General features: G+C 49.0%; 43 protein-coding genes (2 of these 43 only partly in view). 6 read left to right on the forward strand and 37 right to left on the reverse strand.

Translation table 11 applies throughout. The features are described 5' to 3' along the window. A protein-coding gene (locus ACAN54_RS03615) for a DUF6803 family protein (protein WP_379152653.1) crosses the window boundary here: on the forward strand, window positions 1-216 show its 3' portion. It extends 270 nt beyond the left edge of the window; the window shows 216 of its 486 coding nt (coding positions 271-486); its start codon lies beyond the left edge, outside the window; the stop codon is at window positions 214-216. Between the two features lie 135 nt (window positions 217-351). Here ACAN54_RS03615 and ACAN54_RS03620 read toward each other — a convergent pair whose 3' ends face one another. The 9 genes from ACAN54_RS03620 to ACAN54_RS03660 form a co-directional block, all read right to left on the reverse strand. Continuing rightward, window positions 352-1,740: a sensor histidine kinase gene (locus ACAN54_RS03620; protein ID WP_379152655.1), complete on the reverse strand. Its 1,389-nt coding sequence runs from the start codon at window positions 1,738-1,740 to the stop codon at window positions 352-354. Further along, window positions 1,737-2,441 (reverse strand): response regulator transcription factor, encoded by a 705-nt coding sequence (locus tag ACAN54_RS03625; protein ID WP_379152657.1) that lies wholly within the window; start codon window positions 2,439-2,441, stop codon window positions 1,737-1,739. Before ACAN54_RS03625 ends, ACAN54_RS03620 begins: the two co-directional genes overlap by 4 nt. Window positions 2,442-2,444: 3 nt before the next feature. Further along, window positions 2,445-5,375, reverse strand: coding sequence for an insulinase family protein (locus ACAN54_RS03630; protein WP_379152659.1), 2,931 nt, complete (start codon window positions 5,373-5,375; stop codon window positions 2,445-2,447). Between the two features lie 326 nt (window positions 5,376-5,701). Continuing rightward, on the reverse strand, window positions 5,702-7,060 hold the full coding sequence (locus ACAN54_RS03635; protein WP_379152661.1) for a glycoside hydrolase family 64 protein: 1,359 nt from the start codon (window positions 7,058-7,060) through the stop codon (window positions 5,702-5,704). A gap of 242 nt (window positions 7,061-7,302) precedes the next feature. Next, complete coding sequence (msrA, locus tag ACAN54_RS03640) at window positions 7,303-7,815, reverse strand: peptide-methionine (S)-S-oxide reductase MsrA (RefSeq protein WP_379152663.1); 513 nt, start codon at window positions 7,813-7,815, stop codon at window positions 7,303-7,305. Window positions 7,816-7,894: 79 nt separating this feature from the next. Beyond that, a complete protein-coding gene (locus tag ACAN54_RS03645; RefSeq protein ID WP_379152665.1) occupies window positions 7,895-8,917 on the reverse strand; it encodes a Gfo/Idh/MocA family protein in 1,023 nt (340 codons plus the stop codon). A gap of 51 nt (window positions 8,918-8,968) precedes the next feature. After that, window positions 8,969-10,057 (reverse strand): Gfo/Idh/MocA family protein, encoded by a 1,089-nt coding sequence (locus ACAN54_RS03650; RefSeq protein WP_379152667.1) that lies wholly within the window; start codon window positions 10,055-10,057, stop codon window positions 8,969-8,971. A gap of 21 nt (window positions 10,058-10,078) precedes the next feature. Then, window positions 10,079-10,843 (reverse strand): sugar phosphate isomerase/epimerase family protein, encoded by a 765-nt coding sequence (locus tag ACAN54_RS03655; RefSeq protein ID WP_379152669.1) that lies wholly within the window; start codon window positions 10,841-10,843, stop codon window positions 10,079-10,081. A 62-nt stretch (window positions 10,844-10,905) separates the two neighbouring features. Then, complete coding sequence (locus ACAN54_RS03660) at window positions 10,906-12,069, reverse strand: Gfo/Idh/MocA family protein (RefSeq protein WP_379152671.1); 1,164 nt, start codon at window positions 12,067-12,069, stop codon at window positions 10,906-10,908. Window positions 12,070-12,228: 159 nt separating this feature from the next. Between ACAN54_RS03660 and ACAN54_RS03665 the strand changes: the two genes are divergently transcribed. The 3 genes from ACAN54_RS03665 to ACAN54_RS03675 all read left to right on the forward strand — a co-directional run bounded on the left by ACAN54_RS03665 (window position 12,229) and on the right by ACAN54_RS03675 (window position 14,596). After that, window positions 12,229-13,056: a helix-turn-helix domain-containing protein gene (locus ACAN54_RS03665; protein WP_379152673.1), complete on the forward strand. Its 828-nt coding sequence runs from the start codon at window positions 12,229-12,231 to the stop codon at window positions 13,054-13,056. Window positions 13,057-13,215: 159 nt separating this feature from the next. Then, window positions 13,216-14,070, forward strand: a complete 855-nt coding sequence (locus ACAN54_RS03670) for an SDR family oxidoreductase (protein ID WP_379152675.1) — start codon at window positions 13,216-13,218, stop codon at window positions 14,068-14,070. Between the two features lie 115 nt (window positions 14,071-14,185). Beyond that, on the forward strand, window positions 14,186-14,596 hold the full coding sequence (locus ACAN54_RS03675; protein WP_379152677.1) for a VOC family protein: 411 nt from the start codon (window positions 14,186-14,188) through the stop codon (window positions 14,594-14,596). A 549-nt stretch (window positions 14,597-15,145) separates the two neighbouring features. Here ACAN54_RS03675 and ACAN54_RS03680 read toward each other — a convergent pair. From ACAN54_RS03680 to ACAN54_RS03790, 23 genes are all read right to left on the reverse strand, one after another. Continuing rightward, entirely contained in the window at window positions 15,146-16,933 is a 1,788-nt protein-coding gene (locus ACAN54_RS03680; RefSeq protein ID WP_379152679.1) for a glycoside hydrolase family 36 protein, read from the reverse strand. Between the two features lie 51 nt (window positions 16,934-16,984). After that, a complete protein-coding gene (locus tag ACAN54_RS03685) occupies window positions 16,985-18,703 on the reverse strand; it encodes a cache domain-containing sensor histidine kinase (RefSeq protein WP_379152681.1) in 1,719 nt (572 codons plus the stop codon). 1 nt (window position 18,704) lies between these two features. Continuing rightward, entirely contained in the window at window positions 18,705-20,270 is a 1,566-nt protein-coding gene (locus ACAN54_RS03690; protein WP_379152684.1) for a response regulator transcription factor, read from the reverse strand. A gap of 130 nt (window positions 20,271-20,400) precedes the next feature. Beyond that, window positions 20,401-22,005, reverse strand: coding sequence for an extracellular solute-binding protein (locus tag ACAN54_RS03695; protein WP_379154149.1), 1,605 nt, complete (start codon window positions 22,003-22,005; stop codon window positions 20,401-20,403). Between the two features lie 83 nt (window positions 22,006-22,088). Then, complete coding sequence (locus tag ACAN54_RS03700; protein WP_379152687.1) at window positions 22,089-22,994, reverse strand: carbohydrate ABC transporter permease; 906 nt, start codon at window positions 22,992-22,994, stop codon at window positions 22,089-22,091. 49 nt (window positions 22,995-23,043) lie between these two features. Further along, entirely contained in the window at window positions 23,044-23,907 is an 864-nt protein-coding gene (locus tag ACAN54_RS03705; protein WP_379154151.1) for an ABC transporter permease, read from the reverse strand. 199 nt (window positions 23,908-24,106) lie between these two features. Further along, entirely contained in the window at window positions 24,107-27,082 is a 2,976-nt protein-coding gene (locus tag ACAN54_RS03710; RefSeq protein WP_379152689.1) for a glycosyl hydrolase, read from the reverse strand. A gap of 163 nt (window positions 27,083-27,245) precedes the next feature. Further along, window positions 27,246-29,516, reverse strand: coding sequence for a hypothetical protein (locus ACAN54_RS03715; RefSeq protein WP_379152691.1), 2,271 nt, complete (start codon window positions 29,514-29,516; stop codon window positions 27,246-27,248). 204 nt (window positions 29,517-29,720) lie between these two features. Beyond that, window positions 29,721-35,429, reverse strand: coding sequence for a HAMP domain-containing protein (locus tag ACAN54_RS03720; RefSeq protein ID WP_379152693.1), 5,709 nt, complete (start codon window positions 35,427-35,429; stop codon window positions 29,721-29,723). Between the two features lie 4 nt (window positions 35,430-35,433). Further along, window positions 35,434-37,086, reverse strand: a complete 1,653-nt coding sequence (locus ACAN54_RS03725) for a response regulator (RefSeq protein WP_379152695.1) — start codon at window positions 37,084-37,086, stop codon at window positions 35,434-35,436. Between the two features lie 265 nt (window positions 37,087-37,351). Continuing rightward, entirely contained in the window at window positions 37,352-37,693 is a 342-nt protein-coding gene (locus tag ACAN54_RS03730; RefSeq protein ID WP_379152697.1) for a DUF1801 domain-containing protein, read from the reverse strand. A gap of 415 nt (window positions 37,694-38,108) precedes the next feature. Further along, window positions 38,109-38,789, reverse strand: a complete 681-nt coding sequence (locus ACAN54_RS03735; RefSeq protein ID WP_379152699.1) for an ABC transporter ATP-binding protein — start codon at window positions 38,787-38,789, stop codon at window positions 38,109-38,111. After that, on the reverse strand, window positions 38,786-39,904 hold the full coding sequence (locus ACAN54_RS03740) for an ABC transporter permease (RefSeq protein WP_379152702.1): 1,119 nt from the start codon (window positions 39,902-39,904) through the stop codon (window positions 38,786-38,788). Before ACAN54_RS03740 ends, ACAN54_RS03735 begins: the two co-directional genes overlap by 4 nt. A 69-nt stretch (window positions 39,905-39,973) precedes the next feature. Beyond that, entirely contained in the window at window positions 39,974-41,350 is a 1,377-nt protein-coding gene (locus tag ACAN54_RS03745) for a sensor histidine kinase (protein ID WP_489685738.1), read from the reverse strand. Continuing rightward, window positions 41,347-42,024: a response regulator transcription factor gene (locus ACAN54_RS03750; RefSeq protein WP_379152706.1), complete on the reverse strand. Its 678-nt coding sequence runs from the start codon at window positions 42,022-42,024 to the stop codon at window positions 41,347-41,349. Before ACAN54_RS03750 ends, ACAN54_RS03745 begins: the two co-directional genes overlap by 4 nt. Before the next feature lie 89 nt (window positions 42,025-42,113). Then, window positions 42,114-42,935 carry an SDR family oxidoreductase gene (locus ACAN54_RS03755; RefSeq protein ID WP_379152708.1) on the reverse strand — a complete coding sequence of 274 codons (822 nt, stop codon included), beginning with the start codon at window positions 42,933-42,935 and terminating at the stop codon, window positions 42,114-42,116. Window positions 42,936-43,104: 169 nt separating this feature from the next. After that, a complete protein-coding gene (locus ACAN54_RS03760) occupies window positions 43,105-43,596 on the reverse strand; it encodes a MarR family winged helix-turn-helix transcriptional regulator (RefSeq protein WP_379152710.1) in 492 nt (163 codons plus the stop codon). Window positions 43,597-43,726: 130 nt separating this feature from the next. Continuing rightward, entirely contained in the window at window positions 43,727-44,920 is a 1,194-nt protein-coding gene (locus tag ACAN54_RS03765) for a metallophosphoesterase (RefSeq protein WP_379152712.1), read from the reverse strand. Between the two features lie 380 nt (window positions 44,921-45,300). Next, on the reverse strand, window positions 45,301-46,164 hold the full coding sequence (locus tag ACAN54_RS03770) for a TIGR02452 family protein (RefSeq protein WP_379152714.1): 864 nt from the start codon (window positions 46,162-46,164) through the stop codon (window positions 45,301-45,303). 40 nt (window positions 46,165-46,204) lie between these two features. Continuing rightward, window positions 46,205-46,681 (reverse strand): riboflavin biosynthesis intermediates N-glycosidase, encoded by a 477-nt coding sequence (ybiA, locus tag ACAN54_RS03775; RefSeq protein WP_379152716.1) that lies wholly within the window; start codon window positions 46,679-46,681, stop codon window positions 46,205-46,207. Window positions 46,682-46,718: 37 nt separating this feature from the next. After that, window positions 46,719-47,621: an NUDIX hydrolase gene (locus ACAN54_RS03780; protein WP_379152718.1), complete on the reverse strand. Its 903-nt coding sequence runs from the start codon at window positions 47,619-47,621 to the stop codon at window positions 46,719-46,721. Window positions 47,622-47,832: 211 nt separating this feature from the next. Then, window positions 47,833-48,234, reverse strand: coding sequence for a VOC family protein (locus ACAN54_RS03785; RefSeq protein WP_379152720.1), 402 nt, complete (start codon window positions 48,232-48,234; stop codon window positions 47,833-47,835). Window positions 48,235-48,344: 110 nt separating this feature from the next. After that, window positions 48,345-49,208, reverse strand: coding sequence for a cation diffusion facilitator family transporter (locus tag ACAN54_RS03790; protein WP_379152722.1), 864 nt, complete (start codon window positions 49,206-49,208; stop codon window positions 48,345-48,347). A 300-nt stretch (window positions 49,209-49,508) separates the two neighbouring features. Between ACAN54_RS03790 and ACAN54_RS03795 the strand changes: the two genes are divergently transcribed. Next, window positions 49,509-50,864 carry an outer membrane protein assembly factor BamB family protein gene (locus ACAN54_RS03795; protein WP_379152724.1) on the forward strand — a complete coding sequence of 452 codons (1,356 nt, stop codon included), beginning with the start codon at window positions 49,509-49,511 and terminating at the stop codon, window positions 50,862-50,864. A 12-nt stretch (window positions 50,865-50,876) separates the two neighbouring features. Here ACAN54_RS03795 and ACAN54_RS03800 read toward each other — a convergent pair whose 3' ends face one another. Further along, the gene (locus ACAN54_RS03800; RefSeq protein WP_379152726.1) at window positions 50,877-51,380 is read right to left on the reverse strand and encodes a ferritin; all 504 of its coding nucleotides are present in this window, start codon (window positions 51,378-51,380) and stop codon (window positions 50,877-50,879) included. A 122-nt stretch (window positions 51,381-51,502) separates the two neighbouring features. Between ACAN54_RS03800 and nagZ the strand changes: the two genes are divergently transcribed. Beyond that, window positions 51,503-52,882: a beta-N-acetylhexosaminidase gene (gene nagZ, locus ACAN54_RS03805; protein WP_379152728.1), complete on the forward strand. Its 1,380-nt coding sequence runs from the start codon at window positions 51,503-51,505 to the stop codon at window positions 52,880-52,882. Between the two features lie 68 nt (window positions 52,883-52,950). Here nagZ and ACAN54_RS03810 read toward each other — a convergent pair whose 3' ends face one another. The 4 genes from ACAN54_RS03810 to ACAN54_RS03825 all read right to left on the reverse strand — a co-directional run. After that, window positions 52,951-53,967, reverse strand: a complete 1,017-nt coding sequence (locus ACAN54_RS03810; RefSeq protein WP_379152730.1) for an efflux RND transporter periplasmic adaptor subunit — start codon at window positions 53,965-53,967, stop codon at window positions 52,951-52,953. Between the two features lie 102 nt (window positions 53,968-54,069). Then, complete coding sequence (locus tag ACAN54_RS03815; protein ID WP_379152732.1) at window positions 54,070-55,452, reverse strand: ABC transporter permease; 1,383 nt, start codon at window positions 55,450-55,452, stop codon at window positions 54,070-54,072. Beyond that, a complete protein-coding gene (locus tag ACAN54_RS03820) occupies window positions 55,439-56,164 on the reverse strand; it encodes an ABC transporter ATP-binding protein (RefSeq protein ID WP_379152735.1) in 726 nt (241 codons plus the stop codon). Before ACAN54_RS03820 ends, ACAN54_RS03815 begins: the two co-directional genes overlap by 14 nt. A gap of 13 nt (window positions 56,165-56,177) precedes the next feature. Next, a protein-coding gene (locus ACAN54_RS03825; RefSeq protein WP_379152737.1) for a hypothetical protein crosses the window boundary here: on the reverse strand, window positions 56,178-57,671 show its 3' portion. 1,143 nt of this gene lie beyond the right edge of the window; the window shows 1,494 of its 2,637 coding nt (coding positions 1,144-2,637); the start codon falls outside the window, past its right edge — the gene reads right to left on this strand; it ends in the stop codon at window positions 56,178-56,180.

The following is a 57,671-nucleotide window of genomic DNA, read 5'->3' on the forward strand; positions in this document are numbered from 1 at the left end:
GTAGTGGCGGTAAGCTTTTACTTAAGCGGAGTCATCTTCCTTCTGCCCCTGGCGCTGCTGGACCTTGGACTGATTGCCCGCAAACAAAGTGAGGAAAACAAGATGAAGCTGCATTTCATCCTGATCAGTGGATTTCTTGTGGTAGCGCATATCGCGATGATCTTCGGGATGGTTAATCCTGAGATTATGGGCGGGATGGCTGGAATGAGCCATTAAGTTGGACTTGGAAAATAGAGAAGAACGCGTGTGGGTGCGCGTTCTTTTTTGTGCTATGGGAATGATCGGAATGATGTACTTCAGTTTGGCCTTTTTAGATAGGCTCTTTCCCTCAGTGAATTCAAATGCTATTCATCACTTACGCAGGGGAAACCTGACCTCGCAGCGGGTGCCAACGCCTACTTTACTGGTGATGCCAATCGAACCGCCAAGAAGCTCGACCAGTTTCTTCACGATGGAAAGGCCAAGCCCAGTGCCTCCATACTGTCTTGAGCGGGACTTTTCGACCCTATAAAAGCGGTCAAAGATATACGGAAGCTCATCTTCAGGGATGCCCATACCTGTATCCTCTACGATGAAGTGCACGACATCAGATGTATACTTGAGCTGAATATTAATCTTACCCTCATCGGTATAGCGCACGGCATTTTCCAGCAGATTCATCACGATTTGCTCCATCCGTTTGCGGTCTCCATGCAAATTGGCAGCTTGTCCACTATGCAATACTGTAATACTCAGGCCTTTTTCTTTGGCGGCCAAATCCAGCTTGCGGGCTGCCTGATCCACAACCAGCTTCAAGTCTACCATCTCAAGGTTAAGCGGAATTTGGCCCTCCTCCATCTTGGCCAACTCAAACAGATCATCTACAAGATGCTGGATGCGGTGTGCCTCCTGATCAATAATGTCTAGATACTGTTTTTTTTCCTCTTCAGTCTCATAGAGTTCACCCTTCACTACCTTGGCATAACCTTGTAGATAGGTGATTGGCGTCCGCAGCTCGTGCGAGATATTCGCCAGAAACTCCTGACGAGTGTCCCGATACCGCTGCAGGTCTATAGCCAGATCGTTAATCGCCGCAGCCAGGAACCCTATCTCGTCAACGCTCCTGATCGCCAGCCTGGTCTCCAGCTCTCCTGCCGCAATTTTGCGGGTTGCTTTCTGCATCTGTACAAGCGGACGAGACAGCACCCGGGCAATGAACCAGGTAATCCCCAGCGCCAGCACCAAAGCCCCCATTCCCGACAAGAGCAGAATATCCCGCACCGAAGCCAAAGATTGCTCCATACTTGCCGTCGATGACATGAGATAGAGTGCAGAACTTATCGTCCTGCCCGTCTTAATGGGTTGCCCCGTCACGAAATACCGGTGTCCCGCAGGATCTTTGTATTGAAAGCTCACACTTTTGCCGGCAAATATCCGCGCCAGATCTGCCGTATGAATAAATGAACGATCCGCCGAGTCATGCACGCCAGAATGAAGATTGATGCTGCTATCCCGGGAAATGTTAAATATACTCACATTAGAAAATTCGGCAAAGGTCCGCATCATTTGTTCGCTGGTAGTGTCCTGGGATTCAGCCATGATGGTGAAATGCGAAGCCAATTCATTGGTTTCGGTCTGCATTTCTTTATAGAAAAAGCTGCTGAACATCCGGTCGATGGCGATCCCCAGAAACAGCAAAACAATCACAAACACCGACATGATCACAAGCCCCAATTTAAAACCGATGATGTTATTCTTCATTCCGTGTCGCCGGGAATTTGAAATTTGTAACCTAGCCCCCATACCGTTTGCACCGGATTATAGGACAGCCCCGCCTTTTGCAGCTTCTCCCGGATGTTCTTGATATGGGTGTCGATCACGCGCGTCTCTCCGCCATAATCATTGCCCCACAATCGTTCAACCAGTTCATCCCTGGTGAATACCCGCTGGCCGCTCCGCGCAAGCATCGTCAACAGATCGAATTCCTTCATAGTAAAATCAATACTTTGCCCTTCAATAAATACTTCTCGTGCTTCAGGAGAGATTCGCAGGCCCGGAAAATTCAACTGCTCTTCCTGGGGCTTGACTGCCTTGGTTAATGAAGAACGCCGGAGCAAAGAGTGAATCCGCGCCAGCAATTCTTCCGGTTCAAAGGGTTTGGTTAGATAGTCATCTGCACCGATGCCCAGCCCCTGCACTTTGTCTTTGGTTTCTGAGCGGGCTGTAAGCATCAGTATAGGAAGCTGAGTATGCTCCCTCACTGCACGGCACACTTGCCAGCCATCCATATCAGGCATCATTACATCCAGGAGCAGCAGATCGAAGCTGTGCTGTTCTACCATACGTAGCGCTTCATGTCCGGTCGCTGCTTCTTGTGTCGCAAAACCTTCTTTTTGTAAATAAATACGCAGTAAATTCCGCATGTTCCACTCGTCATCTACAATCAGAATTTGTGTTTTCATAGGTTACCTCACCAATTCCTCCAGGCTGCCGAATAAGTCTTGTGCCGATTTCATTCTGGATTCGTTACCAACCACACTATAGTAATTCTTATCTGCCACAGCTTTAAGCAGCCCGGCATATTGCCTGATATCTTCGGGGGTAGCTGACAAAATTTCATTCCGTTCCTGCTGCAATTCTTCTGCAGTAATCTGTTCGAAATAATACCTGTCTGCCCGCCGCCCCTGTCCACTGGGACTAAGCGGCTGTTCAAACATCGCCAGGGTGCCAATAATCGCCTTGGTCATCTCTTCTTCATCTGCTTCAAAGCTTCCGGCAAATTGGTATGCCTGATCGTAGACCTCCAGCGTCTCCTGCAAATTCGGATCACGATAGGAGGTGAAGATAAGCACACCATCTCTCCGCAGGATCAGATTCCCGCCATAAGCTCCGCCTTTTACCCGGATTGTATTCCACAGGTAGGTGAGACTAAGGATCTTTTTGAGAACCTGCATCTTGCCTGAATATACAAAACCAAGCTTAGTAAAATCATATCCCTTCACTACATACTGCACCTGGCTTGCTGACATAAAACCCTCGTTATTGGCATGATCCTCCGCCTTCAGCATAAGGTTGGATTTCATATACCCGTCCTGAAGTTTCAGTTGCGGCAATTGAGCAGCGAACTGCTCATAGACATCTGCTGTTCCCGTAACCGAAAGGATTAAATTCTGCTTATTGAACAAGGCCGCACAAATGTCTTTCAGGGTGTCAGCTAAGTGTTCGGCCTGTTTATCAATAGTGTTAGCTAGTCCTCGGATAAAACGGTAATAGGCTACACCGTCAAGCTGTTCCTCGTACGCTCCCATATCGGAGAAATAGGATAGCAATCGGCTGGCTGCGATGTCATTGCCTTTCTGGTTCAGGAACGATTCCATCCGTGAAGCTTCGCGGCGGACGATTTCCTGCAGCTTGGTGTAGTTATCCAGATTGCTGCTATAGAGCATCTCATGGAGAAGCTTAAGCGCATCACTTATGTTGCTCTCTAATACTTTTATACGCGCGCTGAATTTGGGCTGATAGCTGGCTTCAGAATCTGGTTTGGCACCAAACACCTCATTCTGAAATCGAATTCCTCCGGTTTTGATCCCAATCTCACTCGTAAGCTCTTCAATACTATATGCCGCAGTCTCCAATTGCCCAAGCGCCCTCCCCAGCAGCACCAGATATTGAATCTGTTCCGCCGCAAGAACCCTGGTGTCCCAATAAAACTTAATGTAGGCAATTTTGTTCGTAGGTACCTCATGATGAATCAGCTTGATCCCTTCCAGAGTGTACTCATGCGTAGCCACCTGGGATGGAGCGTTACGGTCAATGTCCTGTAGGGACAGCTTCGGGAGCTTCTGCAGATTCTCAGCCGTGTCCGGGAGGCTCTGGCGGGCTAGCAGGTTTTGAGTGCTTTGAACAAGCTGGCTGAGCTGTACCGGGGACAATGATGCTTTATATTCAGCAAGCTGCGCTTTGTTTAAAGCTTCATTCTCGGCCGCAATGGCAGCAGAAGGCTGTAATATTACTACACTGCAGTGGTTACTATTCAGCAAATAGGTTTCGATCAGCTTCTCAAAATAACGGTCCGCACATTTTTCCCGGATGGCAGTGAACGCTTTTTCATATTCCAGATGTGCAGCCGGCGCCCCTCCATACAGCCACGATTTCATTAGCTCAATATTATAGGTCAGCCCTTTGGGATACTGGGTAAAGTCCGCTTCGCGCAGTTCGAATTCCTTGCTGTTGACCGCTGCGAGCACAAGTTTCTCATCCAGACCGTCAGCTACAAGACGGCTTAACACCGTTCTGATCAGGTCAAGGAAAGCCTCTTTGGATGAGGGGTTGGAATGGGTCAGTGTAATGCCCAGCATCGGCTGGACCATACTGTCGGAATAGAAAGCAAACGCGTCTTTGCCCAGTCCGCTTTCGAGCAATGCTTGTTTTAGCGGAGCTGCGTTGCTGTCCATCAGTATGTTTTTTAGAATAGCAAAGGCCAGATTCAGTTCCCGGTCCAGGGAAGTTCCTATCACATAATTCATGCTCAAATAGGTTTTATCTTCAGCGGTTTCTGATTCCAGAATGGGATATTCCGAAGTGAGTTCCGTCATTCCGGTCGGCTGCTGCAGAGGAATTGCGGTATCGAGATCATTACGAGTGTAATGGCTGAGATATTCCTGATGGATGAACTGCAGTCTCTCTTCGATGTTCACGTCTCCATATAGATAAAAATAGCTGTTGGACGGGTGATAATAATGACTGTGAGTCGCAAGGAACTGTTCATAGGTCAACGCAGGGATATTCTGCGGATCTCCCCCGGAGGAATGGCGGTAGATCGTATCGGGGTACAGCGATTTTTTGATCCGGTCAATCAGAACCGTAACCGGCGAGGAATAAGATCCTTTCATCTCATTGTAGACGACGCCTTTATAGATCAGCTCATCCTGTTCTTGCTGGAGTTCGTAATGCCATCCCTCCTGCTCAAAAATCTCCTGCTGCCTGTAAATATTCGGCTTAAATACACTATCCAGATAGACTTCCATCAAGTTGGAGAAATCCTTGTTATTCCGGCTCGCCACCGGATACATAGTTTTGTCTGCAAACGTAAATGCGTTCAAGAATGTCTTCATTGAGCCCTTGAGCAGCTCGACAAACGGTTCCTTGACCGGGTATTTGTCAGATCCGCACAAGACCGAATGCTCCAGAATATGAAACACGCCTGTGCTGTCCTCCGGCGGAGTCCGAAAGCTCACACTGAAAACTTTATTGTCATCCTGATTCTGCACAAAAAGCAGCTTGGCACCGCTTGGCTGATGCTCCATTGTAAATACGGAGGATTCGATTTCCCGGATAAATTCCTCACGTACGACTTGAAATCCTGAATAAATACTACCTGTCTTCAAGTTGCTCACAGATTTCACTCCTCTATTTAGGGCTAACCTCACTCCATGAGCTTATCATATTCCGGGTTTCCTGTTCCATCCGTAGAAGACTTGCAGTATGAATTTGCGAATTACTGGCAGGTTATGTTCCGGTGTTGGCGCCGCTCTCCCACGAATGTAAATAGAAGTGTACTGAATAAATATGTAGGAAGAATGTAGAATTGCAATAATTAAAAATATATTAATAGCGTAATGAAAATCTAATTGAACAAAGAAGGCTGCGCCGCCATTCATTAAGCGGTGCAGCCTTCTTATACATCGGATTTTACAATTAGAAGTCAGTGCGAATTACACGTTTACCAGGCTACACGGATAATCAGGCCTTTGGGATCGCCTACCTCCAGATAAGCTGCTTGACCGTTGACATCATCATAAGGGAAGCCGTAAGCCAGGCCGCTGATGCTGTGGTCATGCCAGAACTTTGCATAATAGTTGGCTGGAGCTGCGTTGTAATAGTTCGCTACATTATTCCAGTTGCTGGTTGTATAGACATGGCGGTTGATGGCAGCCGCAGTAGCAGCATCGGTGAGCGCACCGTCACAGCGGAGAATATCCTGGGTGTTATAACTCGAATAGCCGGCAAAATAATTGGCATTAGCCCCGCCTGGAGCAAAAGATCCGTGAATCGGAGCTACGATGCGGTATGGTGCCTGATCGGTAGCCAGTGATTTGAAGGCGGTTGGCACTTCGTTCTGATATTTCGTGAATATTCCTGCACGGGTTTCCGATTCCAATTCACCTACAGTCCGGTCGTATGAGCCGGACAAGCTCACCAGACGGTGCTGGATCGGGAATCCGAATGCGTCAACGCGGGTAGTATTGCCGTGATATCCGGTGGCGTCGACTGTGAATTCAATAAAATCAAAATAGATATTACGGTTCGGATCCGTTGCATTATTGATATCCGGTCCGGCAAAGCCGTCGTTATAGGTTTTGATGTACAGTGGTGTTCCTACACTGAGGAACATCCGCCCGGAGGTGATTTTGGGCATGTTCACCCATGAGGCTTGGCTGACCGTGTGATAAATATTCGCATAATTCACGCCGTTTTTGGTCAAATGGCCAGACGCGTCGTTCAGAGCCGCTGAGATAGGCACCAGATTTCCATTCAAATCCAGATAACTCCATTGTCCGTTAGCCGGATTGATGCCGATAACCCCCCAGTAGACTTGACTGTCAGAGTATGCTCCCCCTGTTCCGTTCATTACCTTAAAGGATAGCGATCCGCTTGGTGCTGTGGGAATGGAGGATGCGGCAATGGAATAGATCGAACCGGAGGAATTGGATGGCGGTGTTGTAGGTGTGGTTCCGGCATTGAAAGTGAACCAGCCAGTGTCATAAGCAGGAGTTCCGTTGTTATATGTGAAGAAATAGGTGATTGCTGTCCCGCTTGATACACCCGTTACGGTTTGTTCATAGCGGGCTTTGCTGCTGCTGTACGTCATGCGAAGATTAATCTGGGTTCCACCATTAAGCTTGTAATGCACGTCCGTCCAGCTAGTGCTTACAGCAGATTTGAACCAGATCGTTGCTGTGGTTCCAGACAAGTCGACACCTTGCGTGTAATCGGCGGCCTCGGCTTTGGAGCCGAACAGCGGGAAGCAGGAGATCAGCATCAGAAGCGCGAGCACGGACATGAGCCATTTTTTTCTCATCGCAATCATCCTCCATTATATGGAATAAGTTCAATCACGCACCATAAATGTATGCGTTTACAATGCTGATTATAGTATTCTTATTGCTCATTTAGTAGGAGCAGAATTTCGGATTTGGTCTCCATATTTTGGGTGAAACGTTTTGATAATCAATGGATCTGCCACATTTGCTGCAAAAAAAGAAAAAACCTTATGTCTCCTGAATGCAGGAGGTATAAGGCTTTTGAAAAACACTATTAGCTTTACCAATGCTTTGCAATGAAAGTATCGCGTCCAGATTGCTCGCGGTCCTCTTTATAGTGCTTTGGATTCTTTTTGTGATAGTCCTGATGGTATTCTTCTGCCCGGTAAAAGACGGGTGCTGGCAGTATTTCCGTTACGACCGGACCTTCGAACCTGCCGCTTGCTGCTACCTGTTCCCGGGAAGCCAGTGCAGCCAGACGCTGCTCTTCATTATAATAAAATACCGCTGTCCGGTATTGGGGACCTCTATCCTGAAACTGTCCACCATCATCGGTCGGATCGATTTGCGGCCAGAACAGCTCCAGCAGCTTCTCGTACGGGAACAACGCCGGGTCATAAGTAATCTGCACAACCTCATAATGGCCTGTCGTTCCGGTTTTGACCTGTTCATAAGTCGGATTCTCTACGGATCCCCCGGCGTAGCCTGAGATAATCCCATGAATTCCGGGGAGCTCCTCAAAAGGTGTTACCATGCACCAGAAGCAGCCTCCGGCAAACATTGCCTGTTCCATAACCTGTATCCCTCTCCCTGTCTATCATCTGCCATGCTAGAAACGCATGTAATGAAGATAAGGCTAAACGTGCTTAATGTCAATTTGAGGACACAGGTGAACAGAGCCTGGATTCGGATGATTGATAAATACCGGCAATAACCTTCAGCGCTTTGATTCCCTCGTTACCGTCAATCCAGAATTTGCGGCCTTCACTGATGTGTCTGTAGAAGTCATGGATTAACCGTTTATGACTGTTTCCCCAGTAAGACTTTCCTTCGGCTGCCGTAGACGTGGGTTCACATAACAGCGTCTCCTGGCCATCCTTCCAGAGATATAGACAGTCTCTGCGAAGAAGCAGCGTACCCAGCTCAAAAACAACTTCCATTTCAACCGGAGAATTCACGGAATATGCATTCGTTCCATAAAAAATTCCGCGTATATTATCCTTGAAAAGGATGCAGGCATGTGCGGTATCTTCCACTTCAATGACTTCATTCAGCACATCCGTAGTCACACTTCCCTTAATAGAAGTGATTTCGCCGCCGAACCATTGCAGGAGATCGAGCGTATGAATCGTCTGGTTAATCAGGACTCCTCCACCTTCGGTAGACCATTTCCCGCGCCAGCTACTCTGCGTATAATAATCTTCACTCCGGCTCCAGGTCACGATCCCCTTCATGCAGAGCAGCTGGCCGAGAATACGGGAGTCTATAATCTCTTTGATTCGTATGGAAGCTTCATTATAACGATTCTGAAATACAATACCCAACTGTCCCTTGCTTACAGCTGCAGCTTCCTGCATTCTCCGGGCGGACGGCACATCCATGGCCATTGGCTTCTCCGTCAGGACATGATGGCCTGCCTGAAGGAACTCCACTGCCATTGAGGCATGCAGATGATGCGGTGTGCATATGTGAATGATGCTGATGTCTGTTCTCCCAATAAGCTGCTTATAGTCTGTTACCGCTTCACAGCCATAGTCCAGAGCGGCTTGTGCCGCATGTTCAGGATCGGAATCGGCGACGGCAATTAGCCGTGCCCCATCCAACGATAGAATAGCCTTGGCATGCAAGGGGGCAATCGCGCCGCAGCCGATGATCGCTGCACCAATTGTACTCATCCCGGTCCACCTTCCGTTATGCTATGTCTTAAATTCTACTAACTTAGTATGTTACCTGAGAATATCCGGTGTAAGGTTCAGCGCTTGAGATTGGGCTATGAGGCACAGTTCCGCAGCTTTGAACACATGAGCCTGTGTCATCGCCAGCTCTGAACGCTGCAGACAGTCCAGGATAAGCTCACCGAAGAAGGGAAAACCAATTTTGCCGGCTACTTGCTCATAATGTTCGCCCTGTCCGTCTACCCAGAATACATGATCCGGTGTATTTGAGCGGGCAATATCTGTGTATTTGCGAAGCTCCAGGTAACCTTCGGTTCCCATAATGATCATACGCCCGTCTCCCCATGTGCCGAGTCCCTTCGGGGTGAACCAGTCCACACGAAAATATTGGGTTGCACCATTATCACCAACCAGTGATGCATCCCCGAAATCTTCAAGCTCCGGATGGGCAGCATTGTTGTAATTGGCCACCTTGCTGTGCAGTACCTTGGCGTCACGGCAACCCGCATAATAGAGAAATTGTTCGATCTGGTGACTGCCGATATCACAGAGAATCCCCCCATATTTCTCGCGTTGGAAGAACCAGTCGGGACGGCTTGGCGCATTCAGACGGTGAGGCCCCATCCCAATCACCTGTAACACGCGGCCTATCGCACCCTGTCTGATCAAATGGCCAGCGTACACTGCACTTTCTACATGCAGCCGTTCACTGAAATAGCACATGTATTTACGTTTCGTTTTCTCCGCCTGTACCCGCGCCGCCTCCAGCTGTTCCATAGCTGTAAAAGGTGCCTTGTCCGTAAAATAGTCCTTCCCGTGAGCCATTACACGCAAACCCAGTGGTCCTCTTTCAGAAGGCACAGCGGCAGCGGCTACCAGGCGGACCTCCGGGTCTTCCAGTACTTCTTCGGCAGATCTGGCCACCCGGACTCCCGGATATGCGGCCGTGAACGCTTTGATCTTTATCGGATCCTGATCATATACCCATTTCAATTCCGCTCCAGCCTCCACCAGCCCGTTGCACATTCCATAAATGTGTCCGTGGTCCAGCGCGATTGCAGCAATTAAGAATTCGCCTTGTCCCACCACAGGTTTAGCCTCATGTCTGGGAGCATAATTCATTCCGTCATTACGACTCATACATTTTCCCTCCAGATCTAATTACAGCAAGGTATGAAGATATTTCAAGCTGATCTCCAGGCTCTCGAACGGATTGCGGCGGCAGACATCCTGTTCAACCACATACCACTCTACTCCTGTCTCGCGGCAGGCTTCGATGATTGCTCGATAATCCATATTGCCTTGGCCGATTTCAGCAAATTCTGCTTTTCTTGCGACCACTGCCATATCTTTCAGATGCACAACCCGCATTCGGCCCTTCATCTTGTGAATCCAATCCACCGGACTGCCACCCCCAGCCTGAACCCAGTAGAGATCCAATTCAAAATCGAACGTCTCCGGGTCTGACTCCTGCCGAAGAACTTCAAGTCCCGTCATGCCATCCAGTTGCTCGAACTCAAAATCATGATTATGATACACAAATTGCAGCCCGTGCTTCTGCTTCAAGACTTTTGCAATTTGGGAAGCTTTCTTGGCAAATGTACGATAACCTTCCTGACTAGTCTGGTACTCGCCCGGAAGTGCTCCAAGACCGATGTATGGACAGTTCCAGAGCTTGTGCTCCGCCGCCAGCGCGTCAAGGTCGTTCACCAGCCTGTCCCAGGGAACGTGTGTGGCACAGATCGCCAGTCCCGCTTCTTCTGCATATCGCTTAACCAGCTGCGGATCAATTGGCCCAATACCCGAAACCTGCACTGCCTGATAACCAATATCCTTTACCTTTAGAAAGCTGTCCCGCAACCCTTCGGCAGTCTGTGTGAACTCCCTCAGGGTATACATTTGCGCGGCAATGGTTGAAGTCTTCATAGATTGCTACACTCCTTGTATGGTTGTAATCGGACGGTTGATATCGCTTTAACCGAAGATATCTAGTGTGTTCCCGACACATTCAGCGTCTTTAGCCCAGTCGTATCCTTTTGGAAGGTAGAATTCTGCACTTTATCCATCAGCTTCTCATGGAACAAATCACCGTCAATGGGAAGCTCCACCCAGTTATCTGTCCATGCGGACAGATACATCGCATTCGACAGTGTCAGGCCATGGATGCCTTCTTCCCCTGGTGCAAGCAAGGGTTCATCGTGCAGGATGGCGTTCGTGAAGTTGCGCAGGATGCCTTTATGCTGCTCACCATCCCCTTTTTCCACGGGAATCTCGCATTTCCAGCACTCTGGTGCTCCGAAGCCGCCCTTGTATTCAGCGTTAAAAACTGGCTCAGGCGTGCGCAACCGCCAGAAGGTCAGGGTGCCGTCTTCAATGACGATCTTCCCGTTGTCTCCGGTGATTTCAAAGCGGTTTGTACCCGGAGCTTCTCCGGTCGTGGTAATAAAAAGCCCGGTGGCTCCATTCGCATACTCGGCATAAGCAGTCACATCATCCTCGACCTCAATCTTCCGGTATTTCCCAAAATGGCAAAACGCCCGGATGCGCACAGGCATCATTCCTGTGGTCCACTGCCAGAGGTCTAACTGATGCGGGTCCTGATTCAGCAGCACTCCGCCTCCCTCTCCGGCCCAGGTAGCGCGCCAGCCGCCGGAATCATAGTAGTTCTGTGATCTGTACCAGTTCGTAATAATCCAGTTCGTACGACGGATCTCGCCAAGTTCACCAGCCTGAATCAGCTCACGGAGCTTCTGGTAGAGCGGGTTGGTCCGCTGATTGTACATAATGCCGAACTTGCGGTCTGACTTAGCAGCTATGTCGTTCATTTCCTGAACGGCTTTGGTGTATACACCGGCAGGCTTTTCAATTAGAACGTGCAGTCCGTAACCCATCGCTTCTATCGCGAGCGGCGGGTGGTCATAATGCGGTGTAGCGATTAACACAGCATCTATGACGCCTGATTGAAACATATCTGTTGCTGTGCTGAAATGCTTCACCTTCTCCGGCAACTGTTCCGAAGCCCATTCCAGGCGTTCAGGACTGATATCGCATACGGCAGTCAACTCAGCCCCCTTCACTTCTTCCAGCAGGCTAAGGGCGTGGGCCCGGCCCATATTTCCGATGCCTATGATTCCATAACGTACCTTTGTCATCTCTTGGATCACATCCTGATTTCAGTTTATGTTATGAGAATAACCTTAATCATCAGGTGTGAACATGACTGGAATTAAGGAGTATTTGTATATAATTAAGATGTATTAGTTAAATGAAAGCGGTATACTAAAGTTATCCCTCTATTAAGGAGTGGCCCTATGGATCGATTAGGAAATATGACAGGACGACTGCTTCAGAATTTGAACGTTACTGTCACTCATGCCCAGCTCAGTACCAGGTACCCGGGCTGGAACCGCACGAACGAGACGCCTTCTTTCAACCGGCTTTATTTTATTGACAGCGGGGAAGGTAAAGTGATTATTAATGGTGTTGCTTATTATCCAAGACCAGGGCAATTAATGATAATGCCTGCCGGTTCCATTCAGACCACAGAAACTTCGCCAGACCACCCATATGCCCGGTACTATTGCCATTTCGATGCCCACATCGGGGAGTGGCCGCTGTTTCATTCCGCTAATAAGCTGTATATCAGCGATGCTGCCGATCCCGATGCTGTTCGGGAAGTTTTTACCGAGATGATCACTCACTTTCAAGATGACAGCTTTCTCTCCACAATCCGTGTGCAAGCGGCACTGCTTAATCTTATGGCGTTGTGCATGGAGGCCGGCGGCTACTCGGATTTCCTGAATGAGCTGCTGCATACCAGTGACCAGGGCAAACTCGCGCATGTGCTGGAATACATTGACCGGCGTCTGAAACATCCGCTTGAGATCGAAGAACTGGCAGATCAAGTGCATCTGCATCCCAATTATTTTATTCCTTATTTCAAAAAGTTCATGGGCGTCACCCCGATGCACTATGTACAGCTCAAACGGATGGAGCTCGCCAAAAAACAGCTGTCCTATACCGGCTTCAGCATCTCTGATATCGCCGAACAGGTTGGAATGGAGCTGGCCCACTTCTCTAAGTATTTCAAAAAAACAACCGGGGTCTCCCCCTCGGCCTACAGGAGCAGCACCCGATAAATACCTGGCCACTGTTTCACTTTAAGATTAATGAATGTATATACAAATGACACGGAAAGCGGATAGATCTTTGAAGTCATGTGCAAGAAGTTATGCTGCAAAAGAATTCATCCTGGGCTGCGCGATAGCGCTGTACCCTGCAGAGAGGAAGTGCCATTCATGGCTCGATTAGCACTGCAGCCTGCGCTTGCAGGCAAGATTGCTGTTATTACTGGAGGAGCGGGTGTCTTGTGTGCTGTCATGGCACATGAATTAGGGCGCCAGGGCGCCAAGGTAGCTATACTGAACCGCACGGTGGAAAAGGGAAACTCGCTTGCTGCCGAGATTAATGAAGCAGGAGGACAAGCCTATTCAGTAGCTTGTGATGTAACGGATGAAAGCAGCGTTAGCCTTGCTGCAGCTGAGGTTCTGAAGCATTGGGGGCCATGCGATCTTTTAATTAATGGGGCTGGGGGAAATCAGCCGTCCGCCATTACAACGAAGGAAATACTGGCAGATGGAGATCTGGAGAATCCGGAGATCACCTCCTTCTTCGATCTATCTGCATCCGGCTTCCGTCAGGTCATGGACCTCAATCTGATTGGCACACTTATACCTACCCAACTATTTGCCAGGCAAATGCTTGGGCGTTCAGGTGCAACCGTGATTAACATCTCTTCCATGAGTGCCGCGTCGCCAATGACCAAAGTACCTGCATACAGTGCTGCGAAGGCTGGGATTAACAACTTCACCCAATGGCTGGCTGTCCATCTGGCAGAGTCCGGGATTCGGGTTAATGCCATTGCACCAGGCTTCTTCCTCACGAAGCAGAATGAGAAGCTCCTGCTCCGTGATGACGGAGGACTGACCGAACGATCAGACAAGATCATCTCTCAGACTCCGATGCGCCGCTTCGGGAAGCCGGAGGACCTTCTCGGTACCTTGCTCTGGTTGGCGGACGAAGAGATGTCGGGTTTTGTTACGGGAATTACAGTACCGGTAGACGGCGGATTCATGGCCTATTCAGGGGTATAGAAAGCTTGAGTTCTGTACAGAACAATACAGCAATCCATAAGAAATGCGGCTGAAGTGATTTGTTACAATGAACATGTCAGAACCAAACCTTATCCCTGGAAAGGATGTTGTTCACATGGCTAATTTTACAGCTTATCTGATGTCAGAGGATGCTAAAGCTCAAGCGGAGTTCTACATTCAGGCGCTTGGCGGCAAAATGAATTCCATTACCAGACACGGAGACTTGCCAAACGCAAGTGAGGATTTGAAGGACAAAGTGATTAACCTTAGCTTTATGGCTGCCGGGGTCCACTTTATGATGTCCGATTCAGTCTTAGAACCGGTTAGTTATGGCAATACGGTCAATTTGAACCTGGAATTCGCGGAAGAAGCTGAAGCCCGTCAAGCCTTTGACAATCTTGCGGAGGGCGGCGTGGTTAAGGAAGCATTGAACCCAGCATTCTGGGGAGCACTCTTCGGACATGTTCAGGATAAGTTTGGCATTCTTTGGATGATCACTACAGTGCCTAAGCAGGAACAACAGTGACCTATCCTTTATAAAGACGCCGCTATCTTCTATTAAAGCGGCGTCTTTTCACTGTGCGGACCTACGTCTCCTATAAGCCACTCCAAAAGCCTTCACAAGCACATCCCCCAGCACCGACAGCAGAACTGATCCAATAAGTCGAGCCAGAAAGTGGCTTTTTCCTATTTGGAAAAATTTTTATAAAATCCCTCCTTTCCTCCAGACCCATCAGGTAGGCAGGTGCTCCTACAACGGTATTTCTGCCGTTGTTTTCGGGCTAAGCAGCCTAAGGCGCTTCAACAACAGCATTTCTACCGTTGTTTTCGGGCGATCCAGGCTAAAGCGCTCCAACAACGGTATTTCTGCCGTTGTTTTCGGGATAAGCAGCTTAAGGCGCTCCTACAACGGCATTTGTGCCGTTTTTTTCGATTTCAAACAGGCTTGGGCGGACAATAGCCACGTTACCGAATAAACTCGGTAGCGGCGCCTATTGCACGTTGTATTTAGCTAATCAAGCTCAGAGCCAGCTACAGTAATGCTGAAACTGAGGAGTAGATATCCCTCATAAGTCTATTCGTTTTTGCGGACTGGACGCAGTGTAATTACACCAGCCGATGGCACATCCAGCGCGTGTACCCCGCTGCTCCAGTTCAGCTGGTAATCTGCAGTCACTGTTCCGTGACAATCACGGACACTGATATCCAGTGGACCCGAGTCACGGTCCAGCTCCAGCACCAACCGGGTGAGCAGCGTACCATTGACGATAATCACCAGCCCTGGTAAATCCCCGGTTACGGAAATAACAGTATCAAGGTAAGCCGCAAATACCCACTTCTGGGTGGTGCGGGCTATCACCAGCGGATACAACAGCTCAGGATGCTGCGGCTCCAGGCGGCCATCCAGCAATACCTCCCTGTGTTCTCGCCAGAAGGATAACCAGAACGCCAGCATGGTGACATGGTCCTCCGGCAGACGTTCGATTCTGACTGAAATCTGCGGGACAGCAAACAGCACATTGATAAACTGAAGTGCTGCCGATGCTGAAGACTCCTGCGTATTCCACATCAACATGTCAGAATGCGCTGCAGTGGTTCCGCATATCAACCGGATATCGATTGTCTTGATCCGGTTCTGAAGCGCGTCATTCGGACAATCCCCTGCCCGGAACATATTCCCGTATTTGCGCAACAGCGGTCCAATGTAGTTCTGGCGGAATTCGATCAGAATATCCGGTTTCAGCTGCCGCAGACGGGAGATGATTCCACTCATAAGCTTATCTACCGCTTCCGGCACCGAACTGGTGTCATGCCCATACTTAGGTGACTTATCCTCTGAGGTATAGAAACTGTCGATGAAATCCAGTTTAAACCCGTCCAGATCCCACTCCAGAACCGCCTGCTCATAGATTCCGGTCAAATATTCCCGCACTTCCGGGTAACGGGGATCGGCAACCCCGGCTCCAAACGCATCATTCACATACAGCAATTTATTCTCAAACCTCGCCCAGGCCTGACTATGCTTCCCGATGAATGGAACCGCGTACCATAGCATGAATTTCATCCCATACTTATGAATCCGGGCTACATGCGCCTTCAGATCAGGGATTTTTTCTGTACTCTCCCTCCAGTCTCCGCAGTAGGCATAACCTCTGGTTGCATCTGAGGTCTGCCAACCGTCATCCACGATAACCGTCTTGCAGCCCACTGCAGCTGCTGCCCGGCACTCGGCTTCCACTGCATCAGGTGTTAGCTGTTGATGAAAGCTGTACCATGTCGAATACATCGGTTCCCTGGCCGCTTCCGGCACGGGTGAAGGGTCACATCCGGGTAGTCCGGCCCACCATTCTGTCACCCCCTTCAATGCTTCATAATATGGATGACTGCGGGAATCCAGCCTCAGGGTGATCTCAAGATGGTCCACTGGCGGGCTAGATTCTGCAAAGAGTGTCACGGAACAATGAAAGCAGGATGTTTCTTCATGCAGACCTGTATGCAGAACCACAGGGTTCAGAACATCCGAACAGGCAAAGGTAAGAACATTATTCCCCCGGTTCCCATAGAGACTAATGACCGGCGCAGAGGAAGTAGACCTTGAGGGGAAGCCCTGCCACCAATCAGGGATCAGTCCGCGGCTCCGCTCTACCGATGGATGCCAGAGACCTTGCACATCCACTGCTGCGCAGCTCCATTTCAGGGATAATTCAGGGGGAACCTCCGGATTTAAGGCATCCATAACAAGACGGACATAATGAACTCCTGTCTCAGAGACTTCTTCACTAGCAGTAAAGAGCGAGACGGTAAAAGCGCCTGTCTTACCCTCCAGCCTCATTTCACAGCCATTGCTTAGTATGATCTTCAATAGCTTCAAAGCTCCTTTGTAGCCGGTTGGGACCGCCTGAATGATTACAGGTTACATCCGGCACGGAATCGAAATCTGTATACACGCCCCGATCCCTGGCCGGCTGGCGATGGTTACACCGTAGCTGCTGCCATGATGCAGCTTGATCCGGGAATCCACATTACGTATGCCATAGCCAATGCGGGGGCCTTCGGGGTCCATAATCTGCCGGATGATCTCCGAATTCATGCCAACGCCATTATCAATCACCTTGAACACAATCTCCGTATCCCTTTTCTCTGCGATAAGCCGGATACCTAGAGTCGTTCCGAACCAAGCATGCTCGAGCGCATTTTCAATCAGCGGCTGGAGTATCAACTTGACCGTGGCATACTCCAGAACTTCCGGGTCGATGTCATAATATACACTAAGCCGTTCACCGTATTTGATACACTGGATTGCCACATAAGCTTTAGCATGTCCTATTTCATTACCCACGGTGGTCAGGATTTCTCCGCGGTTCAGACTAAGCCTGTAGAATTTCGCCAGCTCTTGGACCATAATATGCAGTTTATCGATATCGCCGAATTGCGCGAGACGATTGATGGAGGAGAGAGTATTGTAGAGGAAATGGGGATTGATCTGCGCCTGCAGCGACTCCAGCTCTGCTTCCTTTTTCTGCAGATCGGCAACGTAATTTTTGTGGATCAGTTCTTCCATATTGCTGCCCATCCGATTGAAAGCGGTAGCGATTTGAGCCAGCTCGTCATTGCCTTTGAAGCGGATTCTTTTGTGGAAATCCCCGTCATGAAAAGCATTGAGCGATCCCACGATCTTCTGAATCCTCCGTGAAAAGTAACCGGATACCCAAATCCCCAGCACTGCCAGAATGAAGGCGCTGACCAGACAGACCAGCAGGGTCATCCGGCGGACTTCATTCGCGCTCTGATCGAACAAGCTATCCGGAATGTAGGCTTGCAGCTGCCAGCCCAGACCGTGCAGGGATTCACTAAGAACAAGCCGTCCGGGACCGGACTGGATGCTCCCCCCTTCCGGATCTTCCGGCGAGGACTTCAGCACGATTCTTCCGCTGTCGTCAAGCACGACAAGCGTGCTGTATTCACCGATTTTACGATAATCCACCGAGTCCAGCAGATCCTTAATCTGCACCGTCACCCGGACGAGTCCGATCTTCTTGCCGCGCTGTACATCGTCCAGACGCTGCAGCAGCGAGATATTGTTGTCCTCCTTATCGCGGAGTATCTGCTGCCAGTGGCTGAGACCCGGGAGGGTGCCTGGGAATTCCAGCATGCGGTACCAATCCGCATCTTGTATCCGCTGCAGATGATAGATCTCGTAGCGTTTGGTTGAGAGCAGTGGATTCTGCCCTCCATCCTTATAGAACACCTCAGGCAGTGATTCGTTCTGAAGATACAGGGACAGGCCAATGTTGCTGGCTGTATAATTCAGCAGATTTTCGAGCGCCGGCATGAGGGTCTTCGTCATAGTCTCATAGCTGTACCAGCCCTGATCATAGCGGCGCAGTGCATTTTGCAGACTGTAATTGTAGTAGAGACTGTTCGAGATCCGTTCGAGATCATCTGTGCGGTAACGGATATTATCGCGCATTTGCCTCAGGGTACCTTGAAGATTCTCCCGTGTTTTTTCACGTAGGGAATTCACAGAATGGGTGTAAGCGAACAAGCCAACCGTCAATACGGCAATCAGCAGGCAGAGTACATAAGGCAGAATGAGCTTGTATCCAAAAGGAATATTCCCCATGCGCCGCATGTCACAGATGTCTCCTGTAATCGCCAGGGCTCACACCATAAAATTCCTTGAACTGCTTGCTGAAATGGGAAAGATTTTTATAACCCACTCTGTTTGCGGCTTCATAGACCTTCAGTTTTGGATCACCAAGCAATACCTTGACCCGCTCCAGCCTCCGCTGCCCCACATAATCGGAGAAATACACTCCGGTCTCTTCATAGAAGATCTGACCTAGATGGTTAGGCGAAAAAGAAAAGTAATTGGCTGCATCCCGTAGCATGACATTATGCTCCAGATGCTCTTCAATGTACGCCTGAATCTCCTCTACAAGCTTGCGTTTCTTCCCCTGGCGTTTGCGCTGCAGGCGCTCGGATAACTCGAACATCCGGCGGCGGAGCCAGGATTTCATATCCTCAATGGTCTCAAGGTCATATAAAATATTGAGATGCTTGCGTTCCAGCCCCAGCAGCTCATAAAAATCCTCATTGATCGTATGCAGATATGCATCCAGCTTGGAGATAATGTGCAGAAAAAGCTGGTAAATCTCCAGCTTGGTCTCCATATTGCCCACCCATACGAACAGCTCTTCGTTGCAGTCATCCACATCGACCAGACGATAAGAGGACATCGCCGCAAATAAAGCTTGCAGGATGCTGTCTAGGTCCTTAGCGGAGGCCGAGATCGGCCCTCTGGCATCGGAATGGAGAATCAGCTTGCCTTTGCCCAGGAACAACTTCAGTCCTAGCGCATTCCTTGCCTGCTGGAAAGAATCACGCAGCTCACACAGATGGCTAACGGTAGGACCCACACCGATGGTTATCGTCAGCGGTGTTCCGTCCGCCGCCTGTTGGGTCAGCCTGCGGAGTCTTTCGTGGCCCACACCTTCCTCCAGAATCAGCGCATAATGGAACCGTTCCGTTCTGCACGCTTGTATCTGTTCTTCGGAACAATACCGCTCGATTGACAGCTCTAGCCTGTTCTCTATCTCTGCCTTGGCCCCGTCACTGTAGCCGTTCAGCTTCCAGGACATATCATCGGGTTCGAGCAGCGCCGCGTACAGTCTCACTCCACTCCAGTTGATCCCCACTCGGTGAAGGAGAGACAATATCTTTTCTTCATCCGGGGTTCCGTCAATCAGCTGTATGAACAATTCCCTTCGCAGAAGTGGCTCAGATTCGGAGAAATACCGCTCCAAATAGTTGTGCTCCTGCTCGCGGTCCAGACTTTCCCGGACCTCTTCAAGTGATCTGCGCAGATCTTCATCATCCACAGGCTTCAACACATAACCGGACGCGCTCATGGATATAGCCTGCTTGGCATATTGAAAATCCTCATAGCCGCTGACAAATATAATCTTCAGCTTCGGGTTCAGCTCAAGGGCTCTGCGGGCAAGCTCCATTCCTGACATGATCGGCATTCTGATATCGGTGACCATAATATCCACAGTCTGCGACTCCAGCACCTCCAAGGCTTCAAAGCCGCTGCATGCGGCAGCACACACCTCCATGCCAAGACCTTCCCAGTTCATGAAGCGCTGCAGTCCCTCCAGATCCAGCAGCTCATCGTCGACCAGCAGCACCTTGTACATCCCATATCACCCTCACAATCAGAATTCAATCTGCACCCAGGCGACCTGTGCTTGCGGATAATACCATATAATTGTAAAAAGGGGGTACACTTGGATTCAGTATACCCCACGGCTTAGGATGGCTCTAGTGTTATTTCATCTTGCTCAGATTGTCCTGCCATTTCCCGGTTTGGAATTTCAGAAGCTTCTCATAGCCTGCTTTCTTCGCATCCTCATTCGCTTTATTTAAGAGGCTGATGACTTCGTCATCGCTTTTTGCATACAGGGTTTTGGCAAAAACCTCCTGGTAAATATCATTTACCGCCGTGGCAATGGTTCCTTCTTCCGAGTCCGGCAGCGGATCCAGATTCACGAACTCCGTAAAGTTCTTGGAGGTCTTCCAGGTCACCTTCTGCTGGGCCAGTGTAGTCCAATTCTGCTTGTCGGGCGGAAGCTGCGCATCCATCTTGGCTTTGGTCTGGTCAATAAAGGTCGTGTTGCCAACCCAGTTGAAACGGCCGATTCTTTCCTTGTCCTTGTCTCCCTGCGGAGTATTCAGACCTGCCTCGTTCAGAATAGGAACGCCGTCTGCATCATACTCATCCCAGTAGAGTCCCTGCCGGCCGAAGTTCAGAATCCGCTGTCCTTCTTCGCTGGTTACCCAGTCAAGATAAGAGAAGATCGCTTCCGGGTCTTTGGCATTCTTCGTGATGACCAGCACGTTCCAGCCTAGTGAATTGTAATTGTTTGGTGTGATTTTGGCTGCATCCAGGCCCGCTTTGTGAATTGGCCAGATGATATCATATCCGGCATCGGGGTCCGTCGTTCTGAGCGCGGTATCTGCTCCCCGTCCAGGATTCACCACATCACCATCCACATAGACAGCTACGCGGCCGGTTTTGAGCTTCTCGGATATCTGGTCACCCGTCTGGGTGAACAGGTCTTGAGTGATCAGCTTTTCACGGAAAAGCTTGCTGGCGTACTGCATATTCTCGATAAATACCTGATCCTCAAAAATCGATTCCAGCGTATTGCCTACCGGATTCGCTTTGGGCAGATACGGTTTATTTTCAGCAAATCCACCATACATCGTATCGATTCCACGGCCCTTGGCTCCTACCTCAAGCGGCACCACATCGGGATATTTCTCCTTCACCTGCTTCAGGTAAGCGTACAGATCATCGTAGGTTTCCAGTTTTGGTGAACCCAGTTCCTTATATATTTTGCGGTTAATGATCCACCCGCCGTTGCCGTTCGGGCTTGACGTATACCAGTTAGGGAACTGGTAGAGCTTGCCGTCTTCCGAGCGCAGCATGTTCAGTGTGGCTTCACCGGCGTTCTTTTTCAGATTAGGGTAACGGTCCAGATAATCGTCAAAGGGTACCAGCAGCCCGGGCTGACGAAGCCGCTCCACATTTGCACCCCGGTCCATCATAATGACATCAGGCAGACTGCCTGAGGCAATCATTGTGCTGAACTTGGTCTCGGCAGCGCCGCTGGACTGAACCGGAGTCATTTGGACCTTCAGGGTATCAGCAATCCATTTGGTTGTGGAATCCCTGCCCCACTGTTCCGTGGTATCCCAATCGTAATTACTGTAATACGTAAAGGAGACAGGTTTGACCGTGCTTCCGACACCTGCAGCTGTTGCTTCGGGAATTGCACTTGCCGCTGTTGTCTCTGTTGCCGCAGGTGCTTTGGTAGGATCGGCGGATGGCGCCGCAGTATTGTTCCCCCCTCCACAACCGGCAATCATAAGCACCGAACATAATGCAACACTCAGCAGCGGAAAACTCTTCTTGGACTTCAAATGAGCAACCCCTCTCTAATGTTCATTCTTTACTCTTTAAGCGAGCCGATTAATACACCTTTCACGAAATATTTTTGTAAAAAAGGGTAGACCATAATGATCGGCAGTGTAGCAACCATGGTCGTTGCCATGATCAGCGATTTACTGGTGACCGACTGTACGAGCGCTAGACGGTCCTGCGCTGCTGCACTGCTGCCTATAGCTTTCTGAAGCTGATCCGTCACAATATTGGAATTCAGGATCTGCTTCAGCAGGGTCTGAATCGGGATCAGATCTGGATTGTTAATATAAATGCTGGCCGAGAACCAGTCATTCCAGTGGTACACGGCTGTAAACAAGGACAGGGTTGCCACGACAGGACCAGAGATGGGAATAATGATGCGGATCAGTACACCGATATGGTTGCAGCCGTCAATCCGCGCCGATTCAACCAGTCCCGCCGGCAGCCCCAAAAAGAAAGTCCGGAATATAATCATGTTATAAACACTGATCATCCCTGGAATAACCAGTACCCAGAAGGTATCCATCATGCCAAATTCGCGCAGCAGGAGAAAGGTTGGAATCAGTCCACCGCTGAAGTACATCGTTATGATGCAGAATACCATATATACTTTGCGGCCCATCAGTTCATTCCGGGAGAGGCCATAGGCCAATATGGCGGTGAACATGACCGATAAGGTGGTGCCTACGATGGTGCGCATGATGGAGATCAGAAATGCATGGCCGATGCGGCTATCCCGGAACACGACCTCGTAATTATCCAGCGTAGGACTTCGCGGCCAGAACGTTATTCCGCCAAGTGCCGTGTCCGACCCCATATTGAAGGAGATCACAAGTGAATTCCAGAAAGGGTACAGGGTGATGAAACCCAGCAGCAGAAGCAGTGCATAGATAATGACTTGAAGGATTTTGTCTCCCGCCGACAGCTTCATCATAACCTGCTCCCCGCCTTCCTTCTCCGAATTTGTTGTAATTCACTTGTGCTCACCATAGACTTGAACCCATTTTTCTCGCTGCCTTGTTCGCTAGGGCAAGAAGTCCGATACTTACGATCGCCTTGAATAGTCCCGCTGCCGCCGCATAAGAGAAACGGTTGTTCAAAATCCCCATGCGGTAGACATACGTATCAATCACGTCGGATACATCACGCAGGATCGGATTGGTAGCTAAGATCAGGATATCTTCGAATCCGGCATTCAAAATGTTGCCCACAGCCAGAATGAGGAAGATAATGATGACCGGCCGGATGCAGGGTAACGTAATCAGCTGGATCTGCTTGAATCTTCCTGCACCATCAATGGAAGCGGCTTCATAGAGATGCGGATCAATTCCGGAAATTGCCGCCAGATAGACGATAGCCGCGAACCCCATCTCCTTCCAGATGCCTGTTCCCACCAGAATCCCCCAGAAATACTCTGGCACCGACAGGAAGCTGATGGGCTCCGTGGTAAGATGGAGATTCATAAGCAGCATGTTAACGCTTCCATTATCGGTCGAAAGCATCGAGCCTACGAACCCGCCTACGATTACCCAGGATAGAAAATGCGGCAGATAGCTGACGGTCTGGATGATCCGCTTGAACAGCATGCGCCGGACCTCATTAAGCATCAGCGCCAGCAGGATCGGAGCCGGAAACCCGATACACAGCTTCAGCAGGCTAATTACTATCGTGTTACGCATTACCGTCCAGAAGTCGGGCGAATTGAAGAAGGCCTCAAAATGCTTCAGCCCTACCCATGGACTATGAAAAAAACCGCCGAACAGCTGATAATCCTGGAACGCCATCAATACCCCATACATGGGCAGATAGCTGAAGACGAAGATAAACAGCATTGCGGGTACAACCATCAGCTGAATATCCCACTGCCTGATCCACCTGCTCCACCAGGATACTGGCTTTCCTTTCGCCCTGGTAATGACCTTTCGTTCGATTTCCACGTTAGTCATCCTTCCTGTTTCTGTGCTCTACACCTTAATCTTATTCAGATCAGGAAGGAGGCACCAGTACCGTGGCCAACGAAATGTGTGGTTCAGCAATGATGATTATTTACAGCTTAATTGCCTTTACATCATCAAAATAGATCGTCCCGCTGCCCTGGGTTCCACTACCCTGAGCTACATAGAAGGCGAACTCTTTAATCGAGCCCAAATCAATAACTCCATTGCCACCAGTAGACCAACCGGGCCTTGCAAAGTCCGTAAAGGGAATCGTTACAAGCCTTGGAGCCGTGCCTTCAATCTTGATACTGGCTTCCCAGACCTCTCCGTTCGTCTCATGAAATTGCACAGCCAACTGGCGGTTCGAGCCATCCGGCTGCAGCCAGAAGCTGATCGCCTCCATACCAGGCCATTCCTTACCCATGCTGCGATAGACACCTGCGTAACCGGGATTGCCGACGGTATAGTCCAGCTTGAGCCCGTAGGTACCACCGTTCAGCTGATACGTATCCAGTGTTACGGTTGCGGCATTGCCGGAGACATTGCGCTGCCATTTGGAACGCAGGCTTGTATTCGAACCACCGTAGGATTCGAAATCATCGATTACATAGAAGTCTACCGGAGGCGGAATAAACGGGCCGTTTCCGGTTTCTCCGTTCTTTAACGCCCGTGGATCGTTATAGAGCGCCTGAATGCCGCTAATCGAATTTTTGTCGGTTAAATATTGGGACCAGGTCATGAAGTACACATATTTTGGCTGTTTATCCCGCAGCATCTGCATATCCGGTAGCTCGCCATTTTCTCCGATGGCAATAGGCCGTCCTCCGCTGAGCTTCAGTAGTTTGTTGTAATAGGTGTCACGGTAATCGTTGTTATAGATGTCCATAGCCAGCACATCCACAGCATCGTGACCGGGATAATAGGGGGTTGAGTCATACGCCCAGGAGCTCTCCGCATTCGGGCTCCACACCCAGATCAGATTATTCAGACCATGCAGATTCGTTAAGCGGTCGTACATATTGTGCCATAGCTGCCTGAACAGCTCAGGTCTTGCGCCCCACCAGAAAAATTCAGCATTCATCTCGTGATACGGCCGCCACAATACCGGAATACCTTCATCCTGCAGCTGCTTCAGATATCCTGCGATCTCATCTACCTGGGCGGCCCACTGATTGTACAGCACAGTGCCCGGAGTGACGATCTCTGTCATTTGGGTTTCTGTCACATCACCCGTCACACTCTCCCAGCCGGAGGTGGCGGGGTCCATGGGCCGGGTCTGGTGATAGGTGAGAGTCACAATGGTTCCGGCGTGGCCTTGACGAATCGCCTCGTCAATCATGGATTGGCGCACTTCGCCCATATCTTCCCCGGTATAATAGGCAAAATCCGAGCCCCATAATGCCGGATAATAACCCGTCAGCTCTGCCGCCTTGTCATACCATTTTGCAGGCTCTTCGTAATAATTGTGTTGGCCCGTAAAGATAGCATTCCCCATCGTAGCATAGAGGCTGTCGAGAAGCGCAGACGCAGCCTCAGATGCATTTGGGTTCACCGGAAACATCCGGGTAGTCGTCAACTGAAGAGTACTTGCAGCGGAAATAGCCGTCCCTTCACTAACTGCTTTAACTTCAATATCATATACACTCTCCGGGGATAAGCCTTCCAGCTTGTAAGCATACATGGATTGTCCGGAAACATAAGGAATTGTCAGGCTGCTCCAGCTGGTGTCAGAGGTTTTTTTATAGAGCAGCTTATACTCTCTCACGCCAAAGGGTCCTGTGGATGATGCCCACTCCAGCTCTGCAGATACCCCGTCTATTGTTCCCGCCTTGAAACCCGCAGGTGCAGTTGGGCTAAGGTCAGTCGGAATTACTGGCATCTTGCCGATAAATACCTGATCCAGATACATATCCCCTCCGCTCCAATTACCAGCCCGGAGCTGCAGGCCAGCCCATCCGTTGCCGGTCTGAATCTGCTGCTCCGAACGGGACCAGGCTGCTGTGGCGTTAGTATAGAGCGGATAAGAATTTACAGAGAACCCTTGATAGACATCCATGGTTACTGTGAAGGTTCCCGGCGGTATCGTATTGAATTTGCTCCAAAAAGAAACCAGATAGGAAGCACTATTGTTCGAGAGTATAATAGGCGTTTTGACAGTAGAGGAATTCATCAGCTTCATCGCATACATTCCTGAATAGGGATCATAAGTTGTCGTTTGTACGGTCCCTGTTCTAATCCAAGGCAGAAGATACCCCGTCTCCAATCCTCCGTTAGGTACCTGATTATATCCCGGTGTAGCCTCCAGTCCCATCACGGCATCAGAGGTGTTGCCCGCTATATCCTTGGCCCTCAGCATAATCGCATACACTGAAAAAGGATCCAGATTATTGAGGGTATACGTGTACTGTGTAACGGATTGCTGATGAGGGATAACCGCGGTATTCCAGTCAGCAGCATCTGTTCTTTTGTAAAAAATCTGGTAGGAATCCACTCCCATATCATCCGTGGACCCCGCCCAGGTTAGCTTCAGTGCTTTGGAGTCATGCTGTGCCTGCCATGCACCAGGAGTTGTGGGGCGTTCGATATCCACATTCTCCCGAATGATACCGTCGTCGATATAATAGTCTTTGCTCGTGGCGTTCCAGAAGGACAAGCGGATATACTGCACACCTGGCCCCGGCGTATACAGGAGCTGCCGGTATTCCCATTCTGTCGAGCCTGAGAAATGAAGCTGCTCCTTCGATTGCTTCGTGCCAAAAATGTCCATATCAATCGTCGCGTTAGTGACACCTGCTGCGGCAAACTTAACCCATAATCCGACCCGGTAGGTTTTACCCTGCTGTACTGCAACTGACGCTGATGCCCCTCCTGTACTTCGCTTGACCCAAAGGCTATTTGAGCCTCCATGCTTCTCGGCGGTTGTCACCACCGGACTTCCCCACTTCTCCCAGAGCGTATCTCCCGCTTCAAACCCGGGATTACCCAGCAGATTCTCGCCAGCCCCCCGCACTGTAGCACTAGGGACGAAAATTAATGCAACTATCAGAACTACGGCCAGCCAACCATGGAACCATTTCCCCCTCATACGTGGTACCACTTCAATCAGGCCCCCACTCACTTATAGCCGGTGGAATTACGACAAGGACGTCGTCCGGCACCTCCAATGTAAGCGTTTTCCATAAAGCTCAACAAGGTACAGCAGCAACGAAAACTATGCTGCAGCAACGATGTCCGGCTTTTGTGCCGAATTATATTTTGTCCATAAGGGGTGTACGATAAGCTCCATTGCCGCAGGATACGCTGAGCACCTGTTTTCCCGCAGCATCAAGAGTGATTCCTTTCCAGCGGACCGCCCCCAGTTCTGTCTGATTCCAAGCCTCCCAGTGACCTCCGCCATCCCGGCTGCAGACCACTTGAGACTCCGTACCATTCATGACCATGGGTTCACAGGCAAGGATTAACAGATCCTCTCCACCGTCTCCACTCCCCACAGTTAGTGCAGATACATTAAAAGCCTGGTCCGCCTCAGCAGGATATAGCTTGCTCCAGGACTGCCCTGCATTGGTAGTAAGCCATAGTCCTTCTGTAATGAAACCGGCATATATCGAATCTGGGTCACTTGGAGAATAGGCTACAGTGTTCAATACCGACACCGGACCTCTCCGCTGAAATGGAAGACCTTTCCCGATCGATTCCCAGGTGTCTCCACCATCCTGTGATTCCCAGATTCCCTCTGTCCATTCACCAACCAGTATCCGGCCCTTTTGTATGGGGCTTGCTGCCAGCAGCTGATTAGCCCCGCAGGCATTTTTGACCTGATAGACCACTACAGACAGCAGGTCGGCTTCAACCCAGTTCTTCAGATGAGGTAATTCTGTCATGTATACGGGAGGACGAAAAGCAGTCTGCTCCCAGGTCACCCCGCCATCCTTGGAACAATAGATTCCGGCTCCCGATGCAATCGGGCCATCGATATAGGCATAACAGGTGCCCGTCTCCACACCGTCCTCCCGCAAAGCCTGCACAAACAGACCCTGTCCCAGCGTGAGCACAGCTGAAGCGGTCGCTCCATTGTCCCGGCTTAATGCAATGCATGCAGTACGCCCATGACCGACAAGTCCGTAGAGATAGTGCTGAGAAGATGTTCGCAGGATTACAGCTGCCGTACTTCCCGAATAACCGGGAATGCCAGGGAGATTCCAAAAGTTTCTGCCTCCATCTACAGTGATCTTGGGCGGGTGGTCAGCCATCGTAACACAGAACTTGCCCGGCTCATGCGGATCGGCGGTAACAGCTTCCATACATGTCGTCTCCAGGCCCTGAAAGTGAGCTGCCTGCCAAGTTCTTCCTCTATCTGCGCTGACGGCAACTCCATACCAGTTGGTCAGATAGAGACGGCCTTCGCAGAAGTAGTCGACAATGATTTTGGAGATCGCCCAGCCTGTCGCCTCTGCCCGCGAACCGCTGTCGAAGTGATCCATATATACAGGGAACCCGCTCAAATCCTGATCCTTATACTGACGGAGGAGCTGCCACTCTTCAGTATCGCCACTGTCCAGACCGGATACATACAACGGAATCGGCGGAACCGTCTTCATATGAGGCCGGACATCCGGGGCCGTATACCACAGGTGCGGATGATGGTTGTCCTGTACAACCGTTCCGTATCTCTGCCTGCCCTGGAGCAGCCCTGTCATGTCAGACTGCCATGTCCCGCCGCCATCGTGGCTCTGCAGGATGCCATTCCATATGCAAGCAGCACGCACCCGCTTGGTGTCACGGCTGTCGAAGGCAAGCTCGGCAAAGCTTGGGCCTTCATGCAGAAGCACCCAAGACTTGCCTTGGTCACTGCTGGCATAGAGCTTACCAGTCTTGCCGCGGGGCAGGTCCTGAAGCAGTCCCAACACTCCGCCCTCCCCTGTCTCCACATAATCCATATTAAGATCTTCATCACTTATGGTTCCTGCATACAGTAATCCAGGTATACCTGGATGGAATACGACACACCCGAACCGTTCCTCCGGCAGCGGAGATGGCTTCCAGGTCTCCCCTTCATCCCGGCTGATCCATAAGCCGCCAGTATAACCACCAGCAATCACAACTTCTGGGTGATAAGGATCTACCGCGATGATTTCACCGTACATCCGGGTAGGACCATTACCGTAAAAGCCCATATCTGTACAAACCTCTCTCCAGGTGTGCCCGCCATCGCCTGATTTGTGAACCGAGCCGTAAAATTGATGGCTGCGAACTTCCCCCGAGCAGCGGAACAATACCTCAGGATGATGCGGACTAATAGCAAAGCTTTGCACCTGGTGGTGATACGCCTTCGAGAGTCCGCCATTTCGGGCTTCCCAGCGGAAGCCGCCGTCGGTGCTGGCGAAGACGCCCGCCACATCGCAACGGGCGTATAGCACTCCGCTTCTAGATGGATGCTGAATCAGCCCTGTAATATAACCGCCCCCGCCCAGTTCAGCCGGTGACCAGATATGCTGTGTTACGAATGGAATCTCTTCCACATCCCATCCTCCTTTCTTACCTGCAACTTAAGCTTACCTTCGAACCATATTTCCGTGCATCCCCGTGAGCAATGAAATCTGCTGCTGAGCAAGGAATATGTGTAGTAATTCCGTTCAAACCCAAAAAGACCCACAAGAAGGGCACTTTTTCTAAGTGTCCCTTCTTATGGGTCTCCATTAAAATTAGAGGTTAGACCGTACGGGTCATTGGTCCAGCCATGTGCGCATCATGGATAACAAATGAGCACTGTTGACCGGTTTGGTGATGTAATCGGAGCAGCCTGCTTCGATGCATAGCTCCCGGTCTCCCTTCATGGCTTTTGCCGTGAGTGCAAGAATCGGAAGGTTCTGGAATTCCGCCTTTTGCCGGATCGCCCGGGTTGTTTCATAACCATCCATTCCTGGCATCATGATATCCATGAGCACGATTTCGATATCCGGAGTCTGTTCCAGGAGATTGATCGCATCCTGGCCGTTCTCCGCAGGAATGACTTTCATATGGTGACGCTCCAAGATCGAGGTAAGGGCAAAAATGTTCCGGATATCATCATCTACAACAAGCACTTTCTTATACTCAATCATTTCATCCGAATGATATAGTTTTACCAGCTTGTCCTTTAAGCCGGACGGCAGGTCCTCGGCCTTGAGGTGCAGGAAGAGGGTAGTTTCGTCAATCAATTGGACATTTGACTTAACCTCCTTGAGAACCGCCATTTTAACGAGCTCATCCCACTCGTTTTCCTCCTCCGCCGTCAACTTCTTGCTCAGACGGGCTACTACGGGTACCCTTTTGTTTTTGGCGTTCTTATACATGTCCCGGATGAGCCTAATGAGATTCATATCCGGCAGGCTATTATCCAGGATTACACAATCGAAATCTTTGGTATTCATCTGGTTCAAAGCTTTGCGCCCTGTGTCTACTGCCGTGAGCTTCAGATCCTGATTGCTTAAAAGTTCAATGATTTGCTTGCGCTCTTGCTCATCATGGACGACCAACAACAGGTTACGCCCTTTTTTGTCAGCAAATTGGTTCAATCGATCCAGTGCATTCTCAAGCTCTTCGTTATTCACCGGTTTCCGGAAATAATCGTGAACCCCCTTCTGCAGCAGAAGCACCTCATCCTCGTCAACAGTCATGACACAAATCGGAATATGCCGCACATCGATATCGTTCTTCAGCTGCTCGAGCACCAACCAACCGTTGCTATCCCCACCCAGATGCAGATCCAGCGTGATAGCGATCGGATGGTACTTATGAACAAGTTCCAGGGCATCATAGCCGCTGGCCGTAATGACACCTTTGAGCCCTCGTTTATGGAGAAGGTCGAGAATAATCTCATTGAACTTTTGATCATCCTCAATAATCAGGAATACACGATCACCCGGCTCGATATTATCCCGGTCGTCAATCAATGCGTCTTCTTCGGGTGTGGCCATGCTGCTTCTGCGTTTTGGAGGGGTGATATCAATCACTTCCGGAACATGTGCCTTCCGGGTCTCCGGCTCTGTGAATTCCGCTTCTGTTGGAAGGTACAGGTTAAATACACTTCCCTTGCCCACTTCACTGTACAGGGTGATTTCTCCCCCAAGCATCTCGGCAATTTCACGTGATATGGCAAGCCCCAAACCGGTTCCGCCATATTCCCGGTTCGTGCTGCCGTCCGCCTGTTGGAAGGCTTCGAATATGATCTGTTGTTTTTCATGAGGGATGCCGATCCCCGTGTCGCTTACGGAGAAGCAAATGACCGTTTTGGCACGATTCAGCGACTCATTGTCCGGGTGCCAGCCTTCGCTTGCTTTGCGGATCTGAAGCATGATCTGACCTTGTTCCGTGAACTTAAAGGCATTGGATAGTAAATTTTTCAGGATTTGCTGAAGTCGTTTGAAGTCCGTTTCAACACTTGCCGGTACACCGGCTTCAAGCTGGATTCGATATTCGAGCTTCTTAGCATCGACCATATGGCGGAAAGTACGGTCTAGACCATCTGTGAGTTCAGCCAAAGAAACCACACTGAAATCAGGTGTAATCGTGCCAGATTCGACTTTCGACAGATCCAGGATATCATTAATAAGGTTAAGTAATTCGAATCCCGAGTCTTGAATAGTCTTTGCGAACTTCACTTGGATATCGTTAAGATTGGCCTCCGGATTCTCGGCAAGCTGTTCAGCCAATAGCAGCAAGGAATTGAGAGGAGTACGAAGTTCGTGCGACATATTGGCCAAGAATTCGGACTTATACTTGGATGTGAGAGCAAGCTGTTCCGCTTTCTCCTCCAGGTATCGTTTGGCCACCTCAACTTCATGGTTCTTGCTCTCCACTTCCGCCTTCTGCAGTACGAGCAGCTTCGCTTTATCCTCGAGTTCATCATTCGTATTCCGCAGCTCCATCTGCTGCTTCTGGAGCTCCTCGGTGAGAGACTGCGATTGAATCAGCAGCTCTTCCGTACGTTGGTTCGCTTGCATCGTGTTAATTACAATTCCAATAGACTCGGTAAGCTGATCCAGGAATGCAATATCTATATCACTGTATGGCCGGAAGGTTGCCAGTTCAAGAATCGCAAGTACCTGATCTTCAAAGATAATCGGCAGCAAAATAATGTTGAGCGGTGTAGCTTCTCCTAGAGCGGAGGATATCACAACGTAGTCACCTGGAACATTGGTAAGCAGAATCCGCTGTTTCTCAATGAGACATTGACCTACCAATCCTTGCCCGGCCCGGAATTCGTTCGCTAAATGTTTGCGGCTCTGGTAAGCATAGCTGGCAAACAGCTTCAGCACCGGTTCGCCGCCAGACGGTTCATTGATATAGAAAACACCGTGCTGCATGGAGACAAGCGGAGCCAGTTCGGACAGAATCATACGGCTTACCGCATACAAATCTCTTTGTCCTTGCAGCAGTCGTGAGAATTTGGCGAGATTGGTTTTGAGCCAGTCCTGCTCCGTATTGATTCGGGTCGTCTCCTTCAGATTCCGGATCATTTCGTTAATGTTGTCTTTAAGCGTCGCGACTTCTCCGGATGCAGATACGTCAATAGCACGCGACAGATCGCCATTCGTTACCGCTGTTGCGACGTTAGTGATGGCACGTACCTGAGTGGTCAGTGTACTCGCCATATAGTTAACGTTGTCGGTCAGATCGCGCCAGGTACCGGCTGCTCCAGGGACATTCGCTTGTCCGCCCAGCTTCCCTTCTGCACCTACTTCACGCGCCACAGTAGTAACCTGATCTGCAAAGGTAGCCAGAGTATCGATCATATTATTGATGGTATCCGTCAGTTCGGCGATTTCGCCTTTTGCTTCTACGGTCAGCTTCTGCTTCAGGTTACCGTTCGCAACCGCAGTTACGACCTTAGCAATTCCGCGCACCTGATCCGTAAGGTTGGTCGCCATAATATTAACGTTATCTGTGAGGTCTTTCCAGATCCCTCCGACACCTCGCACCTGGGCTTGTCCGCCCAGCTTCCCGTCTGTACCTACTTCTCGCGCCACCCGCGTTACTTCGGAGGCGAAGGAATTCAGTTGATCCACCATCGTGTTGATCGTGTTCTTCAGTTCCAACAGTTCGCCTTTTACGTCTACAGTGATTTTCTTGGACAGGTCTCCGTTCGCTACTGCTGTTGTAACCCCAGCAATGTTACGCATCTGGATGGTCAGGTTACTGGCCATGTAGTTGACCGTATCCGTCAAGTCTTTCCACGTGCCGGATACATCTTTGACTTCAGCCTGGGCGCCCAGTTTTCCATCAGTACCTACCTCACGCGCTACCCTGGTAACCTCGGAAGCAAAGGTGGAGAGCTGATCCACCATGGTATTGATCGTATTCTTGAGCTCCAGAATCTCACCCTTTACGTCTACAGTGATTTTCTTAGACAGATCGCCCTTAGCTACCGCCGTCGTGACGTCTGCAATGTTCCGCACCTGGTCCGTCAGATTCCGGGCCATGTTATTAACGCCTTCCGTCAAGTCTTTCCAGGTCCCGCCGACTCCTTTAACCTGAGCTTGACCGCCCAATTTCCCGTCCGTACCCACCTCACGTGCCACCCGCGTAACCTCTGAGGAGAACATCGAAAGCTGGTCCACCATCGTATTGATTGTATTTTTGAGCTCCAGAATTTCTCCTTGCACATCTGCCGTGATCTTCTTAGACAGATCACCGTTCGCCACCGCAGTGGTCACGACCGCGATGTTGCGCACCTGGTTGGTCAAGTTGGAAGCCATATAGTTAACACTCTCGGTCAAATCCCGCCAGGTTCCCGCAACGCCTTTAACTTGGGCTTGTCCGCCCAGCATGCCTTCGGTACCTACTTCCCGCGCCACCCGCGTAACCTCTGAAGCAAAGGTTGAGAGTTGCTCTACCATTGTGTTAATGGTGTTCTTAAGCTCCAGTATCTCGCCTGTCGCATTCACCGTAATCTGTTTGGACAGGTCGCCTTTTGCCACCGCTGTGGTCACTTCAGCAATATTGCGCACCTGATCAGTCAACGTGCCGGCCATAAAGTTAACGCTGTCTGTCAAGTCCTTCCACGTGCCTGATACCCCTTTAACATCTGCTTGACCGCCCAGAATTCCTTCTGTGGAAACCTCCCGCGCTACACGGGTAACCTCGGAGGCAAAGTTGCTGAGCTGATCCACCATGATGTTGATCGTGCTTTTTAATTGGAGGATCTCGCCTTTAGCATCTACGGTAATCGTCTTCGATAAGTCCCCCTTAGCAACAGCGGTCGTCACCTCTGCGATGTTACGCACCTGGTTAGTAAGGTTAGAAGCCATGTAGTTAACACTTTCAGTCAAATCGCGCCAGGTTCCGGATACGCCTTTTACATCCGCCTGCCCGCCGAGTATCCCTTCCGTACCGACTTCGCGCGCCATCCGGGTAACCTCGGAAGCAAAGGTCGACAATTGATCCACCATCGTGTTGATTGTATTCTTGAGTTCCAGGATTTCTCCTTGAACATCCGCTGTAATTTTCTTCGATAGATCGCCATTTGCAACCGCAGTGGTTACAACAGCAATATTACGCACTTGGTTGGTCAGGTTGGAGGCCATGTAGTTAACACTTTCGGTCAAATCCCGCCAAGTCCCCGATACATCCTTAACGTCTGCCTGCCCACCTAGTTTGCCTTCTGTACCCACCTCGCGCGCCACACGGGTCACCTCGGAAGAGAACATCGAGAGCTGGTCCACCATGGTGTTGATCGTATTTTTGAGCTCAAGGATTTCCCCCCGTGCATTTACCGTAATTTGCTTCGACAGATCCCCGTTGGCCACGGCAGTAGTTACAGCCGCGATGTTACGCACTTGATCCGTAAGATTTGTGGCCATGTAATTTACACTATCTGTAAGATCCTTCCATGTTCCAGATACACCTTTGACGTCTGCCTGTCCGCCTAAGATCCCCTCCGTACCCACCTCGCGCGCCACACGGGTAACCTCCGAAGCAAAGGTACTGAGCTGGTTCACCATCATATTAATATTACTTGCCGTTCTCTGGAACTCACCGGTGAGCGGTCTTCCTTCGATTTCCAGTTCCACCTTTTGGGACAGATCGCCTTTGGCCACTGCGTTAATTACCCGAACCATCTCGCTTGTAGGTTGAATCAGATCAATGACCAGTCCGTTGAGCGAATCCGTGATCGTCTCCCATGATCCGCCCAGATTTTTCTGTACAAACCTTTTCGACAGATTGCCTTCTTTACCGACAACCTTGGCTACAGTCTGTACTTCATATACCAGTCCTTCCTGAATGTCCATGATCTCATTAAACGTATCCGCTACCTTACCCGCAATACCTGTGCGGTCATAGGGCATTCTATAGGAAAAGTTGCCTTTTTTCATTGCCATCAAGGCATTGAGCAGTTCACCGGCATCTATTTGATCATCGTTTTTTTCACTAAATTGATTTTGATCCTTCATATTCTCAACCCTGCCCCTTTTGCATCATATATTTTAGAATAACCTGCTTGATATCATTCAACCGAATGGGCTTGGTGATAAAATCGTCCATACCCGAGGACAAGCACCACCGCATCGTTTCCTTGGAAATGTCCGCTGTCATGCCAATGGTCACAGGATGCTTATTCATAACATTCGTAATCATTTCCTTTTCAGTCCCGGAATCTACATTCATTGGTATTCGCGTGTCAAGGAAAAGCAGATCGTAAGCCATTTGCCCGGCAGCTTCCTGCAGCTCTGTGCTGTTCTCTGCCAAATCGGCGGTGAAGCCGAGTGTCCGCAGCATTTGTATCATGAGCCTCCCGCTTACGTGATCTCCCTCTGCGACTAATATACGAATCGGTGCTGCAGGATCACAGATAATCATAATATCCTTTTCCTCCGGCTTTTGAAACGGATCGTCCGATGCAGGAGCGGCAGGATATGGGCTCAGACATGGCTTGACAACAATTGTGAAAATGAATGTTGCCCCGGGATCGTTCGAGGGTTCTACCCAAATCGTGCCGCCCATGAGCTCGACCAGAGCTTTACTAATGGATAATCCGAGCCCTGTACCGCCGAACTTGCGTGTGGTTGAGGCATCGAGCTGGGAGAATGGCTGGAACATTTCGTTTATCTTATCCTGAGGGATACCGATCCCGGTATCTTTGATCATAAATTCAAGCGTAAGCGAATTCTCCGTCTCCGCTAGCTTGTTAACCATTATGTATACACTGCCTTCAGGCGTAAATTTCACGGCATTGCCTACAAGATTATTCAATACCTGACGCAGGCGGTTCATATCGCCTTTGATACAGGACGGCAACATAGGATCAACCATCACTGCCATTTCCAGATGCCGTTCTCTAGTCTGGGCCGTAAACAAATCAATAGTCTCATTCAAGCATTGCTGAAGGGAGAACGGTTCCTCCTCCAGTTCCATCTTTCCCGATTCGATTTTGGAAAAATCAAGAATATGGTTGATTACAGATAGCAGTGCATTGCCGCTTTTGTGGATAATTCCTGCCATCTCCGTGTATTCTTCAGGTAAATCGGAGGCAAGAAGCAGATCAGACATACCAATGATTCCATTTAGAGGTGTCCGGATTTCATGACTCATCATGGCCAGAAATTCCGATTTCACTCGGGAGGCAATTTCAGCCGATTCCTTGGCCTTACTGAGCGCTTGATTGGTTTTCTCCATTTGTCTCGTTTGTTTCTTCAACATTTCGCTTTGAATCTGAAGGGTTTGGTTGGCTTCGTACATATTGACGTAACCCTCAATTTTGGATTTGAAGATTTGCGGGACAAAGGGTTTCGTCATATAATCCATTGCACCGGCGGAATACCCTGCGAAAATATGCTCCATAGTATTGCTGGTGGCAGTCAGGAAGATGATCGGCACGTATTTGGTTTTTTCCCGGGTACGGATGATTCTGGCTGTCTCAAAACCGTCCATTTCCGGCATTTGCACATCCATTACAATCACCGCAAACTCCTCTTCCAATAAACAGCGCAGAGCTTCCATCCCGGAATACGCCCGAACCAGACGATAAGGCTCATCGCTAAGAACTGCTTCAATGGCAATCAGATTTTCCGGGTGATCATCTACGAGCAGGATATTGATTGGAAAATCCATGACGCCCCTCACCTTTCAACTTGTTACATGTTGACGTTTATATTTCAAAAACATAGCTTATATACCCAAATCTTCAAATGATGAAACTTCTGTTTATCAATGGTCTTCCTTATATCAAGATTCCTCCATGCGCCACTGCCATAAGATTTGACCATACACGCTGCATTAAGCGCATCAACCTCCTTGTGGTCTTTCGAATTTACCATGAACATGGATATTCTTCTTTTCAAAATATAAAACCGCCCATTTAAGGGCGGCGTTTGACTTATAGGGTACTGGAGGCTTGTTTTATTAAATGGGTGAGCATGACGTCATCCACTTGCTGGCCGCTGCGGAACTTGATCGTCTTCCGTTCTGGAGGGCCTTCGAACATTCCTTCAGGGAGTTCCAGTTCGGTCGCATTGAAGATCGTGAAGCTTACAGCGTCCTTCGAATTCGAGATCACTGCTGCATATTTTTTGTTTTTTAGAAAATGAGGTTTGTTGTATTGTATACGCTCTTGAACGTCTGGAATAGCGTTGTGGACGATTTGGCGCAATTCCTTGCACAGCTGAACTTGCCAAAGCTCTTTGACTTTCTCAATAAAATCGGTAACTTCTTGGCTCATTTGTACTTCCCCTCTCGTATCTTGTTTTATTCTACGGCGCAATCGGAAGCGCGCGTCAAGAGTAATTCTCGTTCCTTTTCGTTGTGACTTGGCATGACGCCAGCCTCAGAATCAGTTGTTAATTAGACGATCCTCATGAATCTCATCGTGAATCTCCTCCTTAAGTGATTTCCCTTTATATAAGCAACGAACGAGAGACAACGAAATCGACCAGACAAGAAAATTTTTCTAAATTCTTTTTTCAACACGTGGCAATGGTTTTCCTCTTCGCCCAAGGTTCAAAATTAAAATTCTTTCATATAAAGTATTAAAATTGCAAATAAAAAAGAAGGGCTAGATTTATCAGCCCTTCCTCATGAAACCAGTTTTTGCGCTAGGATGTGTTATCCTAGTTGCTCTGGAGTACCGAACTTTCCTACTGTTCAACCAGCACGCCATCCTGTAAAAGATACACCCGGTTACACCACTCCAGCATCCGCTCGTCATGAGTCACCATGACAGCCGCTTTGCCTTCGCTTGTCACCTCATCCGCAATCATACGGACCACCTCGTGCCCGCGGCTGAAATCCAGGCTTGCCGTCGGCTCGTCGGCAAACAGAATGGCCGGCTTGTTCATCCAGGCTCTGGCTATCGCCACGCGCTGCTTCTCCCCGCCGGAGAGCTGCCCGGGATAATGATTCCGGCGCTCCCAGATTTCCAGCCGCTTCAGCAGATAGGCCGAACGTTCTTTAGCTTCCTTGCTGCTCAGCTTTGCAAGTTTAGCCACATACAACAGCTGTTCTTCCACTTTCAGGTAGGGCAGCAACTGGGCACTTTGGAACATAAAACCGACCTTTTGCAATCGAAGCTCGGTTAGCTCTCTTTTATCCTTGTTGCCCAGCGGTTCACCATCAATGAAGATTTCACCGCTAGTCGGAGTCAGAAGCGCACCGGCTGCGGAGAGAAAAGTGCTTTTACCAGAACCGGAGGGCCCTAGCACTGCCACAAATTCGCCTTCGTTCACCGTAAAATCAAGATGATTCAATACAGTCATAGCTCTATCACCGTCGCCGTACGTCTGCGTCACTTGCTTCATCATTAACTTAGCAGCACTCATGCTCCAGTCCTCCCTATCGCTTCTAAGGCGTCTACTTTTGCCACTCTGGCTACCGAGATCAGCGAGCCTAACAGTGACATCCCGACGAACAGTACACAGGTCAAGAGGATCGTCTTGCCTTCCAATTGGAACGGCATCGTATCCGGCAGGCCCATATTCATACCAAAGGTCAGCAACAGGCTTACTGCAAGACTGGCTACCGAGAGTATCAACACCTGACCGACCACACTCCAGGCCAAGTAGGACATCTTAGTACCCATCGCTTTCAGAATGCCGAACTGGCTGGTCTTCTGGATCGTAATCACATAGAAGAATACAGCAAGTACAAATGCTGCAATGACGAACAGGAACACGATCATCATCAGCAGTGAGTTCTGTTCGGCAGAGTATCCAGGAATGCTGGCGATTGCCTGTTTTTGCGTAATAACCTCGACATTGTCCAGTTTGTCCGTGATCTGAGAAGCTTGACTAGAGGTTGCCTGTAGCGCTATGACATTATAAGGAACAGAGTCTGCATCTATGCCGCTCTGGCCCGAGCCCTGTCTTATAGCATTCCAGTCCAGATTGTTAATGTAGACAACTGGAGTATGGCTGTAAGAGCTGTCTTTTACAAAACCTGCTACCTTGAAGGTCAGCCCGGAGGCCTGATCTTTGATTGAACTGCCGATCGTAACCCCTGAATCTGCAAGCTTCGAATCTGCAAGCACTTTGCCCTGTGTTTCATTGGTAATGCCGGACCCTTGAACCGCCTTGGGTGCCAGCATACCATCCATATCAACTGCAAAAAAGGTAATGTCCGCTTTTATATCCGCCTCTGCAGCAGTAATTGTGCTCATCTGCACCGCTAGTGGAGAAGCATTCTGCTCTCCGGCAACCGAACGTGCGGCAGCAAGCTCGCCTTCACCCAATTGGGAACGTCTGAAGGTATGATCGGCGTCCTTTTGTACCACAAAGTAATTGGCGGACATGTTCTCTACAGCGGATATATTAGCATAAGCCAATCCCCGCGCAAGCCCGGTCACGAACAGGACCAGAAATGAGACCAGGAGCATAATGACCATTATGAGACTGTAGCGTGCTTTGGAGTGCCTCATCTCCCTTAATGCCAAAAACATGTAACCACTCCTTCTAATCTGTATAGACACAGTCTAGAAGATGAAAATGAACGGAGTATGAATAGAGAATTACAAAAGCGGCAGTACAACTGTAAAAACAGTTCCTTTTCCAAGCTGGCTCTCCGCTTCAATGGTACCGCCGTGGACTTCGATTATTTTCCGCGCAATGGATAATCCAAGACCGGTGCTGTTGCTCCCCCGGGTACGCGCCCGGTCTACTTTATAGAAGCGGTCAAATATCATCGGCAGCTGATCCTCAGGAATGCCTAAGCCATTATCCGCAACAGATAGGACACAGCTGTGATGTGAGATTTCCGCCGAGATCGTGATAGATCCGCCAACTTGGGTATATTTTATCGCGTTAGACAACAGATTCATCCATACCTGGTATAGCAGATTGGAATCGCCCTGAAGATTGATATCCGGCACATGCAGCCGCACCGCAAGCTCCTTCTCCGTCAGTTGCCACTCCATAATCTGCACAACCTGGCGCAGCTGTGCCCGCAGATCTATGCTTTTCTTCTCCAGCGTATATCCGTCATAATCCAGTGAAGACAAGGTGAGCAGCTGTTTACTGAGCATAGACAGCCTACGGCTCTCCTCATCAATGATGGACAGATACTCTAACCGCTGCTGGTCGGGGAGAGTGCCATCTTTAAGAGCATGGGCGAAGCCCTGGATAGAAGTCAGCGGAGATTCGATCTCATGCGATACGTTGGCGACAAATTCCTGTCGTGCCTGATTCGTCCGCTCCAGCTCCCGGCTCATGACCATGAAGTGGGATGCCAGCTGACCAATCTCATCGCGCCGTGCCGTATAGAGCTTAATATCATATCTGCCCTTGGAGATTTTTTTGGTAGCCTCCGTGAGCCGGGTGATGGGCCTTACCACATGAAAAACAGAGATCAGAACAAACCATAGACTGAAAAGAATCGTTACTGCAATGAGCACGGCAAAAAAAATCCGCAGCTCACCGAACTGTACCTCGGCATCCGGACGCATAAACAGCGCATAGGGCTGGCCGTGAACATATATGGGAACACCTATCGAATTGCTGAGCTGATTATCAAAAAATCCGGTAACGAACAACTGACTGGGAAAGTCAGACACCCCATGATAGATGCCTCCGGCCAGCACTTTTTGCAAATCATCTTCCTTCAGATCATTTTTGCGGAAAGGCAGCCCATAGAATCGTTCATCCCCCTGTTCGCCCCGTAGATACATCTTGTATCCCAGGGAAGCGGTGCTGAGCAGATATTCCTCCACGGCATCCGGATGATCTTCAATAAAAGACTGCAGGCCAATAGCCATTTTGGTAAGCTTGGCGTCATTCTGCGGTTTTACTTTGACCTGATAATAGGCGTTGGATATGAGAAATCCCAGCACGCTGCTGATCACAATTACCGAACAGAATAATATACTCATTCTTATATACAGCGATTTCATGGATTCACCATTTCTACTTTGTAGCCGATACCACGGACCGTTCGGATGGAAAAGTCATTTTTGTATCCGCTGAACCGGTCACGCAGGCGTTTGATATGCACATCCACCGTCCGCTCATCCCCTTCATAATCCGCCCCCCACACCAGCTCAATCAGCTCGCTGCGCGAAAACAGCCGGCCGGGATATTGCGCAAGCTGGGCAAGCAGTTCAAACTCCTTCACCGGCAGCAAAAGCACATCATTTCCGTCGCTGATCTCGTAATTCTTACGGTCAATTACCAGAGAATTCAGCCGGATCTTGTCGCTTGCAGCCACCGAGTAACGGCGAAACAGGGCTTTGATCCGGAACAAAAGCTCTTCCGGTTCAAACGGCTTGGTCACATAGTCATCGGTTCCGCGCATGTACCCCTGCTCCTTGTCGCTAAGCTGTTGGCGTGCGGTAAGCAAGATCACCGGAATATCATAAGTCTCCCGGATGTACTCACACAGCTCAAGCCCGTCCATATATGGCATCATTACATCCACTACTGCCAGATCTACAGTATTGACCTTCATCAGGCCCATTGCCTCGCGTCCGTCAGCAGCTTCCTGCACTTGGTACCCTTCTCTTGTCAGGACATGCCGCAGCAATGTGCGGATATTCACATCATCATCAGCCACTAATATTCTCTTCATCACTATCACTCCCCGGGTATCCCATCATGCTGTCATCATAGTAGCAACATTAAGGAATTAAGACAACTTCAACGAGGGCAGGACTATAATCACACATTATCCAGATTCAAAAACAGCTTAATGCTCTCCTTTAGTGAAGCGGCAGGCCGGCCCATCAGTTGCTCCAGATCCTTTGAGGTAGATATGGTGTTGATACTGCTTAGAAAATGGTAAATCCAGTGCTGTACAGACACATCTTCGGTGTGAGCTACTGGCTTGCCTGCAAGTTCAGTAAGTACCTCTGCCAGATCAGCGAAAGACCATGTGCGCGGCGCAGCCAGCTCATACACCCGATGCTCATGTCCAGTTCCGGCAAGAACCTTTGCCGTTGCCAGTGCAAGGTCACCCCGCGTTACAGCATTGAACCTCCAATCACCTGGCCGGGTCTGCAGAATACCAGTGCGGATCGCCTCATTCAGTCCGAGCACTCCTACAAAATCAATGTACAACCCGTTGCGTAAAATTGTGTACTCCATCCCCGAATCCAATATCGCCTGTTCAGTGAGCGCATGAATATTGCCTGAATATATATTATTTGCCTGCGGAAAAGCAAAACTGGTATAGACAATATGCGCAACTCCGGCTGTCCTAGCCGCATCAATTACACGCCTGTGCCCAGTCAGACGGACTGCATCATCTGTGTTCGAGCTGGAGATCAACAGCAGCTTGGACACTCCAGCCAAAGCGGTTTGCAGTGTTTCCGGCCGATCGTAATCGGTGCATCGGACTTCTACCCCACGATCCGCAAAGTGTGCGGCTGCATCCAAATTCCGTGCTCCTGCAATGATTTCACAGGCTGAGAGATGGGTTAGCAGATTCTCTATAATCTGACTGCCTAGTTGGCCAGTAGCTCCAGTAATCAGTGTTGTCATCTTCATTCCTCCTCTAAAATGCATAATGTATATCACGATAATAGTTAAGCCCTTAACTAAATGAGTGAAGCATGAAACGGAAGGACATCCTGTGAGTCGTATAGTTACAGCCTACCAGGTACTCGATTTCATCGTTCATATAGCTTAGCGTCTTGCTGGATATACACTTTTATGACCGGTTCAGCTTTTGCAGCAGCATTGTTAGCTGTCGAAGTTCTTCTCCATTTAGCCGGCTCATCCTTCCAGCAACGGCCTCGCGATTGCCGGGAAGCTGCTCCGTCAATAGGACCCGGCCGGCAGCGGTTAGTGAAATCACTGATTTTCGTCCATCCTGGGCGTGCTCAGTCCTCGCGATATAGCCATCCCGCTTCAGCGGGGTCAGCAGCAGGCTGATATTGGCCTTGGAAACTCCGATTTTGCCGGCAAGTACCGAAGGAAGCATCGTTCCACCTTGCTTGGCAATCTCCACGAGCACACGAATTCTTGCACCATTTAATCCCTTGGACTGCCAGTACTTCTCAGAGACAGCCACCATATTGGCGGTCGCCTCAACCAATGTGAAAAAGGCTTCATTCGGCAATGGCAGGTTCAGCACGTATTCCTGCAGATCATCTTGCTGAAGCTCATCTTGCTGTAAGTTCCCCTCTTGTAGATCTTTCATACTTTCTGTTCAGCTCCACTTAGTTAATAACTTAACTACTTCTGTTCAAAAATAACGTAAGCTGCTGTAAATGTCAAAACAAAATAAACCCCCGTGCCTCAAAATAGGAGAGGCATGGGGGTTTATCTTTTTATATCAGAACAGGATTTCCGTGAATCGGCTCTTCAATGTAACGTTTGCTGCCTTCCAGCCTTACCTCAAGTTTGATCAGCTCGGAGCGGCTGGCCAAGCGTATTGGAGGCCCCCAAGTTCCGTACCCGGAGGAGACAACCACATGCAGCTTATCCTTGCGCAGATAACCCCAGTCCAGTTCAAACAACCGTCTGGTAATCCAATGGTTCGGAGCAATTTGACCCCGGTGCGTATGTCCCGACAACAGCACATCCACACCTGCCTTGGCAGCAATATCAAATCCGGTGGGCTGATGATCCATCATAATCACCGGGCGGGTCAGATCAAGTCCTTCCAATAAAGATTCCACGCTTTTACGGCCTCCGGCTTCCATAGTCTCGGCCGTTTTGTCCTTGCGCCCCACAATATACAGGCCGGCGGTGTCCACTACTTCGTCCTGGAGGACTTTGATACCGATGCTGTCCATCAGCTCTGTGTATTGCTTAATGGAGCCTCCATAATATTCATGATTGCCCAGTACAGCGTATACGCCATGGCGTGCTTTGAGCTTTCTGATCTCTTCACTCATCCCGTTGCGGATAAACGGCTCAATACTGTCATCCAGTACATCCCCTGCAAGCAGAATCAAGTCGGGTTGCATCCGGTTAATCTCAGCTACCATACGGCGCAAATGGCGGTTGCCGACAATGTTGCCCAGATGAAGATCTGATGCGACCGCTATGGTCAGCGGTACACTGGTTCCAGTTGACTTGTCAATCTGAATCGGGTGATTACGCACAACTGTACTCCAGGCATTGCGCGAACCCCAGATTAGGAAGATGGCCAGCAGCAGAACAAGTGTAGTCCCCGCCTCCGAAGTGAAGGACGTACGCTCGACCCCCATGAGACCAAGCGCCCAATAGAACAAATCCGTAAGCGGAAGTACAATAATGGCAAATTCCATGCAGGCCAGATAATAGGAGCCTATGACTTTGAACAGCCGGGCAACCGGCTTCACAGCCTTCGGCCAAGGAACCATTCCGATCATATAAGCAAAGGCAATAAGCAGGAAAAGAGGCCAATATATACCTGCATATATTCCCGGCACCCAACTTTTCAGCAAATACCATAAATGGAGACCAATGTAGAAATTCACAAGTCCCAGCACAAGCAGCATGACCAGACCTGACGCAAGCATACGCATTATTTTCATCATTCCACTCCCTTGACTTGCAGTTTATCTGAATCTCTATTTCAAATGATAACACAAAGCATTCGTGTAGTATAAACTCTGCTCACGCATTGGAATAAGGCCCAAAAATAAGTAAATGCCCTGCAGTATTTTCTCTAATCAGAACGAACTTACAAAAGGACCTCTAAAAGAGTAAACTAGTAAAAAACGTAAAAAAGCATTGACTGCTGCCAATGCTTTGGCCGAAAGAAGGGGCAGTATGAGTAAAATGTCAGTAAATAGACCGAACCGTCCTATGTTTATCCGCAAAAGTTCAGGTGCTGGCTGGAGTCTCAATCCCAATCACCCGATCACCTGGAGTGTATTGCTCGGTATATTGATCATTATTGTATATACAATATTTACGCATTGAAGATTGTGCGAAAAGCGCCAAGCACTCTCTCATTCGGAGAATGATCGAGCACGGCAAATACGATCTGGTTAAACAGGCTTTGATAGCCCTCATCCAACAGCACCTGTCTGAACCACTCCGCAACTTCGCTCGGATTATTACGGAAAACTCCGCACCCGTATGCACCGAGCACAATAGTCTTGTGCCCATTATTAGCGGCAACAGCCAGAATGTAGCGAATGCGCTCCAGCATCACGGTTGGGATCATTCCAATCTCCTGAGGCTCCCGCTCTCGGACTACTCCCGCATTTACTGCTGGTGCGGTAATAAAAGATACCACATACGGTTCATCCAGCAGCTGATCCTGGCTGTCACGGATGACAGGTACCTTAGGTGAATGAATCATATAATGCGAGTATAGACAGGTTTTACGGCCTCGGTTGTATTGATACATCTCATTTTTCGCGGCGATGGACAGATAAAGTGCAGAAGCTCGGGCCAAGCTTTCTTCTTGGGCTTGGCTTCCTCCCAGGAAGCCCCCACCCGGGTTCTTCGCTGATGCAAAGTTCAGACATACCGTCTGCTCCCCGCCCTCTTTGACAACTAATCGGTAAGCGGCTTCCAAAGTGGATTCACTCGTGACAGACAGCTTCGCGGTATGCATCGCATCTTTCTTCATATGCTCCGTAACAGCTGCGTTCAGCTGAGGCAGCTCGTCCGGTGCATACAACATGGTATCCGTGATGGATGCTCTCACACTTTCAGCTATGTCGATATGCCGTCCCATCCGGTTAACGTAATTCCCCTTCTCCAAATTATCCAGTGTTTCTTGCGCAATTGCCGCTCTTTTATTCCTCGGATTTAAGTTATTCATCTTATATCTTCACTCCTTAACCCGGGTTATACGGGGGTAGTTATTCCAGTAACAGGTCGTCCCGAAGCTGCGTCAACACTTCTCCAAGCCAATTAGTGCCTCTCCAAGTATCTCTGTTTCGGATTCTTGGGTCGTCTTCAGCCAACCCCACACCCCAAATGCGGTCCGTCGGACTGGCTTCCACTAGTGTCGTTCCCTTAGTATTCAGCAAAAGCTCCAGCAGCTCTTCATTCTGCAGAAATTTCTCGCGGTTTCCCTGGTAGACAATCTCTTTGCAGTGAGCATTCCACTCCGTTTCCTTAAAGCCGCTCACTTTACGTCCCAGTTCTTTTTGCTCCCTGGGTGTTCTTGCCCGCAGAATCTGTCTGGCCGTTTCTTCATCCTTGAACAAAAGAGCTTTGCCATACATCATGTATTGCTCTGCACAGTTGAAGCTATTCTCTTCTACAGTGAAATTGCAGGGATACCACTGCGAAAACGGTGATCCACTGCGGTAAAAGTAAGTAAAAGTCTCCATTTGTAATTCTCCATTCTATAATTTAACTCATTCTTAATTATGCATCCCGGTCTACTTTGTACCGGTACAGCTTTGAAGGCCGATGGCCGGCATCTTTGGTGAACTCTTCGGTTTCAGTTACACGATCGGCAATTTTACGGCGGAAGGCGGGGGCCAAGAGCTCTCTGCCGAGTATAATTTCGTAGACCCGCTGAAGTTCGGACAATGTAAATAAGGGTGGCATCAGATTGAAAATAATATCGGTGTATTCCACCTTGCCCCGAAGCCGTTCAATGGCATACTGGATCATCTTCAGATGATCGAATGCTAGCCCGTGATTCTCTATAATCTCCCGCCGCACACGCCGGACATGACCTTGCACAGTCTCGGAAACAGAAAGAACACCGGATAATACAATATCCTCTTTCTGTAGGGTGATGCGAATCTGCTCATCCTGTTGATAACCACCTTCAAGCTCTTTGCGGCTGGACTTCAGCACATCATAGGCAATCTCGAACCAACCAGCGTCATCCGCATCATCCCCAGCCTGAACATCAAGCGCAGTCCGGTCAACAAGTGCCATATACGAGCTGCTGATCACGCGTAAGCGCGGATCTCGGTTCACATCACCCCATGTGTAGAGCTGCTCCATGTAGACATTGTCTATATTGGTCTCACTATGCAGCTCCCGGCGGGCAGCATCCTCAAGGCTCTCGTCAACAGAGACGAATCCTCCCGGTAGCGCCCATTGACCCAGAAACGGGTGCTCACCGCGCTGAATCAGCAGCAGCTGAAGTGATTTCTCGGAGAGCTTGCGGTAGTTATCCTGCGCCTGCTCCATTACGGTAAAGATCAGCATATCCACCGTAACAGATGGACGCTCATACATCCCCGCATCATAACCCTGCAAAAATTGTTCCTCGGTTAAGCCATTTCGGTCAGTTAACGGTTTGTTGGACATGTATATACTCCTTTGATTTATATTAGGAACTATCTTAGATTTTTAGTTATTATCTATGTGTTATTATCACATTGTTATTATATATCCAATTCCACTAGTAGAGTCAAGTATTTGTTTTATCAAAAGTGGATGACGAACGATTGAGATATGCATACAAAAGGCGTAACCCCCATCGTGGTTACGCCTCTTCACAGTTTCTGATTTTCAGTTATTATGTCGGATTTATCGCAAATAAGGAATGAATATTCCCTTCAGGATCGGCAAAGAAACCAGTGGTATGCCCCCAAGACTTGACTTGCGGCGGCATGATGTCAATGGCTCCTTTCGAAATGAATTCATCGTACAAAGTATATACTTCCTCTGGCGAATCACATTGAAAGTTAAGCTCAGCGGCTTGTCCGCTTCGTTGTTCTCTGAAGGAAAAATGATCGTTGGTATTCTCCGCCATAAGTGATTTGGAACAAATGGCTAATCGCACTCCTGAATTGCTAAATTCTACGTAATGCTCCTCTTCTACAACAATCGTGAACCCCAGGACTTCATGATAAAACCTTGCTAAACGGGCAACATCATCAGCGAGTAACGTAAGACCTTCCAAATTCACTTTTTTCATTAGTATAGCCCACCTCCAATTTGAGTTAAGCATACTACAGATCCGTTACAAATTCTGGAACAATTTTTCTGTTGAAAATGGATCTTCAGCTTCAGAGACCTGTTCGTCCTTTACACGGGTTCTATATGTACCAGAACATTGGAGACCTGATGCAGATTTTTCAGCTGATCCTCTATTTCCTCGGTGATATCATGGCTCTGGATAACGTTTAAGCTGGAGTTCACAAGCACTGTAGTATCCACCAGCACATTATTCCCATGTATTCTGGCTTTGATATCCTTAATAGATTCTACCCCATCAATCTTAGCAACCGTCTGTTTCATTAACTCAAGCTCACTGGCATCAAAGCCGTCGGTAAGATCATGAGTTGCCTTGCGGAAGATATCCCAGGCCGTCTTACAGATCAATCCCCCGACAATTGTAGCGGTCAGCGGATCCAGCCAAGGCAGACCGAATTGCGAACCGACAATCCCGATAAAAGCGCCAATACTTACAAGAGCATCCGAACGGTTATCCTGGGCAACGGCCTGCATCGCGTTACTGTTCAGACTGCGGGCCAGTCTTATGTTATACATATAAACTGCGAACATCACTATAGCACAACCAGCTGCCGTCCACGCGGCTACAAGATCCGGTGTTTCCAGTGCGGGCTGAATAAATTTGTGCACACCTTGATACAGAACTTGAAGCCCTACAGCGATCATAATAAATGAAGCGACCAGCGCTGCCACGGTTTCCGCTCTGAAATGACCGTAGCTGTGATTGGAGTCCGGCGGTCTCCTGGAAATCTTGAGTCCGGCCAGAATAGCCAGTGAGGCAATAATATCCGTGCTGTTGTTCAAGCCGTCGGCAAGAAGTGCCTGAGAGTTTGAAAATGTACCGATTAACAGCTTGATGGCAGACAGCAGAATGTAGGCAAACAGACTTAGCCAGGCCCCTTTTTCACTTTGTTTGATGTCACTGTAGTTTTCCAAGCAAAGAACCTCCAAAGAATAGTATCGTTCTATCCTACACGCTAACAACCGGGTGGGTCTAGAGAAACAGTGTTGCAAGAACCCGTAAGTGTTCCCCCAGCTAAATAGAGTTGCCAGACCGGAAGTGTTTTGCCGCATGTAACATTGTTTGCCCTCGTTCAACTTCAGATTTTTCCCATTCATTTCTTCACTTACCAACCAGGCATCTGTAACTTTTTTCTATTTGTCCAGTCTAAGGATAATAAGGCTCTTTTCCTGATAGAAATGGAGTCTATTCCGAGTACAAAAGGAGCGCAAAAAATGAACAGACTAAAGCTCAAACAAATGACTTTAGTTCTCGCTGGCATGGGAATAACATTGCCCCTGTATGCCGGAGAACTGTTGCCCGCTGCTTCTGCCGAGAAGGCAGAAGTCAGTATTGGAAATTCTTTTTACACCAAAGTTACAGCACCTGTCCTTAAGCCGTTATGGTCTATCACCACGGCCACTGTGCCGAACGATATTCCGTCTCCGTCCGTTACTGCTGTCGCAGAGAACGGCAAGGTTTTTGCGCTTCAGCAGAATAAAAAGTTAGTTGCGCTGAATGCAGCTACAGGCAAAAAACTTTGGGAATATGGGATCGCCCTTGCACCAATGTTCACCTACAGTAAAGGAACGATATATGGACTGACGCAAACCGGTTCGCTGTATGCTGTAACTGAGTCAGGTCGAAAAGTCTGGACGACTTCTTTATCTTTGCCTAATGCATCCAGTATTCAACAACTGGGAGCCACTATTTATGTAACTGAGGGACGACAGCTAGCTGCGGTGGAGGCGTCCACCGGTAGGCTTAAATGGAAAATTGCGGAGAACAGCAGTTATGAAGGATATACAGATCTTAACGAAGAGGACGGAGTACTGATCCGCCTTTATACCAGCGCTGGAGTCTTAACCTTTCCGTCGATCATAGCTTATGACTCCCAGACGGGTAAGAAACTATGGGAGCAGTACCGGCAGAGCATGCCGCTGGCTATTCGCGATGGATTATTGTATTCCGTCAAGTCACTGGAGATGCTGGATGAAGACCCTGTGAACCGTAAGGTTCTGGTGTCTATTTTCAACCTGAAGAGCGGGCAGATCAAAGGTGAACGTAATTACCGCTGGACAGACAATAATACCCCTCCAGACGGGGGATTCCGTTCTGGAGGGGCGTATGGTACAGCATTTCTGGACGGCGACAACCTGTATGTTATGCAGGGCCGGAAGGTCGCCCGGTATAACTTCTGGAATTATACTGAGAATGGGAAACCCCTCAAGCAATGGGATCAACCCTTATCCGGCAGTATATTTCCTCTCTACAAGGTAATTCAGGACCGGCTAATGTATTACAATTATAGCGATCAGACCCTGATTGCCATGAAGCTTGCAAATGGACAGGTGATCAACATGAAGCAAGGCGAGAATCCTTCCGTACAAATGGATATCTTCGGCCAGGCCATGTACATTGGACAATCTGACGGATTATTTCATGCCTATGATATCATCAGCCAGAAGCCTCTGTTCACCGTCAGAACTTCTTCCCGTGAATTCCAGCCTTCGCTAAAAACAGGGAACATTCTTATTGTCCGGAGCGGGGGCACCATGACGGGTATACAGCTGCCTGCCGGGATTCAGTAGAAACTGCATTTCTTATTCAGCCGGAGCTACAAAGGTGCGTCCTGCGAATTCAGCATCCAGCATGTAGAAGGCGTTGCTGTCGGTTTCAATCCGCTTCAGCTTGGCGATGATATTACTGAACAACGACTCTTCTTCTACCTGCTCATCGATGAACCATTTCAGGAAATAGATTGTGGCATGTTCACGCGCATCGAGTGCAAGATCAGCAAGATGGTAGAATCTTGAGGTGTTCTGCTGCTCATGGGCGAATGCATGTTCAAAGGCATCCAGCATGGATGTATACTCATTTTTGGGCTCTGGAAGGGCAGCAAGTGTGGCCCGGAAATCACGGTCATTCAGGAATTTGTAGATTTTCATCGCATGGAACCGTTCTTCTTCTGCCTGGATCAGGAAAAAATTTGCGAAGCCATCGAGACTTTCACCGGAACAATACGCAGCCATCGCCAGGTAGACATGTGCGGAATAAAACTCAAAATTCATCTGTTCATTGAGCGCTTTTACCAATTCTTCTTTCATGATCAAGTTCACCTCTTCATATAAATTTGTCTGTCTTGCAGCCATTTCTATGTAGCATCTCTCAATCCCATCTTAACACCTGCACTTGTGATCCAGCAAACATTAAGGAGGAACAGCTTCCAATGACCCATTTCAATGAACACAGCAAGACAACGGTTCGAAGCTATAGAATGATTACTTTGGTTATGGCCATGACTTGCCTCCTCATCAGCAGCGGCTGCAGCGGAAAAGCTGGTTCTGGTCTAGCAGCAGAGCCTCAGGAAGTCCCTTCTACCGCTTCCCCTTCTTCTGTTAATCCACCTTCCCGGCAGACGGAGACCGTCTCACCCTCGGCTAATCAGTCTCCTCTACCGGTGACTTCGGCTTCACCTGAGCCTGCTGTCTCTGAAGGTATCAGGCCCGCAGACGACATCGAACAGCAGATAGCTACTTTGCCGCTAGAAGACAAAATCGGCCAAATGCTACTCGTAGGAATTGACGGTACTGAAGTAAGCGCACAGACGCAGAACATGATCACTACAGATAAGGTTGGCGGCATCATCCTGTATGCGGATAATATTGACAACCTAAAGGGACTGGTCAGCCTCACCAATGGGCTGAAGCGAAGTAATGCTGGAAACCCCGCACCGCTGTTTGTCAGTGTCGATCAGGAAGGCGGCAAGGTCAGCCGCTTGCCGGATGAATATGCCAAGATCCCTGCGAATGGAGCCGTTGGCGTAAGTGGTAATGCGGAAGCTGCGGAAACCATGGGCAAGCTTCTGGCCAGAGAGGTCCAGGGTGCAGGCTTCAATATGAACTTTGCTCCGGTACTGGATATCAACAGCAATCCTAACAATCCGGTGATCGGAGACCGCTCCTTCGGTAGCACCTCCGCGAAGGTTATCAAGCTTGGCATTGCTGAAATGAAGGGGATCGAGAGTGAAGGTGTGGTCCCTGTCGTTAAGCATTTCCCCGGACATGGAGATACATCGGTCGATTCCCATTTGGAGCTACCGGTAGTGAAGAAAACAGAAGCCCAGCTGGCAAAGCTCGAATGGCTGCCCTTCCAGGCCGCGATTAAGGAGCAGACCGATGCGGTAATGGTGGCCCACATCCTGTATCCGAAGCTGGACCCTGACCGGCCTGCTTCCTTATCCAAAGTCATCGTCGGACAATTGCTCCGGGAGCAGATGGGCTTCAAGGGCGTGGTCATCACGGATGACCTGACTATGGGTGCTATCTTGAAGAATTACAGCCTGGCTACGGCTGCTGTGAATACAGTACTCGCGGGCAGTGACATTCTGCTTATCGCTCACGAATACAGCAATGAACAGACGGCGCGAAAAGCCCTGCTGGCTGCTGTGAGGAGCGGTAAGATTTCGGAAGCCAGGATTGATGAGAGCGTCTATCGGATTCTTGCACTGAAGCAGAAATACAAGCTAACGGACGAGCTAATTCCTATCCCTAAGCTTACCGAGCTTAACAAAGACATTAAAATATGGCGACAAAAAATCTCTTTATAACAACAAAAGAAGTAATCCTTCCACTGTTGTGGATAGATTACTTCTTTTTGCATGAAATATTGTCTTTCTTACTGAAGCACTACGGTGTCACCCGGTTTCAGCCCGGTCAGCACTTCTACCATATCTGTGGTTTCCAGTCCGGTAGTAATTTGTTGCCGCTCTGTTTTTCCGTTTCCTTTATCCACCATAACGTAAGAAAGATCTCCTTCATGGATGATAGCAATGTTTGATACCGCGGTAACATTATCTTTGCGTAAGGTTTCTATCTCGCCAGTTAAGCTGAGACCGCCAATTAATAGCTCATTCGGTTCAAGTGAAATGACCACTTCGAACTGCGGGGTTTGGTTGGTCGTTGTATCCTTGGCCGATACAGTCGTCGCGAATTTGGATACCTTTGTTACTACTCCTGACAGCTTCACATCCTTGGAAGCTGTCATTTTGACTTTTACTTTCATACCTGGCTTAATGCTGAATATATCCTGTTCACCCACCAGAGCGATAAATTCCAATTTGCTGAGGTCCACAATTTTGCCGATGTACTGATTGTCGGTTACCAATTGTGGAATTTCACTGGAATTGTCGAACAAGAAAATCCCCGAGGCTGGGGCGCGGTAGCTCGCTGCTTGAATTTTCTTCTTTTTATCCGCAATTTCACGTGCTTGAATCTCCGCATTGACCTGATTCAAATCATCGCTGATTCTTGAAGTCTCTTGTGTCGCAAGAGTCTTTAAGCGCTCAGCTTCAGTAGCACCTACAACGGCTGTCTCCTCATTCTGCTGGTTGATAAAGGCATTCAATTCGGCTTCCAGCTTTGCTTTGCGGATCGTTGCTTCCTGGGTGGCAATGTCATTCTTGAGCGCCTCCGTATCCAGCGTGTACATCACAGAGCCTTTTTTTACTTGTCCGCCGTTTTCTACTTTCCAGTCTGTTACTTTGGAAGCAAAAGGAGCATAGACCAGGGTTTCATGCTGATATTTTGAAGTGCCTTTAACCTGTATAGATTTTGTCATCGTTTCTTTGGTTACCGGGAAGGTAATAGCCTGCATCGGTTCTTCAGGCGCAGCCTGCTCTTTGGGTTTATTCATTTGGTTATAGATAAAATAACCTGCGACAGATAGTATCACCACTAGGATACTCCACTTTATGATCCTCTTCATTCCTGTAACTTCCTTTCAGCTTATAAATGGCTAGTCCCGTTTAATCGCAGTGAGCGCATTGGTTCTTGCTGCACTGATTGCAGGATATATCCCTGACAACACTCCTGTGATTACTGCAAAAACAATGCCAAGGGGTATTGTAGTCAATGGAATAGAAACGATAAGGCTTTCCCCAGTACCCAGTGTCATTTCTCCTGAACTACTGACCAGCTTATTAATCCCTTCCACAATCAAATATGAAAAGCCGATTCCGAGTACTCCACCCATAAAGCCCAGCAACGCGGACTCCATAATGAACATCGTGCGAATTTGCCGCATGTTGGAGCCCAGCACCTTCATAATCCCAATCTGGCGGCGCCGCTGGTGTGTAGACATCGTCATGGCTACTATGATAGAGATGGAAGCAATGATCAGGATAAATCCGCCGACTCCTAAAGCCACCATTTTAAACATAGCAAATTGTGACTTCAGTTGTTCCAGTTGATACAGATTGTTGCTTGTATTTAAAGTTAGTTTCTTAATCAGTGTCTCTACCTGCGGTAAATTCTTCTGGTTATCTACCCGAATAAGTGCTTGGTTGTAAGTTTCACCCGATCCGGCATTTTCCGTCTTCATGTTGAATTCTTCCTTAAGTCTGTCAAAGGTTTCTTGGGATACGTAAATCTTCTTATCATACATAGCTTGATCCGCGCTCATCCCATCCGCTTTTTTCAATATGCCGACGACTTGAAGCTGGGAACTGAGATAGGTTTTTGGAGTATTGTTGTCAAAATTACTGTAACGAAACTGAACCTGCTGCTGGTACAGATCAGAAGGCATTCTGGATAGTTCGTCGTACTTCTGCATCACTTCAGGGTCGTAGGCATTAGTGTTCATCTGTTCGAACAGCTTTTTTTGAGTTTCGATGTCCATTAACCCGATAGTAGCTCCATAGTTAAGCACTAAGCTGCCTACTTGTTTACTGGGTACCCCTTTTTGAAAAGAAAAATCATATTTGGTCAGCAGGGTAAGATCAGTTACAACCAAATTGAAATTGGATATTTTATTGTCAGCGGTTATGATCTCAAAATATCCTGCATCTTGAAACGGCGCTGCAGCCGCGACATGTCTGAGTCCCCTGATAATATCCAGCTTCTGTTCAGTCAGCTTGCCGACATTCGAATTCGCCCCTGTTTTGACCGCACCTTCACCGCCGCCTTGGGAGACTCCTTCATTCGGTGTCACGGTAATCTCATCCATTCTAAATTGGGCAGTGACTTCGCGGCTAACATAGCCTTGCACAGAGTCGCCAAGACTCAAGGCCACGACAATAGCCGAACAGCCGATAGAGAGCCCTAGCATACAAAGCCCCGTAACTACCTTTCTCCGTTTAATCTGGCCCCACGCCAAACGCGTTACATCAAGAATTCGCACGGTCCGGCTCCTCCTCTAAAGGTTCTGATTCAGCGGAACCATCTCTCTCAGTAATCATGTGTCCGTCACGAAGTGTAAAAATACGCTGCATATGCGCTGCCACCTCAGGCTCGTGCGTAACTACAATGAACGTAGTTTTTATTTTTTTGTTTAAATCTAACAATATACTTATGATCTCTTCTTCTGTTTTGGTATCCAGATTACCAGTAGGCTCATCCGCAAAAATAATAGACGGTTCCGTAATCAGCGAACGGGCAATACTGACCCGCTGCTGCTGGCCTCCGGAGAGCTGGGTGGGAAATAACTCGGATTTATCAGGGATACCCACTGCTTCTAACAAAGCAAGTGATTTTTTTCTGCGGACCGACGGAGAGACCGATTGGAAGACAAGAGGAAGCTCCACATTCTCCCGTACCGTCAGGCTGGTGATCAACTCATACGCCTGAAAAATAAAACCGATATTTTTGCGCCGGAATACTGCCAGCTTGTTCTCCCCCATCTTCACGATATCCTTGTCGGCAATGTAAATATGTCCTTCTGTCGGCTTCATCAGACCCGCCATTAAATTCAGCATAGTAGATTTACCGGAACCTGAGCTGCCCAGCAGGGCAACCATATCACCAGGTTTCACCTCGAAATTGATGTTATGGAGCACAGGTGTTACTTCACTGCCGCTTTTAAACGTATGTGATACATTCTCCACTCGCAACATAAGCTGCTCCTTTTTATTCTTTGATATCAGTGCTTGTCTTTAGCTCGGTGGTTGCTGGTCTTTCTATCTTCAGAACGTAGGCCTGGTTGGCCAGCTCGATCCGCTCACCTTGGAATTCATCATACAGTTTGATGGAGTATGTTCCGCCAGTCAGTTTTTTGTACATTTCACTGCTGAAGGTCAAAGAAAACTTGTTATTTTCCCCTTCCATCAAATCCGTTCCAATCGTAATGCTTTTCTCTTGCGTCTGTCCGTATGGATCCGTCATTTTAAGTACAAGCTTGTGATTGAATGCTCCCACATCATAGCTGATATCACGCAGCAGGCTGTAATTCATGTTGATATTAATCGTGTCGCTGCCGCGTACATTGCTGCCTTCTGAATTAAGAACGGACAATGTATAAGGATATAAGGTAACCTTGGATAAATTGTTAACCGGTGTTATGTACTGCGGACTCAGTTCCAAGGCAGAGACATTAATGAAACCTGTTGATTCCTGTCCAGGCTCAGTCAAGTTGTTCCCGGTGATGCCGGGTCCAATATATAGGGTTACATCCGAGGCATCTACTGCTTTTGGGAGCTTTGCCCAGAATGTTACCAGTTGCTTGCCGCCAGGTGTTGCCGCCGTGTCAGGCTGGATTGGTGTGGCCTCATATAGTTGACCGTCTTCGGATTTAAAATAAGCCTGAAGGCGGGCCATTTTACTTTGTCTCTTTTCTTCGCTGCTCATGAACAGTTCAGTGTAGACAATGTTAGAGTTAACACCTTGGTAGATGACCGTTTTGCTCTCCTGTACTTTGGCATTTTTACCTTTTCCGGCAATGGTATAGCTGCCACCTCTGTCAACCTTGTATACGGCATCTGTTACACTGCTCGTGTTCAACGACAGAAAGGGCACAGTCTCTTCTTTCACGACGGAATACAGATTGACTCTCGTTGACTGGAACTCCGTAGTATAAGGGATTTTGCTAAATACATTAACCACCACACTTTGCCCTGGAGCAATAGAGGAACCTTCTTTCTCTATGAATAATTCCGTTGATGCCGTCAAGTCGTTATTATCCAATTTGAGAGCACCTTTAAGTTCTGGCAGTGTAAGATTTACTGACTGCGTATTGGTAATGTTCAACTTGGCGATCAGAATGTCGTCATCTTTCCATGGATAACGCTGCAGGGACAGCAAGCTATAGCCGAATGTACCTGATGGATTGGTGATGGTGTAATTCATATTTTTTTGAGCATCCGTACGTAGTGTGTACGGAATGGAAAAATAAGCGACAGGAATGGTCAGCTTAGCCGTCGCGCCTGGCGATACTGTAGGGCCAGAATTCGCACCTGAGCCCCCCGAAGTCCCTTGATTGACTTGAGCTCCAGTACTGGCCGCATCGCTGCTGCTGACTGCTTCAATCATTTGCAGTTTCAGTGTGTTCTGCTCCACTTCAAGTGGAATCTGGGCTGTAAGTTGTACTACCTTTTCCTCCATGGGCTTCAGCTTGACCCCGCTCAC

Source organism: Paenibacillus diazotrophicus (genome assembly GCF_042610465.1).

Excerpts from the sequence above, each read along its gene's own strand:
- ACAN54_RS03620 (WP_379152655.1), bottom strand. The coding sequence starts at position 1,740 with ATGAAGAATAACATCATCGGTTTTAAATTGGGGCTTGTGATCATGTCG.
- ACAN54_RS03625 (WP_379152657.1), bottom strand. The coding sequence starts at position 2,441 with ATGAAAACACAAATTCTGATTGTAGATGACGAGTGGAACATGCGGAAT.
- ACAN54_RS03635 (WP_379152661.1), bottom strand. The coding sequence starts at position 7,060 with ATGAGAAAAAAATGGCTCATGTCCGTGCTCGCGCTTCTGATGCTGATC.
- msrA (WP_379152663.1), bottom strand. The coding sequence starts at position 7,815 with ATGGAACAGGCAATGTTTGCCGGAGGCTGCTTCTGGTGCATGGTAACA.
- ACAN54_RS03645 (WP_379152665.1), bottom strand. The coding sequence starts at position 8,917 with ATGAGTACAATTGGTGCAGCGATCATCGGCTGCGGCGCGATTGCCCCC.
- ACAN54_RS03650 (WP_379152667.1), bottom strand. The coding sequence starts at position 10,057 with ATGAGTCGTAATGACGGAATGAATTATGCTCCCAGACATGAGGCTAAA.
- ACAN54_RS03655 (WP_379152669.1), bottom strand. The coding sequence starts at position 10,843 with ATGAAGACTTCAACCATTGCCGCGCAAATGTATACCCTGAGGGAGTTC.
- ACAN54_RS03660 (WP_379152671.1), bottom strand. The coding sequence starts at position 12,069 with ATGACAAAGGTACGTTATGGAATCATAGGCATCGGAAATATGGGCCGG.
- ACAN54_RS03665 (WP_379152673.1), top strand. The coding sequence starts at position 12,229 with ATGGATCGATTAGGAAATATGACAGGACGACTGCTTCAGAATTTGAAC.
- ACAN54_RS03670 (WP_379152675.1), top strand. The coding sequence starts at position 13,216 with ATGGCTCGATTAGCACTGCAGCCTGCGCTTGCAGGCAAGATTGCTGTT.
- ACAN54_RS03675 (WP_379152677.1), top strand. The coding sequence starts at position 14,186 with ATGGCTAATTTTACAGCTTATCTGATGTCAGAGGATGCTAAAGCTCAA.
- ACAN54_RS03685 (WP_379152681.1), bottom strand. The coding sequence starts at position 18,703 with ATGCGGCGCATGGGGAATATTCCTTTTGGATACAAGCTCATTCTGCCT.
- ACAN54_RS03690 (WP_379152684.1), bottom strand. The coding sequence starts at position 20,270 with ATGTACAAGGTGCTGCTGGTCGACGATGAGCTGCTGGATCTGGAGGGA.
- ACAN54_RS03695 (WP_379154149.1), bottom strand. The coding sequence starts at position 22,005 with ATGATTGCCGGTTGTGGAGGGGGGAACAATACTGCGGCGCCATCCGCC.
- ACAN54_RS03700 (WP_379152687.1), bottom strand. The coding sequence starts at position 22,994 with ATGATGAAGCTGTCGGCGGGAGACAAAATCCTTCAAGTCATTATCTAT.
- ACAN54_RS03705 (WP_379154151.1), bottom strand. The coding sequence starts at position 23,907 with ATGGTTGTACCCGCAATGCTGTTTATCTTCGTCTTCAGCTATCTGCCC.
- ACAN54_RS03710 (WP_379152689.1), bottom strand. The coding sequence starts at position 27,082 with ATGAGGGGGAAATGGTTCCATGGTTGGCTGGCCGTAGTTCTGATAGTT.
- ACAN54_RS03720 (WP_379152693.1), bottom strand. The coding sequence starts at position 35,429 with ATGAAGGATCAAAATCAATTTAGTGAAAAAAACGATGATCAAATAGAT.
- ACAN54_RS03725 (WP_379152695.1), bottom strand. The coding sequence starts at position 37,086 with ATGGATTTTCCAATCAATATCCTGCTCGTAGATGATCACCCGGAAAAT.
- ACAN54_RS03730 (WP_379152697.1), bottom strand. The coding sequence starts at position 37,693 with ATGAGCCAAGAAGTTACCGATTTTATTGAGAAAGTCAAAGAGCTTTGG.
- ACAN54_RS03735 (WP_379152699.1), bottom strand. The coding sequence starts at position 38,789 with ATGAGTGCTGCTAAGTTAATGATGAAGCAAGTGACGCAGACGTACGGC.
- ACAN54_RS03740 (WP_379152702.1), bottom strand. The coding sequence starts at position 39,904 with ATGTTTTTGGCATTAAGGGAGATGAGGCACTCCAAAGCACGCTACAGT.
- ACAN54_RS03745 (WP_489685738.1), bottom strand. The coding sequence starts at position 41,350 with ATGAAATCGCTGTATATAAGAATGAGTATATTATTCTGTTCGGTAATT.
- ACAN54_RS03750 (WP_379152706.1), bottom strand. The coding sequence starts at position 42,024 with ATGAAGAGAATATTAGTGGCTGATGATGATGTGAATATCCGCACATTG.
- ACAN54_RS03755 (WP_379152708.1), bottom strand. The coding sequence starts at position 42,935 with ATGACAACACTGATTACTGGAGCTACTGGCCAACTAGGCAGTCAGATT.
- ACAN54_RS03760 (WP_379152710.1), bottom strand. The coding sequence starts at position 43,596 with ATGAAAGATCTACAAGAGGGGAACTTACAGCAAGATGAGCTTCAGCAA.
- ACAN54_RS03765 (WP_379152712.1), bottom strand. The coding sequence starts at position 44,920 with ATGAAAATAATGCGTATGCTTGCGTCAGGTCTGGTCATGCTGCTTGTG.
- ACAN54_RS03770 (WP_379152714.1), bottom strand. The coding sequence starts at position 46,164 with ATGAATAACTTAAATCCGAGGAATAAAAGAGCGGCAATTGCGCAAGAA.
- ybiA (WP_379152716.1), bottom strand. The coding sequence starts at position 46,681 with ATGGAGACTTTTACTTACTTTTACCGCAGTGGATCACCGTTTTCGCAG.
- ACAN54_RS03780 (WP_379152718.1), bottom strand. The coding sequence starts at position 47,621 with ATGTCCAACAAACCGTTAACTGACCGAAATGGCTTAACCGAGGAACAA.
- ACAN54_RS03785 (WP_379152720.1), bottom strand. The coding sequence starts at position 48,234 with ATGAAAAAAGTGAATTTGGAAGGTCTTACGTTACTCGCTGATGATGTT.
- ACAN54_RS03795 (WP_379152724.1), top strand. The coding sequence starts at position 49,509 with ATGAACAGACTAAAGCTCAAACAAATGACTTTAGTTCTCGCTGGCATG.
- ACAN54_RS03800 (WP_379152726.1), bottom strand. The coding sequence starts at position 51,380 with ATGAAAGAAGAATTGGTAAAAGCGCTCAATGAACAGATGAATTTTGAG.
- nagZ (WP_379152728.1), top strand. The coding sequence starts at position 51,503 with ATGACCCATTTCAATGAACACAGCAAGACAACGGTTCGAAGCTATAGA.
- ACAN54_RS03810 (WP_379152730.1), bottom strand. The coding sequence starts at position 53,967 with ATGAATAAACCCAAAGAGCAGGCTGCGCCTGAAGAACCGATGCAGGCT.
- ACAN54_RS03820 (WP_379152735.1), bottom strand. The coding sequence starts at position 56,164 with ATGTTGCGAGTGGAGAATGTATCACATACGTTTAAAAGCGGCAGTGAA.